The 56,799-nt window shown below is 64.9% G+C and carries 53 protein-coding genes and 1 pseudogene (1 of these 54 cut by a window edge); 23 read left to right on the top strand and 31 right to left on the bottom strand.

Going from position 1 to position 56,799, the window contains the following annotated elements:
* The 12 genes in view from PFX90_RS03845 to PFX90_RS03790 are tightly spaced (at most 55 nt apart) and all read right to left on the bottom strand, a layout consistent with a single transcriptional unit that may run on beyond the window.
* Positions 1-964, bottom strand: the 5' portion of a protein-coding gene (locus tag PFX90_RS03845) for a polysaccharide biosynthesis/export family protein (RefSeq protein ID WP_285710793.1). It extends 116 nt beyond the left edge of the window; the window shows 964 of its 1,080 coding nt (coding positions 1-964); the start codon lies at positions 962-964; the stop codon falls past the left edge of the window.
* Between the two features lie 34 nt (positions 965-998).
* On the bottom strand, positions 999-1,712 hold the full coding sequence (locus PFX90_RS03840) for an ABC transporter ATP-binding protein (RefSeq protein WP_285710790.1): 714 nt from the start codon (positions 1,710-1,712) through the stop codon (positions 999-1,001).
* Positions 1,705-2,886: a KpsE/RkpR family capsule polysaccharide export protein gene (locus tag PFX90_RS03835; protein WP_285710786.1), complete on the bottom strand. Its 1,182-nt coding sequence runs from the start codon at positions 2,884-2,886 to the stop codon at positions 1,705-1,707. The genes PFX90_RS03840 and PFX90_RS03835 overlap by 8 nt, the downstream gene beginning before the upstream one ends.
* A 10-nt stretch (positions 2,887-2,896) precedes the next feature.
* Complete coding sequence (locus PFX90_RS03830) at positions 2,897-3,685, bottom strand: ABC transporter permease (protein ID WP_285710784.1); 789 nt, start codon at positions 3,683-3,685, stop codon at positions 2,897-2,899.
* Positions 3,686-3,689: 4 nt separating this feature from the next.
* Positions 3,690-4,862 carry a KpsE/RkpR family capsule polysaccharide export protein gene (locus tag PFX90_RS03825; protein WP_285710782.1) on the bottom strand — a complete coding sequence of 391 codons (1,173 nt, stop codon included), beginning with the start codon at positions 4,860-4,862 and terminating at the stop codon, positions 3,690-3,692.
* A gap of 50 nt (positions 4,863-4,912) precedes the next feature.
* Positions 4,913-6,409: a D-glycero-beta-D-manno-heptose-7-phosphate kinase gene (gene rfaE1, locus PFX90_RS03820; protein ID WP_285710779.1), complete on the bottom strand. Its 1,497-nt coding sequence runs from the start codon at positions 6,407-6,409 to the stop codon at positions 4,913-4,915.
* 11 nt (positions 6,410-6,420) lie between these two features.
* A complete protein-coding gene (locus PFX90_RS03815) occupies positions 6,421-7,701 on the bottom strand; it encodes an AGE family epimerase/isomerase (protein WP_285710777.1) in 1,281 nt (426 codons plus the stop codon).
* Positions 7,698-8,342, bottom strand: a complete 645-nt coding sequence (locus PFX90_RS03810) for a D-glycero-alpha-D-manno-heptose-1,7-bisphosphate 7-phosphatase (protein WP_285710775.1) — start codon at positions 8,340-8,342, stop codon at positions 7,698-7,700. Before PFX90_RS03810 ends, PFX90_RS03815 begins: the two co-directional genes overlap by 4 nt.
* The gene (locus PFX90_RS03805) at positions 8,339-10,042 is read right to left on the bottom strand and encodes a glycosyltransferase family 9 protein (protein WP_285710772.1); all 1,704 of its coding nucleotides are present in this window, start codon (positions 10,040-10,042) and stop codon (positions 8,339-8,341) included. Before PFX90_RS03805 ends, PFX90_RS03810 begins: the two co-directional genes overlap by 4 nt.
* A 1-nt stretch (position 10,043) precedes the next feature.
* Positions 10,044-10,895, bottom strand: a complete 852-nt coding sequence (locus PFX90_RS03800) for a phosphocholine cytidylyltransferase family protein (RefSeq protein WP_285710771.1) — start codon at positions 10,893-10,895, stop codon at positions 10,044-10,046.
* Positions 10,892-12,013 (bottom strand): inositol-3-phosphate synthase, encoded by a 1,122-nt coding sequence (locus PFX90_RS03795; protein WP_285710769.1) that lies wholly within the window; start codon positions 12,011-12,013, stop codon positions 10,892-10,894. The genes PFX90_RS03800 and PFX90_RS03795 overlap by 4 nt, the downstream gene beginning before the upstream one ends.
* 55 nt (positions 12,014-12,068) lie before the next feature.
* Complete coding sequence (locus tag PFX90_RS03790; protein WP_285710767.1) at positions 12,069-13,019, bottom strand: CDP-alcohol phosphatidyltransferase family protein; 951 nt, start codon at positions 13,017-13,019, stop codon at positions 12,069-12,071.
* Positions 13,020-13,418: 399 nt separating this feature from the next.
* Between PFX90_RS03790 and PFX90_RS03785 the strand changes: the two genes are divergently transcribed.
* On the top strand, positions 13,419-14,345 hold the full coding sequence (locus tag PFX90_RS03785; RefSeq protein WP_285710765.1) for a CDP-alcohol phosphatidyltransferase family protein: 927 nt from the start codon (positions 13,419-13,421) through the stop codon (positions 14,343-14,345).
* On the opposite strand, the gene PFX90_RS03780 is transcribed toward PFX90_RS03785, so the two are convergent.
* A complete protein-coding gene (locus PFX90_RS03780; protein ID WP_285710763.1) occupies positions 14,338-15,474 on the bottom strand; it encodes a glycosyltransferase family 4 protein in 1,137 nt (378 codons plus the stop codon). The two genes, PFX90_RS03785 and PFX90_RS03780, sit on opposite strands and share 8 nt — an antisense overlap.
* A 947-nt stretch (positions 15,475-16,421) precedes the next feature.
* Between PFX90_RS03780 and PFX90_RS03775 the strand changes: the two genes are divergently transcribed.
* A complete protein-coding gene (locus PFX90_RS03775) occupies positions 16,422-17,870 on the top strand; it encodes a dihydrolipoyl dehydrogenase (protein WP_285710760.1) in 1,449 nt (482 codons plus the stop codon).
* 28 nt (positions 17,871-17,898) lie between these two features.
* Complete coding sequence (gene gap / locus PFX90_RS03770) at positions 17,899-18,906, top strand: type I glyceraldehyde-3-phosphate dehydrogenase (protein ID WP_285710757.1); 1,008 nt, start codon at positions 17,899-17,901, stop codon at positions 18,904-18,906.
* 69 nt (positions 18,907-18,975) lie between these two features.
* On the opposite strand, the gene PFX90_RS03765 is transcribed toward gap, so the two are convergent.
* The 8 genes from PFX90_RS03765 to PFX90_RS03730 form a co-directional block, all read right to left on the bottom strand.
* Positions 18,976-19,191 carry a hypothetical protein gene (locus PFX90_RS03765; protein ID WP_285710755.1) on the bottom strand — a complete coding sequence of 72 codons (216 nt, stop codon included), beginning with the start codon at positions 19,189-19,191 and terminating at the stop codon, positions 18,976-18,978.
* Positions 19,192-19,322: 131 nt separating this feature from the next.
* Positions 19,323-19,775 (bottom strand): hypothetical protein, encoded by a 453-nt coding sequence (locus PFX90_RS03760; protein WP_285710753.1) that lies wholly within the window; start codon positions 19,773-19,775, stop codon positions 19,323-19,325.
* 36 nt (positions 19,776-19,811) lie between these two features.
* Complete coding sequence (locus tag PFX90_RS03755) at positions 19,812-20,138, bottom strand: thioredoxin family protein (RefSeq protein ID WP_285710751.1); 327 nt, start codon at positions 20,136-20,138, stop codon at positions 19,812-19,814.
* 8 nt (positions 20,139-20,146) lie between these two features.
* Complete coding sequence (locus PFX90_RS03750) at positions 20,147-20,611, bottom strand: nuclear transport factor 2 family protein (RefSeq protein WP_273984477.1); 465 nt, start codon at positions 20,609-20,611, stop codon at positions 20,147-20,149.
* 199 nt (positions 20,612-20,810) lie between these two features.
* Entirely contained in the window at positions 20,811-21,404 is a 594-nt protein-coding gene (locus PFX90_RS03745; RefSeq protein WP_285710746.1) for a pyridoxamine 5'-phosphate oxidase family protein, read from the bottom strand.
* A complete protein-coding gene (locus tag PFX90_RS03740; protein WP_285710744.1) occupies positions 21,401-22,033 on the bottom strand; it encodes a DJ-1/PfpI family protein in 633 nt (210 codons plus the stop codon). The genes PFX90_RS03745 and PFX90_RS03740 overlap by 4 nt, the downstream gene beginning before the upstream one ends.
* Before the next feature lie 22 nt (positions 22,034-22,055).
* Complete coding sequence (locus PFX90_RS03735) at positions 22,056-24,113, bottom strand: pyridoxamine 5'-phosphate oxidase family protein (RefSeq protein WP_285710740.1); 2,058 nt, start codon at positions 24,111-24,113, stop codon at positions 22,056-22,058.
* 64 nt (positions 24,114-24,177) lie between these two features.
* Positions 24,178-24,789 (bottom strand): glutathione S-transferase family protein, encoded by a 612-nt coding sequence (locus PFX90_RS03730; RefSeq protein ID WP_285710737.1) that lies wholly within the window; start codon positions 24,787-24,789, stop codon positions 24,178-24,180.
* Positions 24,790-24,952: 163 nt separating this feature from the next.
* Between PFX90_RS03730 and PFX90_RS03725 the strand changes: the two genes are divergently transcribed.
* From PFX90_RS03725 to PFX90_RS03705, 5 genes and pseudogenes are all read left to right on the top strand, one after another.
* The gene (locus PFX90_RS03725) at positions 24,953-25,849 is read left to right on the top strand and encodes a LysR family transcriptional regulator (protein WP_285710735.1); all 897 of its coding nucleotides are present in this window, start codon (positions 24,953-24,955) and stop codon (positions 25,847-25,849) included.
* 110 nt (positions 25,850-25,959) lie between these two features.
* A pseudogene (locus PFX90_RS03720) lies at positions 25,960-26,568 on the top strand (outer membrane protein).
* Positions 26,569-26,659: 91 nt separating this feature from the next.
* Complete coding sequence (locus tag PFX90_RS03715; RefSeq protein ID WP_285710732.1) at positions 26,660-26,863, top strand: hypothetical protein; 204 nt, start codon at positions 26,660-26,662, stop codon at positions 26,861-26,863.
* The gene (locus PFX90_RS03710) at positions 26,856-27,182 is read left to right on the top strand and encodes a hypothetical protein (RefSeq protein ID WP_285710729.1); all 327 of its coding nucleotides are present in this window, start codon (positions 26,856-26,858) and stop codon (positions 27,180-27,182) included. The genes PFX90_RS03715 and PFX90_RS03710 overlap by 8 nt, the downstream gene beginning before the upstream one ends.
* Positions 27,183-27,338: 156 nt before the next feature.
* Entirely contained in the window at positions 27,339-27,953 is a 615-nt protein-coding gene (locus PFX90_RS03705) for a glutathione S-transferase family protein (RefSeq protein WP_285710728.1), read from the top strand.
* A gap of 7 nt (positions 27,954-27,960) precedes the next feature.
* Here the strand turns inward: PFX90_RS03705 and PFX90_RS03700 are convergent, their stop codons facing one another.
* Positions 27,961-28,608 carry a DJ-1/PfpI family protein gene (locus PFX90_RS03700; RefSeq protein WP_285710726.1) on the bottom strand — a complete coding sequence of 216 codons (648 nt, stop codon included), beginning with the start codon at positions 28,606-28,608 and terminating at the stop codon, positions 27,961-27,963.
* 161 nt (positions 28,609-28,769) lie between these two features.
* On the opposite strand from PFX90_RS03700, the gene PFX90_RS03695 reads away from it, so the two are divergent.
* Both PFX90_RS03695 and PFX90_RS03690 read left to right on the top strand, forming a co-directional pair.
* Entirely contained in the window at positions 28,770-29,543 is a 774-nt protein-coding gene (locus PFX90_RS03695) for a MerR family transcriptional regulator (RefSeq protein ID WP_285710723.1), read from the top strand.
* Entirely contained in the window at positions 29,540-30,571 is a 1,032-nt protein-coding gene (locus PFX90_RS03690; protein WP_285710721.1) for an alpha/beta hydrolase, read from the top strand. The genes PFX90_RS03695 and PFX90_RS03690 overlap by 4 nt, the downstream gene beginning before the upstream one ends.
* A gap of 66 nt (positions 30,572-30,637) precedes the next feature.
* On the opposite strand, the gene PFX90_RS03685 is transcribed toward PFX90_RS03690, so the two are convergent.
* Positions 30,638-31,198 carry a GNAT family N-acetyltransferase gene (locus PFX90_RS03685; RefSeq protein WP_285710719.1) on the bottom strand — a complete coding sequence of 187 codons (561 nt, stop codon included), beginning with the start codon at positions 31,196-31,198 and terminating at the stop codon, positions 30,638-30,640.
* Between the two features lie 903 nt (positions 31,199-32,101).
* On the opposite strand from PFX90_RS03685, the gene PFX90_RS03680 reads away from it, so the two are divergent.
* Complete coding sequence (locus PFX90_RS03680; RefSeq protein ID WP_285710717.1) at positions 32,102-32,272, top strand: YezD family protein; 171 nt, start codon at positions 32,102-32,104, stop codon at positions 32,270-32,272.
* An 87-nt stretch (positions 32,273-32,359) separates the two neighbouring features.
* Positions 32,360-34,804: a TonB-dependent receptor gene (locus tag PFX90_RS03675; protein ID WP_285710715.1), complete on the top strand. Its 2,445-nt coding sequence runs from the start codon at positions 32,360-32,362 to the stop codon at positions 34,802-34,804.
* A 36-nt stretch (positions 34,805-34,840) separates the two neighbouring features.
* On the opposite strand, the gene PFX90_RS03670 is transcribed toward PFX90_RS03675, so the two are convergent.
* Positions 34,841-35,650, bottom strand: a complete 810-nt coding sequence (locus PFX90_RS03670; protein WP_285710713.1) for a helix-turn-helix transcriptional regulator — start codon at positions 35,648-35,650, stop codon at positions 34,841-34,843.
* A gap of 158 nt (positions 35,651-35,808) precedes the next feature.
* Here PFX90_RS03670 and PFX90_RS03665 point away from each other — a divergent pair, with 158 nt between their 5' ends.
* Entirely contained in the window at positions 35,809-37,221 is a 1,413-nt protein-coding gene (locus tag PFX90_RS03665) for a helix-turn-helix domain-containing protein (RefSeq protein WP_285710710.1), read from the top strand.
* A gap of 22 nt (positions 37,222-37,243) precedes the next feature.
* On the opposite strand, the gene PFX90_RS03660 is transcribed toward PFX90_RS03665, so the two are convergent.
* Positions 37,244-38,359: a helix-turn-helix transcriptional regulator gene (locus tag PFX90_RS03660; RefSeq protein ID WP_285710707.1), complete on the bottom strand. Its 1,116-nt coding sequence runs from the start codon at positions 38,357-38,359 to the stop codon at positions 37,244-37,246.
* A gap of 86 nt (positions 38,360-38,445) precedes the next feature.
* Between PFX90_RS03660 and cysD the strand changes: the two genes are divergently transcribed.
* From cysD to PFX90_RS03645, 3 genes are read left to right on the top strand one after another with little or no spacing between them, the layout of a single operon-like run.
* Entirely contained in the window at positions 38,446-39,375 is a 930-nt protein-coding gene (gene cysD, locus PFX90_RS03655; RefSeq protein WP_285711237.1) for a sulfate adenylyltransferase subunit CysD, read from the top strand.
* Positions 39,375-41,279, top strand: coding sequence for a sulfate adenylyltransferase subunit CysN (gene cysN, locus PFX90_RS03650; RefSeq protein WP_285710705.1), 1,905 nt, complete (start codon positions 39,375-39,377; stop codon positions 41,277-41,279). The genes cysD and cysN overlap by 1 nt, the downstream gene beginning before the upstream one ends.
* A gap of 11 nt (positions 41,280-41,290) precedes the next feature.
* On the top strand, positions 41,291-42,040 hold the full coding sequence (locus PFX90_RS03645) for a 3'(2'),5'-bisphosphate nucleotidase CysQ (RefSeq protein ID WP_285710703.1): 750 nt from the start codon (positions 41,291-41,293) through the stop codon (positions 42,038-42,040).
* On the opposite strand, the gene PFX90_RS03640 is transcribed toward PFX90_RS03645, so the two are convergent.
* From PFX90_RS03640 to PFX90_RS03630, 3 genes are all read right to left on the bottom strand, one after another.
* Positions 42,037-42,693, bottom strand: coding sequence for a class I SAM-dependent methyltransferase (locus PFX90_RS03640; protein WP_285710701.1), 657 nt, complete (start codon positions 42,691-42,693; stop codon positions 42,037-42,039). The two genes, PFX90_RS03645 and PFX90_RS03640, sit on opposite strands and share 4 nt — an antisense overlap.
* Positions 42,693-43,907 (bottom strand): BtaA family protein, encoded by a 1,215-nt coding sequence (locus PFX90_RS03635; protein WP_285710698.1) that lies wholly within the window; start codon positions 43,905-43,907, stop codon positions 42,693-42,695. The genes PFX90_RS03640 and PFX90_RS03635 overlap by 1 nt, the downstream gene beginning before the upstream one ends.
* 80 nt (positions 43,908-43,987) lie before the next feature.
* Positions 43,988-44,941, bottom strand: coding sequence for a threonine ammonia-lyase (locus tag PFX90_RS03630; RefSeq protein ID WP_285710696.1), 954 nt, complete (start codon positions 44,939-44,941; stop codon positions 43,988-43,990).
* A 235-nt stretch (positions 44,942-45,176) separates the two neighbouring features.
* Here PFX90_RS03630 and PFX90_RS03625 point away from each other — a divergent pair, with 235 nt between their 5' ends.
* The 4 genes from PFX90_RS03625 to PFX90_RS03610 are packed head-to-tail and all read left to right on the top strand — an operon-like array spanning position 45,177 to position 49,100.
* Positions 45,177-46,403, top strand: a complete 1,227-nt coding sequence (locus tag PFX90_RS03625; protein ID WP_285710695.1) for a saccharopine dehydrogenase family protein — start codon at positions 45,177-45,179, stop codon at positions 46,401-46,403.
* A complete protein-coding gene (locus PFX90_RS03620) occupies positions 46,403-47,365 on the top strand; it encodes a peptidyl-alpha-hydroxyglycine alpha-amidating lyase family protein (protein ID WP_285710693.1) in 963 nt (320 codons plus the stop codon). The genes PFX90_RS03625 and PFX90_RS03620 overlap by 1 nt, the downstream gene beginning before the upstream one ends.
* Positions 47,366-47,367: 2 nt before the next feature.
* Entirely contained in the window at positions 47,368-48,561 is a 1,194-nt protein-coding gene (locus tag PFX90_RS03615; protein ID WP_285710691.1) for a carboxynorspermidine decarboxylase, read from the top strand.
* A 26-nt stretch (positions 48,562-48,587) separates the two neighbouring features.
* Positions 48,588-49,100, top strand: a complete 513-nt coding sequence (locus tag PFX90_RS03610) for a type III secretion system chaperone family protein (protein WP_285710689.1) — start codon at positions 48,588-48,590, stop codon at positions 49,098-49,100.
* A gap of 3 nt (positions 49,101-49,103) precedes the next feature.
* Here PFX90_RS03610 and PFX90_RS03605 read toward each other — a convergent pair whose 3' ends face one another.
* Positions 49,104-50,078, bottom strand: a complete 975-nt coding sequence (locus PFX90_RS03605) for a DUF3137 domain-containing protein (RefSeq protein WP_285710686.1) — start codon at positions 50,076-50,078, stop codon at positions 49,104-49,106.
* Between the two features lie 102 nt (positions 50,079-50,180).
* On the opposite strand from PFX90_RS03605, the gene PFX90_RS03600 reads away from it, so the two are divergent.
* From PFX90_RS03600 to PFX90_RS03590, 3 genes are all read left to right on the top strand, one after another.
* Positions 50,181-50,732: a LemA family protein gene (locus PFX90_RS03600; protein WP_285710683.1), complete on the top strand. Its 552-nt coding sequence runs from the start codon at positions 50,181-50,183 to the stop codon at positions 50,730-50,732.
* A 227-nt stretch (positions 50,733-50,959) separates the two neighbouring features.
* A complete protein-coding gene (locus tag PFX90_RS03595; RefSeq protein WP_285710681.1) occupies positions 50,960-52,165 on the top strand; it encodes a type III PLP-dependent enzyme domain-containing protein in 1,206 nt (401 codons plus the stop codon).
* Positions 52,166-52,342: 177 nt separating this feature from the next.
* The gene (locus PFX90_RS03590) at positions 52,343-54,919 is read left to right on the top strand and encodes a TonB-dependent receptor plug domain-containing protein (RefSeq protein ID WP_285710679.1); all 2,577 of its coding nucleotides are present in this window, start codon (positions 52,343-52,345) and stop codon (positions 54,917-54,919) included.
* 54 nt (positions 54,920-54,973) lie between these two features.
* On the opposite strand, the gene PFX90_RS03585 is transcribed toward PFX90_RS03590, so the two are convergent.
* The gene (locus PFX90_RS03585) at positions 54,974-55,492 is read right to left on the bottom strand and encodes a pyridoxamine 5'-phosphate oxidase family protein (protein ID WP_285710677.1); all 519 of its coding nucleotides are present in this window, start codon (positions 55,490-55,492) and stop codon (positions 54,974-54,976) included.
* Between the two features lie 56 nt (positions 55,493-55,548).
* Positions 55,549-56,730 carry an acetyl-CoA C-acyltransferase gene (locus PFX90_RS03580; protein WP_285710675.1) on the bottom strand — a complete coding sequence of 394 codons (1,182 nt, stop codon included), beginning with the start codon at positions 56,728-56,730 and terminating at the stop codon, positions 55,549-55,551.
* Between the last annotated feature and the right edge of the window lie 69 nt (positions 56,731-56,799).

Genomic DNA, 56,799 nt, shown 5'->3' with positions numbered 1-56,799 from the left:
CGAGGGCGAAACGCTGGGCGAGCAGATAGGACGCAGGCTCGAGCATGTTGATGTGATAGACCACCGGCACCGGGTCGCCGCCGTCTGGGGCGGGGCGATAGCGGAACACGAAGACCGCCGCCGGATCGGCGAGGGAATCGTTCGGCCCACCCGCCTGCGCCAGCGCCTCGGCCAGCGAAAACGAGCGCAGCGGCAGGTCGAAGCGGTTGGCGCGGTTCGCCATCCCGAGGACCGAATAGCTGCGCGGTACGCGGAACAGCTCGATGCGGTCTCCGGGTTCCAGCCTGAGGCCGCCGATATTGTCGTATCGCACCCGGTCGAAAGGACCCTCGCTCGAACGGCCGTCCCGCAGGATCCGCAGCATCAGATTGCCGGTATCGCCCCGCGCACCGCCAGCCAGCGCAATCGCGTCGAGCAAGCGCTCGCTGGCGCTTGAAAGCGGCACGCGGCCGGGCTGGGCCACGTCGCCCGTCACGAAAGCTGCGCTGCCCTGCGCGCCCGAGCGCTGCACTACGACCTGCGGGAATTCCGACTTGCCGCGCAGCTTGCTCTCGATCTCGCGCTCAAGCTGTCGCGCCGTCAGCCCCTGCGCGAGGATCGTGCCGATGTAGGGGAGCGAGATAATCCCGCCGGAATCAATCTCGATCGGTCCGATCCGCTCGGCCCTGGCGGAGGGATCGAATCCGGACCCGTCGGGCCGCGTGCCGCTGCCGAACAACCGCACGCCGATCTCGTAAATCGAAATCGAGATGCTGTCGCCCGGACGCAGCCTTTCAGCGCTTTGCGGCGCCACTTCGGCCAGTTCGGTGAATGCCGGTATCTTCTCACCCTCGGGCACCTCGGCCATCGAACGGACTTCGACGAGATCGAACTGGCCCGCTGCGGCGGCATCGACGACCCGCCCGCCCGTGGGACCGCTGCGGGGCAAGGTCGCGCAGCCCGAAACGCAGGCTGCCAGAGCCATCGTCGCGGCCGCCGTTACGATCCGCCGATAGGTGCTAGAGGGACGCATAAATACTGACTGCCAAATCCACATCGTTGAAAGTCCGTCCGAACCCGCCCTTCAGGACAAGTGCCGAACTGCAATAATCCTTGATGATGCCGACATCGTGGCTGACGAGGATCATCGCCGCACCGGCGCGTTCCTTGAACAGCATGTCATGGCACTTCTGGTGAAAACGCTGGTCGCCGACCGCGATGACCTCGTCGATCAGATAGCAATCGAAATCAATCGCCAGCGTCAGTGCAAAGGCGAGCCTGGCGCGCATCCCGGACGAATAGTGCTTCATGGGCTGAAGCAGGTTGCTGCCAAGCTCCGCGAAATCATCGACCTTGTCGATAAGCTCGCGGATCGGATGATTGTAGACCCGGGCAATGAAGCGGATGTTGTCATAGCCGGTCATCGCCGCCTCGAAGCCGCCCGAGAAGGCCAGCGGCCACGACATCGACATGGTCCGCCGGATATGGCCCTGGCTCGGCCGCTCGACCCCGCCGATGATCTTCACGAGGGTCGATTTGCCGGCACCGTTCCGGCCGAGAACCGCGACCTTCTGACCCGGTTGGACCGAAAAGCTGATGTCATGCAGCACCTGCTTGGGGCCGGCTGGTGTCATGTAGGTCTTGCCGATGTGGCATACCTCGATCGAGCCGTTGCCATGCGGCTGATGCTGCGATCCGGGCTCCTGCGGTGCGATGATGGGAAGCTCAATCATCGGCCAGCACCAGATCGGACAGGCTGCGGACAATCCACAGGCTGCCAGCGGCGATCAGGAAAGTGAGGAACACATTCCACCATGCGCGCGGACGCAAGGGCTCGTCCGGCATGCTCGGCTGGGCGATCCATTCAATGTAGATGTGCTCCTGCGTCGAGGAGTTGCGCGCGGTCGCCAGAGCGAGTGTCGCGGCAAGCAGATGCTGCTCGGCGACGTCGCGCTGGACGGCGAGCTTAAGATAGGGCTCGAGACGCTGTGCGAGTGACGCGTCGCCACCCGCCGTTCGCTGCCGTTGGACGCGAAGGCCCGCCTCCAGCGACTTGCGGCGGTTGCGGAGCTCATCCACTTTCGGGCTATCCGGAGCGGCCCTGATGGTCGTCGCCAGCTCGATGTTGATCCGGTCGAGCTCCCGTGCGGTTGCCGCGCTCAAACCGATGGCGGCGCCAGCCTCAAGCTTCGGATCGATGATGCCGTAGCGCTGCTGGGCGTCGGTCAGGCCTTGATGCAGCGTCGTCAGCTGGGCGCTGATCGCATCGACTTCCGACTGTGCTGTCTCGACCAAAGCGCCGCGCGCCCTTCGGTTGAGGTCGTTGACCTTGCTTTCGGAGGCCGCCTTTATCCGCTGCGCAAGGGCGTTCGCGTCCTCGGCGCTAAAGGCCTCGACGGCCACGTGTGTGATCGCTGTTTCGGTGTCGTACTCCGCCCTCAGATATTTCTGGGCGTGCCTGTAGAACTCGTCGCGCCCGCTTCCCGCCAACACCGACGGGAAGGCGGAAAAGATGTCGACTGCCGGATCAGCAAAGACGGCCGCGAGCTTCCCGTCCTTGTTGACCGTCTCGACGAGATCGCGCGATTCAATGAAGGCGACAATCGCATGGCTGTCATCCGCGCCGGTGCCTCCGCCTCCGAAATTGAGGAATGTCAGGCGCTCCTGGCTGCCGGCCGGCGTGCGCAGCACGAAGCTCATGTCGGACACATAGCGGGGTGTCGCGATGACGAAATTGTAGAGTGCTGCGGCCAGGGTGATGACAGCCAGCACCGCAAGCAGCCACAGATCGCGCTTGCGACCGGGGCTGGCGGCCTGCGCGACTTCGGCTTCGCGCGCCTCGATCAAGGCGAGCTGCGGGGCTCGCTCGCCGGTCGAATTCTGAACGTGGGTGACGGGGTAATTCATGGCTGTCCGATCACTCCAGCTCGATGTGCCGCTGTGCCTTGAGCACCAGCACCCATCCCGCCGCATTGACCGCGATGGTCCAGAAAATCACATATACCGGGTCCCACGTCGTCGGGACATCGGGGCCGAAAAAACCGCCGCGGATCATCTCGGAAATGTGGACCAGCGGCGAATAGAGCACGATCTTCTGGGCCGCGGGCGGCAGCCAGAACACCATGTAGAAGACTCCGGTCAACGGCAGAATGATGTACATGACCGGCTGGACAAAGCGTTCGAATGCCTCGGAGAAATGCGCCAGCGCGGTGATGATCAGGGCCGACCCGAACGAGAACAGGCACATCAGGCTCCAGGCGCCCAGAAGCACGAGGTAATCGTGGACCGGCTCCATGATGCCGATCAGCTGCAGCGGCAGCAAGGCGATGAAAAAGGCCACCAGCGTGCTGATGGATTCGAGTATCGCGCGCGCCAGCAGGATGTCGGCCGGCTTCACATCCCTGTGAAACAGCAGGCCTGAGGCATCGCGGAAGGTATTGGGCAGCCGTCCGGTCATGTGACGCCATAGAGTCAGGACCGAATAGCCGGTCAGCACCAGCGGCAGGACCATCACGCCGTGGTTGCGTTCGCCATAGATGAGCGACCAGGCGACCATCACGCCGACCATCAGCATCAAGGGCTCGATGATCTGCCACAGGAAGCCGACATTGTTGTGCCCGAACCGCGCCATCAGCTCGCGCAGCAACAGGGCATCGATGATGCGCGCCTTCTTGGAAAGCAGTTGGGATGAATGTGTTGCCGCCATCGGATCAGTGCATGTTCAAATGTTCGCGACTGCCGGACACGAGCAGGTAGAAGATAAGGAACGTCCACAGCGATGCCAGCGCCACGGTAAGGAAGTAGCGCATCCGGCGCGGTTCGAGCGGCTCGTCGGGCATGCTGGGCGCGGCGATCTGCTCCAGATAGACCCGCTGCCGGTCCGCACGCTCGCGCGCTTCGGCGAGTTGCTGGCGCGCGTCGCGGAAAGTTCTCGCGGCGATGTCAGCCTGTACTTGAAGCCGCTGCAGCTCGTCGACCTTGACGGCGAGATTGTCGTTACCCGAGGTGAGGCTGCCACGCTGCGCGGCCACCTGCGCGCGGATCACGGCGACCTGCTGTTCGAGCGAGCGGCGACCGGGGTTCAGCGGCGCCTGGGCCTTCATGCTCTGCAAGGCGGCTTCAAGGCTGGCCAGTTCCTTTTCGAGCGCGCTCGACCGGTCGACACCCGCTTCCGCTTCTGCCTCGGGATCGACTTCGCCGACCTGCTGGCGATATGCGGTCAGTTCCTTGGTCGCCGCCGCGAGCTGCGCGGCCGCCTCGGCTTCGGTCTTCTCGACCGCGCCAAGAAGGTCCCGGCTGGCGCGGGCATTGAGGTGGTTGATCCGTTCCTCGCCCGCCGCGAGAATGGTCCGCGCGATATCGCGCGACGTGGCAGGATCATAGGTGTCGACCGTGAGCGTCGTGATCCCCGTCTCAAGGTTTTTCTCGACCTTGATGCGCTTCTGGAAATGCTCGAACAGCGCCTCGTCGGAAGTCCTCCCGGTGAGGCCCCCGAAACGTGAAACCCAATCGGCGTCCTCCCGGCCCCAAATCGCGCGCAGATCGAATTTCCTGCCGACCAACGTCATCAAATCGCGCGAGCGGACGAAATCCTGCATGGCGAAGGCTTCGTCGTTCGCCCGGGTAATGCCGACGCTCTGGAGGTAGGCGGCGGCACCTTGGGCCGCGGGGCGTTCGACCGAACGGACGATGAAACGGGTCTCGGACACGTAGCGATCGCTTGCCAGCAGTCCGAAATAGATGGCCGCCAGCAGCACGGGCAGCACGAACAGGCCCCCAAACAGGATGCGACCATAATGTCGCCCCCATTGCACGCTCGCCCAGCGGCGCGTTGGAGCACCGCCTGTGTAGCTTCCCGGGTCGAGGGTGAAACCTGCTGTCACTATGTCGGTCGCTTTATCCTGTTTGCCGCTCTCGGTCGCGATCCTTGCGATCAGCCTTCGAGCAGCTGCTCTTTTGCCACGGCCATTTCGCCGCTTCGGATGCGCTCCACGGCCCGTGTTGTCGAAAGTCCGGGAACAAGATCGATAAGGTGGACCCGTCCGCCCTCCGCCTTCACTTCCGCCGCCCCCACGACAGTCTCCTCGGTGTAATCAGCCCCCTTGATGAGGTCGGTCGGCTTCAAGGTCTTGATGAGTTCGAGCGGCGTGTCCTCATCGAATATGACGACCAGGTCCACGGCATCCACGGCCGATAGCACGATCCCGCGCGAGCTTTCGCTTTGCACGGGCCGCTCCGGGCCTTTCAGACGGCTGACCGAGGCATCGCTGTTCAGTCCTACCACGAGGCGATCGCAGCGCTTGCGCGCTTCCTGCAGGATCCGGATGTGTCCGGCGTGGACGATGTCGAAACAGCCGTTGGTGAAACCCACACGCAGGCCCTGCCGCTTCCAGGTGAGAACCTGCATGCGGGCCTTGGAGAGCGAAGCGACGCCGATGTGGGTTTCCTGATCTTCGGAATCGAGTGCGAGTGCGAGCTCCTCGACCGTGAGCGTGGCCGTCCCCAATTTGCGCACCACGACGCCCGCCGCGACATTGGCGAGCCGAACCGCTTGTTCGGGCTCGTAACCGGCACCCCATGCAGCGCACAGGGTGGCCAGCGCCGTGTCGCCGGCACCCGACACATCGAATACCTCGGCTTCGCGTGCGAGAAAGCGCCAGCGCTCACCCTCTTTCCCGAACAGCGTCATGCCCGCTTCGGACATCGTCACGAGGATCATCGATCCGGTCTGTTCGATCAGAGCTTCGGCAGCCTTGGTGACTTGTTCCAGCGAGTGGCCCGACACCCCGGTCGCGGTTTTCAGTTCGGCCAGATTGGGCTTGATCAGCGTTGCCCCGGCGTAGACGCACATGTCGGCGCGCTTCGGATCGACGAATGTCGGAATGCCGAGCTCGTTGCAGCGTCTGATGACGTGCGCAAGAACGGCATCGGTGAGGACACCCTTGGCATAGTCGGAGATCGCGACGATCCCGTAACCCGCGATCACACTGTCGAAGCGGTCGATAATGGCTGCCTCGGTCGCCGGGTCTAGACTGTCGACATCTTCCTCGTCGAAGCGCAGCAACTGCTGGCTGCCGCCGATGAGGCGCGTCTTGATCGTCGTCCGGCGTCCGGCGTCCACCACCAGTCCGCTGCCGTCGACGCTGCCCTTGGCGAGGAGCCCGCGCACCTGCGCTCCCGCCTCGTCGTCGCCGATGACCCCGAGCACCCCGCAAGTGCAACCCAAAGCCACCAGATTGGCCGCGACGTTGCCCGCGCCGCCCTGCATGATCTTGTCGTCCTTGACGTGCATCACCGGCACCGGCGCTTCAGGCGACAGGCGGCTGACCTGGCCGTAGCGGAAGCGATCCAGCATGATGTCGCCGATGACCAACACCCGCACCTGCTCGAAGTTGAGCGCGGTTGAACTTTGCCGTGACGATAGGCTCATCGCAGTTCTCCTCAATCGTGCAGTGAACGTGAAGGTGCGGCGTCGTCCGCCGTATCGGAGACCCACGAACCGGCTTCAAAGGGACCGTGATTGTCGTGAAGTCGCAGCACTTCGCTGAATGCGAACATGATGTGATACATCGTTGAAGCCGGCACGTGATCGCAGTTCAACTGCCGGGCATCGGCTTTAAGGTAATCGACCCAGAAACCCCGTCCGAGGCTCGTGCATCCGTCAATCGGAGCAGATTCGAGGTAATGGCGGAAAACCCGCGAAATGGTCTGGTCGATCGAATGGCATTGCGCCCGGCCCTCGCGCTCGGCGATGGCGACCTGCGCCTTGAGCAGCTCGGTATTTGGCCAGATTCTGAGGTCTTTCTCCAGCGGCTTACCCTGAGGGCAGACCGCATCGAAAACGAGGCCGCTTGCGGGATCGATCCCGTGATTGATCGCGAAGTCGAACAGGTTGCGCGACAACTCGAGGGCCTCGCGGTCGCCGCTGGCAATCGCCCAGCGGTCCAGCAGCCAGGCCCATTCGAACTGGTGGCCGGGCTCTATCCTGATTTTGCCTTGGGGCCCTGCAACGGGGCGCCACGCGTCATCGAATTCCTCGGCCAGTGTGCCGCTAACGGGATCTACCAGCTTGTCGCGCGCCAGAACGAAGAGTTCCTCCGCCAAGGTCTGAAAGCGGTCCTGCCCGCTGAAAGCAGTCAGGAAAATCGCAGCCTCGAACAGGTGCATATGCGGGTTCTGCAAGTGCCTCCACTGGCCCGGCAGGCGATCGACAAAGCCGTGTCCGGACGGCGAGCGCATCGTGGCGCAGAGGTGCGTAACACTCGCCGTTGCCAGCTCGATCGCGCGCGGATCAGAGGAATACCGATACCACCATGCCAGCCCGAACAGGGCGAAGGCGATGTCGTAGAGATCCGCCGTGGCGTCCAGCACCGTCCCAGCGGGTGAAAGCCGGGAAACGAACTGGCCGTCATCGCCGCGCCCGTATTGCATAAGCGCCGTTGCCGTTCGCTGCGCGAGTTCACCGGCACCTTCGGCACCGCCGCAAGCAGCGCGCGAGAGCACGTAAAGTTGACGGCCGATGACCCGAACCCGCCGGAAACCGGGATCGATGGCGGTGCCGTTCCAGTCGAACCGTTCGACGACAGGCACCGGCGGGGCAATCTCGTGGGAGGCGAGCAGCCGCGCGTAGTCCCAGTTCACACACCAGTCGCGCACCCGATCGATCTGACGGTTCGCGGAAGGGATCGGCGCGGCGATGGCGCCCGCTGCCAACACCGTCATCGGGCGAGCTCCTCAACTTCGAGCGATTGGAGCGATGCAAGGCAGCTGATCCTCGTGCCGGGGTTGGCGCGGGACAGATTTTCCACGGCTGCGCGGTCGCGCTGTCCATGACCTGTACCCAAATGGATCAGATGCCCGATGCCTGCGCGAAGGCCGGCTTCGATATCGATCACGCTATCCCCGAGGAGTACCGAGCGCGCCACGTCGACCCCGAAGCGGCTGGCCGCTGCATCGATCATCCCGGTCGCAGGCTTGCGCCACGGATGATCGGGGACGTTCCATGGTGCAACGCCTTCGGGGTGGAACGGGCAGGCGATGATCGCATCGACGAGGTCGGCGCCGAGCAAATTGATCATGCGCTGGTTGACGGAGGCATACTGCGCTGGCGTGACGAGACCGCGCGCGATGCCCGACTGATTGGTGATGACGATGATGGCGAAACCGCTGCGCCGGTAAGCCGAGAGGGCTTCGACCGCACCGCGTTCGAGACACACCTCGTCGCTGTCGGCGAGATAGGGGACGTTGCGGATCAGCGTTCCGTCACGGTCGAAGAACGCCGCAGGCGAGCCCGGCTCGACCTCGCGCAAGGCTACGAACCAGTCGTCCAGCAGAACTTCGTGAGGCAGGATCTGCGCGCTCATACCACCCCCATCGCGCGATCAACCGCCGCCGTGATCCGTCCCGGCTCGATCGTGGCGAGGCACGGGCTGACGCCGAGCAGTCCGGTCAGGCTGCATGGCGTGTCCTCGTTGCGCCAGCACGGCACGCAGGAGTAGCTCTGTGCCTGCCAGACGATCTCGACCTTGCGGTGATGCCGGGTGAGCGTTCGCGCATCGGTCGGGCCGAACAGGGCGATCACGGGAATGTCGTAGGCGGCAGCAGCGTGAAGGAAGGCGCTGTCTACGCTGACCATGGCTTCGACGCGCGACACGAGCGCCAACGACACGGCCAGCGGCAGACCGGCGGTGCTTGCGATCCCCGGGCCCTCGGGCAAGCCGTTAGCCACGTGGTGGAACACCAGGACGTCGTAGCGTTCCGCCAGCTGCCGGATGACCGCCTCGATATGCAGGTAGTCCTTGTAGCTATCGCGCGAGTAGGGCTGAACCCCGATCAGGCGACGCGTGAAGCCGAGCGATGCGATAAAGGCGTCGCACTTCGCGCTGGTCTCGTCGTCGATGAACTGATTGATGTGCCAGCCTTGCCGGCGCAGCGCACTACGTCCCACCCCCATACCGTTGGCGAAGCTTTCGACGCGCCCTTTTCGAATATGCGGTCGGTTCCTACTCTCGTAGCGGCTCGCAGGGCAGATGCTCAGGTTGGCCAGCTTGCGATAACGGCCCAGATTGATCGGCGGACCATCTATGTCGATGGTCCGGACGTGGGGATTGTTGGCAAACACCGGGAAAAACTTGCGCGGTATCGCCATATCGACCGGCCCGCCCTGCTTTTTGGCAAGCACTTCCAGCCCGGGCTCCATCATCAGCAGGTCGCCGATGCCACCCATCGCCCGGGTCACCAGAGTGCCCTTGGGATGGCCGCGACGGGCATGGAAGACCGGCCCGCGCTTGTGCGACCACGAAAGCGCGTACAGGCAGGCCGTCGAAATCAGGCGGAAAATGACTGCGGCCAGCTTCGACCAGACAATGCCCGCGATACCGTTCCGGCCGCGGCGCGCGCGGACGATGCGCGATGATGACCAGCGGATCATGCGGGCCAGCACACCGGGCGAGCCGGACGTGACACTTGCCAGCGGCGCGATCCTGTCTGCCATTCCAAAGGGGCGCGGTCCCCGCGGCTGGGCGCAGAGCCATGCCCCGAACGAGGCAAAACAAACATCGATCTCTTGCGGAGCGCCGCGCAACAACTGTGCCTGCGCGTAGAGGAACACGATTTCGCTGCAATGGTTGAGGCTGTCGACGACCGCATAGGGGCGGCGGGCAAGATGTTCGAGCAACTCCACCACGCGATCAGCCTCGCCCGTCAGCAGCAGAACTTCGGCGTGAAGGATCAGGGCGCTGGTCGATTGCGTGGGGTAGAGCGCTTGGACAAAGGCAACAAAGCCCCCGATAAGCTCTTCGAACCTGTCGACGACGAGCGGATCTGCCGTCCGGAACCGGTCGCGCGACGCGTCGAAGATTTCCGCCAGCGCGGCTGTGATCGGGCCGCAATCCGAAGGGCGGATCAGCGGATAGCCGGCGATCGTCGTGCCCTGTTCCTTGAGCGTCGCGAGCATCCGCTCGACGCGCCGAAATTCCGCAAAGGCCTGATCGTCGAGAAACTCGGCGAAGAACCTCGTCAGGAGGTCCGTATCGAGATGCGATGTAGCGACCTGCTGATGCATGTCAGGTGCCGCCGGCAATGCGGATCAGGGTTTCAGACTGCGGGGCATCATCGCGCGGCAAGGCCGCGGCAATGGCCGGGACGAGGTGGGGCAGATGGATGGGGAGATCTTGCTCTGCAAGACGATGCGAGGCCGGATCGTCGACATCGATCCACCATCGATCCCCAATATCCATAGTCGCCGCAAGCCCTTGCGCGGCGAGCCACTGCATGCCATCTGAAAGGCTGCCGGGCCGGCCCATCGCAATGGCTGCTGCGATGGCTTCGGCCAGCATCGGCGTTGCCAGAAACGCGCCGCAATCGACCGCGTCTGGTTCGGGCAGGTGCTTGGCAATCCTGCGGATCATCCCGTCATCCGAAGTGGTGACATAGGTCGCGTCATCCGGATCAATGGTGGGGCCGTTGATCCGATGGTCGATGGCCAAGGTGACGGCATGGCGGGGATCATGGCAGCGCATGAGCGCGGCAAGGATCCCGTCGGAAAAAACATGATCGGACATCACCAGCAGATAATTTCCGCCGATCGCGCTGGCTCCCGCCATCACGGAGTGGCCATTCGGCACGCTCCAGCTGTCCACCCGCACAGCCTCGATCACGATACCGAGCGCCTGCGCAATGCCGGGAAGGGCAGCCTCGAGGCGATCGGCCATGTGGCCGGTGACCACCACGATCCGCTCCACACCGGCCCGCGCCAGCTGCCGTGCCGCGATCTCGATCAGCGGCAGGCCGCACAACCGGTTGAGCGGCTTCGACGGGCCGAGCGCCGCGAGCCGGTGGCCGAAACCTGCTGCGATGATGACCGCTTCGACCACCTCGGCCTCGCCCGCCTGCGATACGGGAGAAAGCTTGCTCATCGCGACGTTATGACCCTGACATCTGAGACGGGGGGCGTCTGACCGATGAAATCGGCAAGCTTGATGCGCGCTGTGGCGTCGTCCATCTGCTCGGGCGGTGTCTTGAAGTAGCAAGCCGATGGAATCTTCAGCGGCCCGCTCTCACCGCGATCGAGTGCGATCTTCGCGCAACGGATCGCGTCGGCCACACACGCCGCCGAATTGGGACTGTCCTCGACAGACAGCCGCAATTCGATCTCGGCGGTTGCGCCGCCCCAATGCTCACCCTCGATGCGCAGGAAGCAGACCTTGTTGTCGTTCTGCCACGGCACATAGTCCGACGGGCCGATCATGATGTTCTCGTCCGCCAGTCGCTCGGCGAGAGCGGCTTGCACCGACCCGGTCTTGGACGCGCGCTTGGAGACCAGTCGCGACCGGTCAAGCATGTTCATGAAGTCGGTATTGCCGCCGGTATTGAGCTGGTAGGTGCGCTGAACGCGGAACCCCCGGTCGGACATCAGGCCGGAAAGGGCACGGTGCACAATCGTGGCACCGACCTGTGCCTTGATGTCGTCACCTACGATCGGAAGCCCGTGGGACCGGAAGCGTTCAGCCCAGGCAGCGTCGCTGGCGATGAACACGGGAATGCAGTTGACCACCGCAAGATGAGCCTCGAGCGCGCAGTCCATGTAGAGCTCGGTCGCTTCCTGCGAGCCTACCGGCAAGAAATTGATGAGGACTTCTGCGCCCGATGCCTTGAGTGCTTCGATGACCTCTCCGCGGGATGGTTCCGCGGCGTCGGAAAGCATGAAGCCACGGCTGCCTGCGTCGAGCATGTGCGGCGCCACGCCATCAAGCACCTTGCCCATCATGACCTTGACGCCGGCAACCGGCATGTCCTGTTGAAACACCAGCGTGTTGTTGGGCTGAGCGAAGATCGCTTCGTTGAGGTCCAGGCCTACCTTCCGCTGGTCGACGTCAATGCCTAGAACGAATTCGATGTCTTTGAGGTGATACTCGCCAACCCGCTCGTTGATATAGCCAAAGCCATCATTGCGCGTCTTGTAGTATTCAATGCCCTGAATCAGGGAGCTGGCGCAGTTGCCTATGCCAAGAACTGCGCATTTAATTTTCGACATATTTCCTCAATTCAAAAAACATATTATAAAATCATAAAATTCGTGTTCTGACGATTTATGATGAAAGGTCTTTGGCTTTTGGCTGAAGCGAGACGAATTGCACCACGAAGAACCACGTCGCGCAGGAGAGCGAGAGGATCAAAAGCCACTCCAGATGCAGTGACAGCCAGATCATCACCATGCTCGCGAGAGCGAAAAAATCGCGCTTCGTGACCGCAATAAGGATGTGCTGAACCGAGCCCGATCGCTGTTTCAGCCAGTTGCCCACGGCATCGAAGTTCACGGCGTCACCATCGCGCGCTGCTTTGACGGCGAGCGTCACGCAGCCGAGTGCCAGCGAGGCAGCCCCGAGCAAGCCGATTTCGAGCGCCAAAGGCTCCCCGCGCACCGCGAGATTGGTCGCCAGGCCGACGATGAAACCAACATTCGTGAACCCATCGGTAATGCTGTCCAGCGTTGCGCCTGAACGGGTGCCGCGTCGGGTCACGCGGGCGATCTCTCCGTCGACCCCGTCGACAATGGAAGCGAGCTGGAACAACACGGCGCCCGCCAGCAGGCCTTCAGTCGTACCGGACACCAGCGCCGCGAACATCGCTAGAGCGCAGATGGCGGTAAGAGTGGTGGCATGACCGGGCCGCATCCAAGGCAAATGCAGGAATGCGAACGAGAGCCGCATCGATATCGGCCGGTTCAGATGGCGTGAGACAATGCCGTCGCTCGGCTTGCCGCTGGCCTTGACCAGATCCCAGCTCGCACGGCGCAGATCCGCGCGCAGCTTCGCCTCGGAGTTGATCTTGTAGTACGAATCGATCCAGCTTCCGTCGCCTTCCGGAACGGCGCGACCGGGCCAGGTGGCGGCATCACTGGCGACCAGTGCCTCTCCGGGTATGCACCTGTCGGTCGGCTGGATATCCGCGCTGTCGATCACGGCGTAACCATCCGGGCATAGCCGCGCCAGCTCTGCATGGGAGCGCGAATCGAGCACGCCACCCGGTACGGCCAGCACCGGAGGACCATTGCGGGTCAGGCCCCGCGTCGTCGCAATCACACACGCGCGCGCGCAAGCTGGCAGGCCTGCGACAAGGCCTTGTGCCAGGCAAGAGCTCGCGAAGGTCACAATCGGGCGGACCAACAGACGCATCATCCTTGTTTCACGATGGTCGATTCGACCATGCGTCCAGAGGCCAGGCGACAGCCAACCATCGCGCACGACAAAGGGCGCCATGCCTTATGCTGGGCAAGACCATCGAAAGAGGTGAGGAGCGACCCTCGCCTGAATTGCTAATGCTGGTTTGATTGGCTCCGAACGCTGTGTCAAGTTCGGTTCGCCGCATTGCAACATTCGGATTATCGAACTAACTCCGCCCTCTAACTCCTATTTTGTGACAATATGAGGACCGCCGGCGTGGCCGACCAGCCGAGTGCTTCCAGCGCAAGCCGCCGCGTGACCGGGCAATCGGAGCGGCGTCCGGAACTCAATGACTGGCTCAATCGCCGGCTGTACCACCCTCTTGCCAAGCGCCTTGCCTTGGCACTTGCGCCGACATCAGTGACGCCCAATCAACTGTCCATCGCCGGTGGTTTCTGTGTGATCCTTGCAGGTGCCTGTTATGCCGTGATCGGCCAACTGACAGGTGCCCTGGCGGGTTTTGGCCTGCATCTCGCGTGGCATGTGCTGGACGGTGCGGATGGCGATTTGGCGCGGTTGACCGGTAAGGCCAGTCCCTTGGGCGAAGCGATAGACGGGATCGCGGACTATTTTTCCCACATCGTTCTTTATTGCACGATCGGCTGGATGCTGATGGGGCATTTCGGGCTTGCTGTCTGGCTGGTGGTAGTCGGCGCCGGTGTGTCACGGATATTTCAGGCCAGCCACCTGGAAGAGCGTCGCCGGGAATATGAGTATTGGGTCTATGGCCGGAGCTGGATCCGCAACACCGGCATCGAACCCAAGACCAAGCGTGAGAGCGGCGTGGCGGCGCTCGTCAACTTGTACTTGTCTTTGAGCGATCGCACTCGGGACGGCGGGGGAACGATCGAGAGCCTGCACAGACTAGTCGCGAATGACGAAGTTGCCTTGGCCCAATTCAGGGCAACGGCACGACGGCACCTGGCCCCATTGCTTGGCCGTCTTCAGCTTCTGGGCGCGAACCAGCGGACGATCATTCTCGGCATATCAATGGTGGCGGGGCACCCAATCGGCTATTTCCTGTATGAACTGTCCGTGCTCAACCTTGCCCTCCTCTGGTCGATCAGGGCCCACCGTAGCGCTGCTGCACGCATGCAAGAAGATCTCACTCCCGCCCGGATTGGGAAGTCCGACGTCAACTAGCCTTCTGTTTCCCGAGAACGCGTCGGTAAATTGCCAGATTGGCTTCGGCGAACCTTTCCCAGCGCATCTCTTTGGCTCGCGCATGACCGCGTCTGCGCAAATCCTGCGCCAATCCATCGTCGCCGAGTACCTCCCTGATCTGACGCGCGAGGTCGTTCGTGTCGTGGGGATCGGCCAGAAGCGCGGCCCCGCCGGCAACTTCCGGCATTGCTGATATGCTGCTCGTGATGACGGGACATCCGCAGGCCATCGCCTCAATCACGGGATTTCCGAAGCCTTCGCAGAGAGATGGATGAAGCAGCAACTCAGCAGAGGAATATAGCTGGATCAGTTCCGCACGCTCGACCGGGCCCGTAAAGCGAACGCGATCTTCCATACCGAGCTGGCGCGCCAGTTTGAGCAATGCTGCCGAACTCGGCCCTTGCCGCTGCACCAGCACAAGATCGATATCATCAATGGTTTTGCATGCTGCGGCGAACGCCCTGATCGCTCCGTCGTGATTTTTGTATGGCGCGTATTGCCCGACAACCAGAATGTAGCGGCGCTCGGGATCCAGACCGCAACCGGCTAGAACGCCCGCGTTGCGCTGGACCGGAGAGAAATCCTCGGAGACCCCCGAAAGCGTCACATGGGTGCGCATTGCCGCATCGGGAAAATGTCGCGTGATGGCTGTTGCGGTGGCATCGCTGATGGCGGCAATAGAGGTCGACCGGCGCAAGGCGCGCCTTATACCGCCAGCGAAGAATGCTTTGCGAACCGGGTGGAGCAGGCCCGGTGAACACCATTCGGGATGCTCCAGCCACATCAGATCGTGGATCGTGGTGACTGTGGGCATTGTGAGTCCCGCCGGGAGGATATTGGCCGGAGCGTGGAACAGGTCGATATGGTCCAGATCGACCAGGCGTGGCATGAACCACATCGTGCCGGGCCCATTCGCAGGCGCCGCGACCTGCAAACAGGTGACGTTGGCATCGTTGCGAAGGGGTTGGGGAGCGGCGGCGTTGGTAAGGAACGTAAATTTCAGGTCAGGAGCTTGCCGGGGCAGGTAGGTGGCCAGCGCCAAAACCATCTCGCCAATGCCGCTCGGCCGCCCATTCAGATAACGGCAATCGATCAGGATTCTCGGCATTTATTTTGGCTCAGAACAACGGTCGGGGTAGGACCAACAGTGCCTTGTATCGGACAACCAGCATGTCGGATACACCTTCAGAAGCGGAAAATGGCGCCCTAATCTTCCGCATGCTTGGTTTGGCAACGGACGCATTGCACGAGCACGGAGAGCGGGCGATCCATGAATAGGCCCCATCCCTCGTGCTCGATAACAATCGGATAATCTCTTGCGGGTCGCTCAGCACACCAGCCGGAGGCTCCATCCCGGGGGTAGAGCTGGGGGTATCTCGTGACCTTGAGGCGGATCGTTGCGTCTATTTCAGAATGTTATGGATCGCCTGAAGATCCCTCCTCCGCTACCATGAAAATAAACATCTGAAAATTAACGATAAAAGTTTGCAAAGTGGGACTCGAACGGCGCCGAGTTACCCTTAGGTATCGGCGCTTAGTCACTGAAATTACGAAATTTTGAAGTGCTTGAGTTAACGGTCCCCAATCGGGAAATCGACCCCTGCTCGACTGTGTGGGGTATCGCTGAGGGGCTTGCCTGGCTCGCGATACCCCCAAAAGCCGCAGGAGATTTGCATGATCGCGAGCCATGTTGCCGCGGGCTCGGGTCGGGCACGCATCGCACATCTGGAGCGGGCGTTGCGTGGCGTGCCTGCGCCGGTCAGTGGGGCGCGTCTGGCGATCATCCGGCAGCCGACTGAGCGCCATCGGTCGCAAAGACTGGATCTGGGACGTTTCTGGAGTTCACGCGCGACCTGCCGGACAGCAATCAATGTCGGGAGCCGAAATTGAGCTTTGATCCGACCGCCCGCCTATTCCGAATGATCGCAGATATGGGTATCTCGGTGCAGCCATGATTGTTCCGCAGCGCGGCACGGAGTGTTTCCCCGTGGTGCGATTGTTGCACTAACCTTGCAGGCCTAATTCTCGCTCAACAACGGATCGAGCGAGATTGCCATGCCACAGACCGGATCACTCAAAGCCGATGTCGTGATTATCGGTGCAGGCAGCGCCGGAATGTCGGCTTACAAATCGGCGCGCAATTTCACGGATTCGATCCTCGTCATTGAGGAAGCGCACTACGGGACGACCTGCGCACGGGTTGGCTGCATGCCCTCCAAGCTCCTGATCGCCGCAGCCGAAGCCGCGCATCACGCCCGTCACGCGGGTCGCTTCGGCGTCCGGGTCTCGCAGATCGAGGTCGACGGTCGGGCCGTGATGGCCAGAGTCCGTGCCGAGCGCGACCGCTTTGTCGGCTTCGTTCTCGAAGATGTCGAAGGCTGGCCGGAGGCGCACAAGATCAGGGGATCGGCCCGCTTTACGGCTCCCGGCCGCCTGCTGCTGGACGATGGAACCGCGATCGAGGCCGGCCGTGTGGTGATCGCCACAGGCTCGCGCGCCATGTGGCCCTCGGCCTGGGATGCGCTGGGAGACAGGCTCATCATCAATGACGACGTGTTCGACTGGGATGAACTGCCAGAGTCCGTCGCGGTCTTCGGCAACGGGGTGATCGGTCTGGAACTTGCCCAGGCGCTCGCTCGCCTCGGCGTGCGGGTGAAGCTGTTCGGACGCAGCGGGCGGGTCGGCCCGTTGACCGACCCTGCGGTCACCGAGGCCGCCCACGCTGCATTTGCCGCCGAGTATCGCTTCACCCCGAACGCGCAGGTAGTCGCTCTCGAACGGCAGGGCGACGCCGTCGTGGTGACCGAGCAGGTCGATGGGCACGAGATCGAGGAGCGCTTCGACTACCTGATCGCCGCCACCGGCCGCCGCCCCAATCTTGACCGCCTCGGTCTGGAGCACGCCGGTATTGCGCTCGATGAAAGCGGCACCCCGATCGGCTGGGATCGCCACACGACCCGGATCGGGGACAGTGCCATATTCCTTGCTGGCGATGCCGCACCTGACGCACCGCTGCTCCATGAAGCATCCGATGCCGGACGGATCGCCGGGGAGAATGCCGCACGCTTTCCCTTCGTGGCACCGCGCCATCGTCGCACGGCGATCGGCGTTGTCTTTTCCGACCCGCAGATCGCCATGATCGGCCAAAGCCACGCACAACTGGAACAGGCCAAGGCAAGCTTTGTCACCGGCACTGTCGACTTCACGGGGCAAGGACGGTCCCGGGTGGCGGGACGCAATGTCGGCAGGCTCAACATCTATGCCCATCGTGTGACCGGCAAGCTCCTCGGGGCCGAGATGGTGGGCCCTGCGGCCGAGCACATCGCCCACCTGCTCGCCTGGGCGCTGGAGGCGGATCGCTCGGTCCAGCAGATGCTCGACAGTCCGTTCTATCATCCCGTGATCGAGGAGGGGGTTCGAACAGCGCTCCGGGCCGCGCGCGACGCGATGGATGAAACCTCCCCCGCACACCGGCCCTGCCTCGACTGCCGACCCACCGCCTGACCGGCAACCCCGCACAAGGACGAACACCATGACCACGCATATCGCCATCAACGGCTTCGGCCGCATCGGACGCCTGCTCGCTCGCCTCATTCGGGAGCAGCGCCCCGAGGGCATCGCGCTGGTCGCCATCAACGACATGATGGACGCGCGCAGCTGCGCAGCCCTTTACAGGCACGACAGCGTGCATGGGCGGGCAGCCGGCGATGTGGAATTCGGCGACGGCTGGATCATGGTCGGCGGGCAACGCATCGTCGTGACCCGCTTCCCTGATCCGTCGGCAATGGATCATCAGGCTTCAGGCATTGACCTGGTGATCGAGGCCAGCGGACTGTTCACCGATCGCAAGAGAGCTGCGGCACACATCGCGCGTGGTGCCCGGCGCGTGCTGATTTCAGCGCCCGCGAAAGATGCGGATCTCACCGTGGTTCAGGGCGTCAATCATGCCCTGTTGCGTCCCGAACATAGCATCGTGTCGAATGCCAGCTGCACCACCAATGCACTCGCTCCGGTTGTCGCTGTGCTCGACCGCGCCATCGGCATCGAGCGCGGTCACATGACCACCGTCCATTCCTATACCAACGATCAGCGGCTTCACGACCAGTACCACCCCGATCTCAGGCGTGCGCGCGGCGGAGCGATGTCGATGATCCCCACCTCGACCGGCGCGACCAAGGCCGTCGCCGAAGTGCTGCCGCAACTCAAGGGCAAGCTGTCCGGTGCCTCTATCAGGGTTCCGACACCCAACGTCTCGCTGATCGATTTCGTGTTTCATGCCGCGCGAGCGACGGATGAGAACGAGATCAACGCGCTTCTGGAAGAGGCTGCGGCCGGTCCGTTTGCCGGGATACTCGCGACCACTAGCGAGCCGCTGGTCTCGGTCGATCTCAATCACAATCCGGCAAGTGTCACTGTCGATCTGGCCGAAACCAAGGTCACGGATCAGCACCTGGTCCGCATCCTTGGCTGGTACGACAATGAGTGGGGTTTCGCCAACCGCCTGCTTGAAACTGCGCGTCAGATGGCAGCGCAGCTCTAGACACGCGCCGGCTCCACCGTGGAGAGACTCCCCTCCGGAGTCACCCGGCGGCGAGGTCGCTCCTCACCACTACGTCTTGCGCGGCCTTGAAGCGGCAACGAGCGGCCACACGATCCAAGGGAAAGCGAAGAGGAAGAAGAGGCCTTGGAGCACATGAGCGACCGGGATGTCCGGGAGCAGGAAGACCCCTGCACCATAGGCCGCCAGCGCCATGGAACCCTTGCGGTAGTGCCGGGTCCAGCCCGGGTCCTCGCGCTTGAGGCAATCGACGCACAGCTCCATCATTCCGCCTCCCGATGGATCATCGTGGGCTGGCCGCATTCAGGCGTGGTGTCGTTCATGGCAGTTCTCCTGCGGTCACCGCGCCTTGTCGTTTTCGAGGAGCGGAAGCGTGAATGGTGCAGCGCGTGATCTGATCAATCTATCCGTCTGCGGCGCGATGAGAACGCGGACAGATGGCAATGATCCATTGCGTCTGCGGCAATGATGCTGGCCAGACCCGCGCCTGTCCGGTCGTTCCGTTCTCCGGAATGATCTGCTGCACGGTTTCGCCGTTCTGGCGAAACGCTGCCGCAGGTACGCCTCCAACAATCCCGCATGGCGCGGGCAATCGAGACGGGAGTCTGGTCATGCACAAACACACTGATGCGGTTCTGGCAGCGCTTGCCGGTTTTGTGCTCACCGGAGTTGTCCTGGCACCGCCGGCCTTGACGGCTCACGCCGAGAAGGCGGCGCGGATTGCCGTTTATGACAAGGCTCTGGGGCCGGATGCCACGCGTTTCGGCAGCGAGCGCGCCGGCCGCCTTGCCGGCGCGCTGCAAGGCCGCGGTCACCGCGGGGATGCTGGCAGACAGGTGGTCGCGGCTCAAGCGGCTCCAGGCCGGACAATCCGGTAGAGCGGCAAGCTAGCAATCGTCGAGGCTGGCGAGCATGGCCATGATGAGATCGTGGCCGTTCGTCAGTCCGGCAAAGCGGCGCGCAATTCTGCCGCCGGCGAACAGGATCATGGTCGGCAGCGAGCGCACCCCGAACAGGTTGACCAGTTCGGGGTTATGTTCGGCGTTGACCTTGACGATGGCGGCTGCGCCGCGAACGCGGGCTTCGAGCGCTTCCAGCATGGGGGCTTGCATCTCACACGGGCCGCACCCGTCCGCGTAGAAGCTTACGAGTACGGGATGGCCAGCATCGATCACCGCAGCCTTGAAGGTCGCGGTGCTCAGCTCCCGCGGCATTGCGGCACCTAGAGCCCGAGGTCCGACAGGCCGGGATGGTCGTCGGGACGGCGACCGAGGGGCCAGCGGAACAGGCGCTCTTCCTCGCGGATGGGGTGTTCGTTGATGCTCGCAAATCGCCGCTGCATCAGGCCGTCAGGGGCAAACTCCCAGTTCTCGTTGCCATAGGCGCGGAACCAGTTGCCGCTGTCATCGTGGTATTCATAGGCATAGCGCACCGCGATCCGGTTGCCGGCGTGCGCCCACAGCTCCTTGATCAGCCGGTAGTCGAGCTCCTTGGCCCATTTGCGCTCCAGAAACGCCTGCGCCTCGGCACGCCCGCGCGGGAACTCGGCGCGGTTCCGCCATTGGGTATCCTCGGTGTAGGCGAGCGCTACCCTGGCGGCGTCGCGGCTGTTCCAGCCATCCTCTGCCAGACGCACCTTCTCGCGGGCGGTTTCATCGGTGAAGGGGGGAAGCGGGGGACGGGTCATGGCAGGCTCCTCTGGCTGGCACACAGGAAAGACCGGACGGGGCTAGCTTGGGGGGAGCCCCGCCCGGTCTACATGCGGATCGGCCCGGAGGGAGCGTGATCCGCACGATGTCATCGGGGAGATTGGGGGGAGGCGTCCGATAACGCTTGCAAGCTAGGCCCGACGGGTCGGTTGCAGAACCACGGAAGGGCGAAAGGGATCATTGCGCTGCGCGAAACGCTGCGAGCTCGGCTTCGAGCACTGCTATCTTCTCGTCGCGCTCCGCGAGCGCCCCGCGGACGTCGTCGGCGTGGAACATCTGCGGAATGTGCTGCGGGCAATTGGAATCCCATGCCTCGACCTCGAATTCGATCACCTGCTCGGGCCGAGCGCGGTAGCCGTCGGGCATCAGGCGCTGTTCGAGTGCCGCGTCGCCCTCGATCACCCGCGCAGTGCCCCAGATCTTGATCCGCTGGCGCCGCGCGTAATCCATCAGGAAGATGCAGGCGCGCGGGTTCTCGGCAAGGTTGCCGGTGGTGATGAACTGGCGGTTTCCCTTGAAATCGGCAAAGGCGAGGGTGTGGTCGCCGGTGATCTGCAGGAACCCCGGCGGGCCGCCGCGGTGCTGGATGTAGGGCTGGCCTTCGGCGCTCGCGGTGGCGAGATAGAAGCTGCGGACGCCGGCAATGAAGGGCGCCAGATCCTCCAGTGACCGGCCCATCTCCATCCCTTCGTAGATCGCGGCGGATCCCTTGCGCGCCTGCGCCGCTCTGACTGAGGGCGTGAAGGCAACATCGACGGGCCGGCGCGTCATGCTGTCGGGACCTGCGGCGTGATCTGCCATGTTGCATCGGGACGCGGCACGCGCATCAGCGCACGGATCCGGTCGGCGACCGTTTTCGAGGTCAAGTCGCGCAGCAAGGCAAAGGCCACTTCGATGGCAGTGCCCGGGCCGGTCGAGGTCATGAGCGGCCCGTCGATGACGATCGCTTCGTCGACAAACTGCGCGCCGTAACCTTCTAGCTGGGCTTTCCGCTTGCCTCCTACCTGATGATAGGTGGTCGCCCGCCGCCCGTGCAGGATCCCCGCTGCACCGAGGGCGAGCGACGCCACGCAGACCGACGCGACGATCTTTCCGCGTGATTCAAAGTGGCGGATGACCGCGAGGAACTCTTCCGACAGGGCATCCTGATAGAAGCCGGCTTTGGCGAAACCGCCCGGCACGGCCAGCGCATCGAAGCTGTCGAGATCGAGATCGCTGACCAGCGCGTCCGGCATCACCGAAAAGCCGAAAGTGGCGCGCAGACGCGGGCGCAAACCTGCCGAGACCAGCTCGATCGGCTCGTCGCCGTCGATATTCGCCCAACCCAGCACATCGGTGAAGCCTGCCGCTTCGAGCGGTTCAAAGCCATTGGCAAGCAGGAGGAGCACTTTTTTCGCCATGAGTTCTTGTTCCTTGCGGGAGTTAGACGTCGAGTATCAGACGGTCGCCGCCGCCTTCGGATGGGTCGGCAGGCACGGCGCAGCAGATCAGCGCCTCGTCGGCGCCTACCTTGGCGGAGGGGCGGGCTTCGTAGGTGACCTTGCCGGCCAGAACCTTGACCGCGCAGGTGCCGCACGACCCACCGCGGCAGCTGTATTCCGGGGTCAGGCCGCGTGCTTCAGCGAGATCGAGCAGGCTGCCCGCGGACGGATCCCAGCGCGCCTCCTTGCCGGATTTGGCGAAGGCCACCGGCACCGGCTTGCCCGCCGCAGGTGGCAAAATCTCCGCGCTGGATGGCTCGCGCCGCTTGAGCGAGGCGGGGCCGAAGGCTTCGGCATGGATCCGCGCGTCGGGAACCCCGATGTCACTCAGCTGGTCATAAAGCCCCTGCATGAAGGGTGGCGGCCCGCACATGTAGAAGTCGTAGGCATCGAAGGGCAGGGTCTGGCGGAACAGTTCGGTGCTGATCCGGCCCTCGGCATCGAAGTCGGTGCCGGGCACGGCGTCTTGCGTGATCTCGAGCAGGCGGACGACCCGCAGCGCGCCGCCAGCCTGTGCCATCAATTCGGCAATCTCTGCATCGAAAGCCCGTTCGGCCAGCGTCCGCGCGGCGATGAACATATAGGTTGGCCGCACCCGGCGCTTGCGCAGTCCCTCGAAGACAATGCTGCGCAGCATCGCCAGCATCGGCGTGATTCCGACCCCGGCGGCGAGCAGCACGGCCGGCCGCGCTTCCAGCGGATCGATGGTGAACCCGCCCGCAGGCGCGCGCGCCTCGATCACGTCGCCTGTCTTGAGATCGTTTTGCAGATGGTTCGACACCAGCCCCTGCCGCTTCACGCTGATCCGATAGAACCCGTCTGACGGCGCGGTCGAGAGCGTGTAGGTGCGCAGCACCGGCTCGCCGGCGGGATCGGGGCGCACCCGGATCGGCAGATGCTGGCCTGCTTCGTGCACAACGATGCCCTTGCCGTCGGCAGGCTCGAGATGAAACGAGCGGATGACGCTGCTTTCATCAACGATCCGGGCGATCCGGAACGGGCGCCAGGTGTTGCGGGACTTTTCGGCTGCGATCCGGTCGGCGGCCTGCTCCCAGTCGCCGGTCATCAGGCTGTTGGGCGACCACCCCTCGGCGCGCATGGAAAAGCGCAGCGGCAGGGCAGCAGGGCGCAGCACGACCTTGCGCGGGCGAAACACCCATAACCGCTCGGCACCCTGAAACGCGGCGATCTCGTCGGAATCGAGCACCACCTCGGCATCGCCGGTCAGGTGCAGCATGTCGCCGGTGACAAAGTCGGGGAAGACGAGGCCCGCTCTGGGGTTCAGCAGGATATTGCCGAGGGTGTTGAAATGGAGGTTTCCGGCAAAGTCGGGAATGGTCAGCGAGCCATCCTGGTTGATCCGCACAAACCCGGATTTGCCGCCGCGGTGCGAGGCATCGACATGACGGCCATTCGCGTCATCGACATAGGACGAGACGAAGAATGTATCGGCCTCGGCGATCATCGCCCGCACCCGCGGGCTGTCCATGCCGAGCGTCTGCGCAGCGGGCACCTCGGCAAAGTCTCCGGGCTCGCGCACGAAGGCGAAATCGCGCAGCTGGATATATTGCGGGCAATTGCCGAAAGCGTGTTCGACCGCGACTTCGAAACCTTCCGCGGTCAGTGCGCGCAGCGTGCCGTTCATCCGGTTGCGCCGCCGCGTGTGGAGCTCGATCCCGAGCAGGCCGACCGCTGCACCATCGTCCAGTGACGCCGTGGCCGGGTCTTGCGGGTCGGGGTAAGCGGCAAAGGCGAGGCGCTTCGGATCGGGGCTGGCCATGAAGCCGGGCCTGCCGCTCAGCAGTGTGATCCATGCATCACCCTCCCCATCGACCGCGCCGAGCACGATGAAGGGGAGCTGACGATAGAAGTCGCGGTGCTGGTCCGGCATGTGGTCGCGGATTACCCGGCGACCGAAGGCCTCCATACGCTCGGCCACACCGACCGCTTTCTGCAAGGCGACTTCACCATCATGGAACGGCGACGGCGGTTGGGTCATGGTTGATCTCCCCCGAAATGCGGTGCTGCGGGGCCGCCCTCGGGCAGCCCCGGTAGCGGATGGATCAGGCGGCGAGGCCGACCGGGGTCTTGCCGAATTCGACGAACCCGGGGAGGCCCTCGATCCGGGCGAGCCAGCTCTTGACGTTGGCGTAGGCGGCGAGGTCAACATTGCCCTCCGGCGCGCGCGCGATGTAGCTGTAGAGCGCGAGGTCGGCGATGGTCGGGCGGTCGGCAGCGATCCACTCGTGGTCTGCGAGTTCGGCTTCGATCAGCGCCAGCACCGCGTGGGCACGGGCGATCACTTCATCGGGGTTGAAGCCCGCCTTAAAGATGGTGACGAGGCGTGCGGCACCGGGCCCGAAGGCGATCTGGCCGGCAGCGACCGAAAGCCAGCGCTGCACCTTGGCGGCGCCTGCCGCGTCTTCGGGCAGCCAGTCGGTGCGGCTGAACTTCTTGGCGGCATAGACCATGATGGCGTTGGAATCGGCGATGAAGGCGCCGTCGTCTTCCAGCAGCGGCACCTGGCCGAAGCGGTTCTTGGCGAGGTATTCGGGCGATTTGTGCTCGCCCTTGGCGAGATCGACCTCGACGATTTCGACGTCGGCGCCGATCAGCGAGAGGAACAGGCGGGCACGGTGGGCATGGCCGGAAATGGGGTGGAAATAGAGCTTCATGATGGCTTCCTTCGGCAAAAGCGGATGGCAGGCGGGCCATCCGGCGAGCCATGAGATGCGCCCGGCGGGGCCCGATCAGAAGCTTCGAAGGACGCAAGTCACTATTCCGCTCAGCGCAGTTATCGCCTAGGGCTGGCGTGATTTCGCCACGCAGGGGGTAATTATGTCGCGGTTTCATGCGATGCAGGTATTTGTGAAGGTGGCCGAAACCAGCGGCTTTGCCGAAGCGGCGCGGCAGTTGAACATGAGCCCGCCGGCGGTCACCCGGGCGGTCGCCTCGCTCGAAGACCAGATCGGCGCGCGGCTGTTCACCCGCACCACCCGGACAGTCAAGCTGACCGAAGCCGGCACGCGCTATTTCGACGACTGCCGCCGCATCCTCGCCGATGTCGCCGAGGCCGAGGCGGCGGCGGGCGGCTCCTATGCCAAGCCCACGGGGGTGCTCACCGTGACGGCGTCAGCGCTGTTCGGGCAGGATTACATTGCGCCGATCCTCACCGAATATCTCGACCAGAACCCGGACGTGAATGTGCGCGCACTGTTCGTCGACCGGATCACCAACATGGTGGACGAAGGGATCGATGTCGGCATCCGTATCGGTGAACTGGCGGATTCGAGCTTCAGCGCGATCCGCGTCGGCGCGGTGCGGCGGGTGGTGTGCGGCGCGCCGGCCTATTTCGAAAAGCATGGCGTGCCGCTGCACCCGTCCGAGCTGACCAGGCACAACATCATTGTCAGTACCACATCATGGGCCTCGCTCGACTGGCGTTTCGGCGGCCCGCAAAAGCCGGTGGTGCGGATTGCGCCGCGGCTTTCGTTCAACACCTATGGGGCGGTGCTCAAGTCGGCCATGCTCGGCTGGGGTCTGGCGCGGCCGCTGTCCTACCAGATCGGTCAGGCGCTGATCGATGGCGACCTGCAGACTGTCCTGTCCGAGTTCGAGGACGAACCTCTGCCGGTCCACGTCGTCCACCCCGAGGGTCGCAGGGCCTCGGCGAAGGTCCGCGCCTTTGTCGATCTGGCAGTCGACCGGCTGCGCGCCAACCGGTCGATCAACTGATTTGTTCCGATTCAAGGAACAATATCTTCCATCTTTGCCCAATTATCGCCGCGGAATGACGGGCCTATCTCCAGCTCACCCCGACACCGGGATCCAACTGGAGAACAAGCATGAAGTCCCCTCTCATCTCGATCGCCGCGCTTGCCGCTCTTGGCGCCCTCGCTGCTCCCGCCCATGCCGACACCTTTGACGGCCCTTACGTCGGCGTGACCGCCGGCTGGGAGCGCAGCGAGATCGCCGACCGCATCGAAGCGCGCCCGATCACCGGCGAGGCGTCGCGCGACGCGCTCGTGCTCGGCGGCTATGCCGGCTACAATCTCAAGGCCACCGACAGGATCGTGATCGGCGCCGAAGCCGGGTTCACCGCGGCCGTGGATGATACAGCCCGCGCGACTTCGGGTGGACGGCCGCTGACCATCGACCCGCGCTACAGCTTCGATCTGTCCGCTCGGGCCGGGTATCTCGTGACCGACAAGGCGCTGGTCTATGTCCGCGGCGGCTATGCCAACAGCCACGTGCGTACCACCTTCGCTCCTGCCACCGGCGCTCCGGTCGTCACCTCGGACAATCTCGGCGGCTAGCAGCTCGGCGGCGGTCTCGAATATGCGATCTCCGACCGCATCTCTGCCCGTGCCGAATACCGCTACAGCGATCTCGGCAGCAATGGTGGACAGTATGACCGCCACCAGACGCTGGTCGGTGTGAGCTACAGTTTCTGACGCTCGCCGAAGACTCTCCCGCTCAACACCCCTGTCCGCCGCGGCCGCGCCTTTTGTAGCGAGCCGCAGCGGACAGGGTCGGGGAACGCCCATGTCCCAGATTACCCTTGCCCTGCGCCAGCTTCCGCAATCGGAGCGCTTCTTTCGCTGGCAAGCGACTGTCCTTGCCGCATTTGCCGGCGGGTCGCTCACGGCCGCGTTGCTGAACCTCGGCGCAGTCGTGGCGCTCGCGACGGCGAAGGCGGCTTTCGGTCGTGCCAACCTCGTGCGCAAGCGGACCGGCTATCATGCCTGAGGCGCTCCAGGCCCGTGTCGCGGCGCAACTCAAGCTTGCGCTGCTTGGCGACTGCGGCTGCGACAGGACAATGGGCCGGCTCGAACGCGAAGCCCGGCAGTCCGGCATGACCGGAGCAGAAATCGACGCTGCCCTGGTTGGTCGCAGCTTCGAAGCAAGGACAGCCGCCATCGTCGCCTATGCCTGCGCGCTGAAGACGGGTGAGGCCGAGCGGATCGAGCAGGCGCGATCCCGGGCGTCCCGGATCGGAGTTACCGCCCGGGAGCTTTCGGTCATTGCGAGAAAGGCGAAGCGGATCCTCGCCTCGAAACGGCGATGAGCAGGCTTCTTGCCGGCATCTTCGGCTGGCGCGCACCATCAGCCAGCCGCGGCGAGGATCCCCTCGGCGCGCTTTTTCAAGGCTCGGGCGAGAGCGACGTCGCCCCCGAAGTCCTTCTGCGAATTCTCTGACGCCGCCCCAGCCAGGATAAATCCGATGATCGAACTCTTCACCGCCAAAACCCCCAACGGCATCAAGATCCCGATTGCGCTGGAGGAGCTCGCAATCCCGTATACCCTGCGAATGATGCCGATGGGCTCGCCCGATTTCCGTTCGGCGGAGTTCCTCTCGATCAACCCCAACGGCAAGATTCCGGCCATTCGACACCATGATACCGGACGGGCGCCTGTCACCATCTTCGAATCCGGCGCAATCCTGCTCTATCTTGCCGATACCTTCGGAGGCCTCGCGGGCGCGACCGCCGCTGCGCGTGGCCAGACCCTGAGCTGGCTGTTCCTGCAAGTGGCAGGCCTTGGGCCGATGATGGGCAACGCCGCCCATTTCCGCGCGATGAAGTCTCCTGATCCCTACACCCTCGGGCGCTTTGAAGGGGAGGCTGGCCGCTATCTCGCGCTTGTCGAAGCGCGATTGAGCGAAACGGAATGGCTCAATGGCGAGACCTATTCGATCGCGGACATCGCGCATTTCTCGTGGATCCGCAGCGCGGGCTATGCCGGCTTCGATCTCAAGGATTTCCCGATCCTCGAAGCGTGGGTCCAGAATATCGAGAAGCGCGATGCGACCGGGTGGGCCCTAGCGAGGCTGGGCTGACCGACACTCAGACCTGAGCGGCCTGAAACCACGCAGCGTCAGGGGTCGGAACGCGCATCCGTTCGCGCAGCTCCTGCGCAAATCCGGGCGAGGTCAGCACTTCCAGCAGCTTGAGGGCCAGTTCGATCCCCGTACCCGGTCCGGTCGATGTCATCACGTGCCCGTCGATGACCAGCGGCGCGTCCACGAAGACGGCCCCGTAGCTTTCCAGCTCGGCCTTCCGGGCGCCGCCGATCTGGTGATAGACCGTTGCCCGCTTGCCGGTGAGCACACCTGCCGCGGCGAGCGAAAGGGCGCTGACGCACACTGCGGCGATCGGTGCCTGCCGCCGGTCAAAGCTTCGGATGACGTCGAGGAAGGGTTCGGACAGCGCTTCCTCGTAAAACCCGGCATCCCCGAACCCGCCCGGAATGACCAGGGCATCGAAATCATCAAGGTCCACGTCGCCCAGCAGCGCCTCCGGAATGACGTCGAACCCGAAGGTGGTCGTGATCGGATTGCGCAATCCGACCGAGAGCTGGTCGAAGCGGATCCCGCCATAGATCGAGGCCCAGCCGAACACCTCGGTGAAGCAGGCTGCCTCCATTGTCTCGAAGCCATTGGACAACAGAATCAATATGCGTTTCTGCACCAGCACCCCCGTGGATTGGGCCATGGCTCGCGATCCCCGCCAGAAGCCTGCTGCCGGGGGCCATGCTATACCAGCCCGAGCCCATTGGTCATGGCTTTTCCGGTGCGGCACCTGTGCTCTTCCGGGCGCCTTGACCCTCACGCCACGTCATCCCGCATAGGCATGATCAGGCGATTCGGAGCGCGATGATGCGGACAGTCAAACAGGTCGCGAGAGCGTCAGGCGTCAGCGTACGCGCCTTGCACCATTACCATCATATCGGACTGCTCACGCCCGAAGTCGGCGAGAACGGTTACCGCTATTACGGCCAGGCCGAAATGCTGCGCCTTCAGCACATCCTGTTCTACCGCGAACTGGGTCTGCCGCTCTCTGAGATCGCCCGTATCCTGGATGATCCCGGCTTTGATACGCGCGCGGCCCTGCTCGATTTGCGTCGCCGGATCGAGGAAGAGATCATCCAGCGTCGCGATCTGGCGCAGACGATCGACCGGACGCTGGCGTCGCTCGATGAGGGCAGGGCAGTGGAAGATCATTGCCTGTTCCACGGTGTGACCGCCCGGAAGCAGACCCAGTGGGAAGCGGAAATTGTGGCCCGTTTCGGCGATGCCGGTGATACGATGATACGCGCCTCGAAGGCGAATCTGCAGGCCCTTCCGCCGGCACGACTGCTCGAATTCAAGGCGGAAATCGACGCGATCCACGCCGATCTGATTACCCTGATCGAGGCGGGAGCCACGCCGTCCTCCAATGCGGTGCAAGCTCTGATCGGCCGCCATCATGACTGGGTTTGCCGTTCATGGCAGCCCGACGCCGCAGCCTATGCCGCACTCGGCCGGATGTATGCGACGCATACGGATTTCCGGTCGATGTATGATGCGCTGCATCCCCGCATGGCCGCCTTCATGGAACGCGCCATGGCGGTTTACGCTGACACGGTTCTGCGAAGGAGCCCTGAATGAACCGGCGCACCGTCCTTTCTCATATCATCATCGGAGCCACTTGCATGACCGCGACCCGTCTGACAGCCGCAGTTCCCGGCGAGCGTGATGCGGCCGTCACCGTGTCGGGTGTCGAGATCGCCTGCCGTCTCACCTTTCCGCAACGCGCTGCCCGCGGCGCGGTCCTTCTCTTGCCCGGATCGCTCTATAGCGATGTCGACGGCAACTATCCGTCGATGAACCTGCGGCCTCACGCCTATGCGGACCTTGCGCAGCAACTCGGCGAGCGTGGCTTTGTCGTCCTGCGCATGGCCAAGATCGGGCCGGGCATTGGCTCGCGCACGGTCGATGCCGATGCGGCGCAGCGGCACATCGACTTTCTTGCAAGGGTCGAAGTGGCACAGGCAGGGCTGGATCTGCTGAGGCGCAATGCGCCTTCGCGCCCTGTCATCGTGGCCGGGCATAGCGAGGGTGCGGTGGTTGCCTCGCTGCTTGCGGCAGGCCCTGATGGCAAGTCGATCGATGGTGTGGTCAGCCTGTCCGGCCCGGCGCTGCCGCTTCTCTCGATCATTCGCGCGCAGGTCGCGGCCATGTCCCCGCCGGGGGTCTCGCCAGACATGACTGTGTTCGATCGCACGATTGCGGCCGTCCGGGCAGGCGAGGCTCTGCCGGACGAGGCAAAGTCCAACCCGCAAACGGCCATGCTTGCGTCCATGCCCGAAGCCGGTCTTGCCTATCTGCGCAGTGTCGACCGGGTCGATCCGGTCGCCGCGCTGGCTCAGGTCAGGACCTCCGTCCTCATCCTTCAGGGCGAGAGGGACGACTCCGTTCCGGCAGCACACGCCGGAATGCTGCTGGCGGGCAGGCGACAACTCCCGACCCAGCTTGTCACTTTCCCGGGCCTGACCCACTTCTACAAGGTCGCTCCTCCGGGCCTTCTGCCCATGCAATCCATGGGTCTGGAGACGCCGAGCGATCCCGCTGTCGCCGACGCCATCGCCGATTGGGCCAGCCATCTGGAGCAGGACATCATGCCGACGGGTCAATGACCGATCGATCTTCGGGGGGCGATCGCGTGCAGTCCGTGCTTGGTAGCGATCATTGCGATACACAAATCAAGGTTGTCGCGACGCTGTGGAATAGGGTGAAATCGTCTGCCAGCCCAAGGCGGCGTACAAGGCACGGCCAGCCTCGGTTGCGACGAGCACCTGCGTTTTGCGATCGTCCTGCCGATATGCATGAAGCTCTGACAGCAAAGCCCGAGCGAGACCTTTCCGACGGTGTGCGGGTTGCGTGACGATACGGTCGAATATGAAGACATCAGCCGTTTCGGCCGCGTAGCCTTCCGCAGCGAGTGCGCCGGTGTCGCAGAATATCTGTGCACGCGTCACTGCGCCTGAGCGCTTGACGGTGATGGTATAGCCAGCCGTCATTCTCGCAACCGCATGTTCCCTCGCGGCTTTCATGAAGTAGCCGGGAGGGTGGATCGTCCACTTCCCGGGCAGCAAGGCAGCAAGCTCGCCCGCCGAACCGCAAAGCTCCACGAGATACCCAGGCCTTTCAATGGTCTGGGCAAGCCTTGCCAAACCCGGCATCGCCTTCGGAAAAATCCAGCGAGCAACCTCGTCATTCGCATTGGTATCGACACGCAGGCCGCCATAGTCCGGTACTGGCATCGGCAGTCCGCGAGCAACCGAACGGGCTTCCAGCCACGCTCGCAACAGTGACGGATCGACGCCTCTAGAATACATCCACTCCAGTAGGCCTCAAAAAGGCAATGCGGCTACAGAAAGATGGTGTTGGGCGCCTGTTAAACCCATTGATCAACGGTAACGACACGTCGCCGATGTGCCATCACGAGAGAGGAACAAGGGCTTCGGATGAAACCGGAGATTCAGGTTTGAAGACGCGAACGATCGAGCCTGGGGCGGGAGCTGCCGAAGCTGAGTGCATGATCGTCCGACAGCACTTCTTATCTGTCCGCGTGGAGCTCGCTATTCGAAAAACGGTCCAATTGCGGGAATTGTAAGGAACAGGGGAGCGGCCGATTGTCTGCGATTGGCCGTTCGTCTTATCCCTCTGGTGCCTTGCCGCATTGCCCAAAAGTGGGGGTATCGATGGGGGTATCATGAAGGTGGCAAGCTGAGTTTTTGTTCTAAATCAACTGCGTATGGCTTCGCTAAATGCTCCTCCTCCGCTACCAACCTTCAAGCACTTACGGGATTGCCTCGCGAGCGGTTTACACGGCGCTGTAAGCCGTGACGCATTTTGCCGTGTCCTCTCGGGGCTGGCGGCGAGCGGATGATGGTCGTGCGCCCGGCACCCGGCGAGGTTTGGCTCTATCACGAAGCTGCCCTGCCCGGATGGTTTGCGGGCTTGCTGCGCCTGATCGGGACGTGAGTGCGCCCATTCGGCGATGAAGCCCGTGCCGGTGTCCTGCGATAGGAAGACGGTTCATCGCTGAAACCTGTCCTTTGACCGCGCGATACAATTTCTTCGCGTCGGCCCTATTGTCAACAAATTCGATAGAGTTTAATTCCTGCGCCACGGACCACACCGGCGCAAGGAAAGGCCCATTCATGACCACGGACGATAATGGTATTGCCCAGCCTTCCGGCGTGCCCGATGCGGCGCTGGGTGTGGTTGCGGAGGCGCTCGCCCGGTTGCGGTACGGCGCCGTCAATCTTGTCATTCACGACGGCAAGGTCGTCCAGATCGACGTTACCGATCGCAAACGGCTGACCAACTGAGGGCCAGCTTTTCGAACCTCCAACAAAAACAGGGAGCCGCAGACCGGACCGCCGGATGCATGCCCGCTTGCAAAGGCGACATACACCATGCATCCGATTTCCATCCGCACCGCGCTGCTGCTTGGCGCTGGCCTCGCCGCTATCACCGCCGTCCCTGCCGCTGCGCAGGATCCCGCCACCGACGATGCCGCAGTCGCTGCCGAGGAGGCCGAGGCGGGCAGCAGCAACGACATCATCGTTACCGCGCGCCGCCGCTCCGAGACCGCGCAGGACATTCCGTTGGCGGTAACCGTGCTCGGCGGGCAGCAGATTGCCGAGACCGGGGCCTTCAACGTCGGGCGCCTGCAACAGCTCGCGCCGACCTTGCAGTTCTATTCCTCCAACCCGCGCAACACCACGCTCAACATCCGCGGCCTCGGCGTGCCCTTCGGCCTCACCAGCGACGGGTTCGAGCAGGGTGTGGGGATCTACATCGACGACGTCTATTACTCGCGCGTCGCCTCGGCGACCTTCGACTTCCTCGATCTCGATCAGGTCGAAGTCCTGCGCGGTCCGCAGGGGACGCTCTACGGCAAGAACACCACCGCCGGCGCGATCAACATCAAGACCAACCAGCCGACCTTCGATTTCGAAGGCACGGCCGAGGTCAGCCTCGGCAATTACGAGTTCAAGCAGGCGCGCGTCGCCGTGTCCGGCCCCTTGAGCGACACGATCGCAGTGCGGGTCGCGGCCTCGGCGACCGACCGGCGCGGCACGATCCGCAACGTGACCTCCAATCAGGACATCCAGAGCCTCGACAACCTCGGCCTGCGCGCGCAGCTGCTGTGGCAGCCGAGCAATGACCTCAAGATCACGCTGGCGGGCGATTACAACAAGCAGGACGCCAATTGCTGCGGCTCGGTGTTCGTGCGCACCGTCTCCACGCAGCGTCCGCTCAACCGCCAGTTTGCAGCGCTTGCCGCCGCGCAGAACTATGCCCCGCCGAGCACCAATCCCTTCGACCGGCTGAGCGATCTCGATTCCACGCTCAACGCCGGCAACGTCATCGCCGGGGTCGCGCTGCGGGTGAACTGGGATGTGGGCCCGGGCACCTTCACCTCGGTCACGGCATGGCGTTACTGGGACTGGCTGCCCGAAAATGACCGCGACTTCACCGGCCTGCCGATCGTCAGCCTGTCGCAGAACCCCTCGCAGCAGAACCAGTACACGCAGGAATTCCGCTACGCCTATTCGGGCACGAAGTTCGACTTCGTGGTCGGGGCCTTCGCCTTCGACCAGCGGATCGACACGCAGGGCCTCGAAGGGCAGGGCGCGGCGGCGAGCCGATGGTCGATCAACCCGAGCAACGCGCTCTCGAACGATCCGAGCGTCCTCAACGGGCTGGTCGCGCGCAACACCCAGTTCCTCAAGTCGACCAGCGCAGCGGTGTTCGGCCAGCTCTCCTGGAAGGTCACCGATGCCTTCACCATCCAGCCGGGCGTGCGGCTCAACTACGACAAGAAGAGCGGCTTCTACCAGCGCCGGGTCTTCACCGGCACCGGCGTCGAGCTGTTCGGCACCGAGACCGATGCCCGCAGCCGTGCGCAGCTGGCGATCTTCCAGCCGCAGCAGACCGCGCCGTCCGATACCGACTGGAACTTCACCTATGATCTGACGCTCAGCTACGAGCTCGCGCCCGATGTGCTGGCCTATGGCACCTATGCCAAGAGCTTCAAGACCATCGGCATCAACCAGAACGGGCTGCCGACCGATGCCAATGGCGTGCCGATCGCGGCGGCGGGGACGATCAAGCCCGAGAACGTCGATCACTTCGAGATCGGGGTGAAGTCGCGCTTCTGGGACCGCAAGGCGACGCTCAACCTCGCCGCCTTCCGCACCGACATCCGCGACTTCCAGGCGACGGTCACCAACGGCCAGTTCGGCGTGCTGCGCGGGTTCCTCGCCAATGCGGACAAGGTGCGCTCGCAGGGGATCGAGGCGGATTTCAACATCCAGCCGAGCGAGCGCTTCACCGCCTATGTCAACGGCGCCTACACCGATGCCAAATATGTGCGCTTCGTCGATGCGCCGTGCCCGCCCGAGCTGTCGGGCGGCACCACGGTGGGCGCGGGGCAGACCCCGTCGGCACCCGGCACCCCCGGCGGCCTCAGCCCGGCCAACTGCGACATCTCCGGCCAACGCCTTGCCGGCGTGTCGAAGTGGTCGTTCGCCTTCGGGGCGGAAGCCAATGCACCGGGCAACGTGTTCGGCCAGCCCGGCCAGTTCTACCTCGGCTATGACGGCAGCTACCGCTCGAACTTCTCGTCCAATGCCTCGCCTTCGGCGGCCACCCGGATCGACGGCTACAGCCTGTCGAACTTCCGCGCCGGCTTCCGCAGCGACGACGGGCTCAACATCTTCGCCTGGGTGCGCAACGCCTTCGACGAGGACTACTTCGAGCAGCTGTTCATCGCACCGGGCAACACCGGCCTGATTGCCGGCCTTCCGGGCGACCCGCGCACCTGGGGCGCCACGGTCAGCGTCGCGTTCTGACCTGCTGGAGAGCAGGCACGGCGCCGGGCGGGCCGGTCACGGCGCGCCCGGGCCGATATAGCCGAGCTGGCTGGCGCGGAACACCGATTGTGCGCGGTTGACCGCGCCCAGCCGCTCGCAGGCGCGGGTGATGTGATAGCGCACCCCGGCGTGGCTGCACCCGAGGATGATGCTGATCTCGAAGTCGGTCTTGCCCTGCGCGACCCAGCTCAGGCACTCGATCTCGCGCGGGCTGAGCTGGCTTTGCTGGGGCAGATAGCGTGCATCGCGGGTGACGGCGACGTAGCTGCCGACAAAGCGCCGGATCGCGGCGGGAAGCTGTTCGGGCAGATGCGCGAAGGTATCCTCGATGTCGGTCGCGGGATCCTCGGCAGAAAGGATCGCCGCGCCGATCTGGCCGAACGCCAGGTGCACCGGCACGGCGATGGCTGCGCCAAGGCCGGTGCGTGCGGCGAAGTCGCTGGTCGGGACAGGGCAGAAGCCCGCGTCGGCCCAGGCGGTGCGCACCCCCGAGGCGTCGATCAGGAAAGGCTCGCTCTCCATCCGGCAGGCGCGCAGAGCCGGGTTGTGCAGCGCCCGCTCGCGGCATTGCCACGGGGCGAGCGCCTCATCGTCCCAGCCGAACACGGCGGTGTTGAGCGCATGGCCTCCCGCATCCTCCATCGGCGCAAGCCGCGCCAGATCGTCCCAGACCATGATCCTGAGGCCCGCCCGGTGCACCTCGCGCGCAAGGTTCAGCGCCGCCGGGAGGATCGCGCTGCGGTCGCGGATGGTGACCTGTTCGATCAGCGAGCGGAGATCGGCGGGGCGATCGAAGCGGTGGAGTTCGAGAACATTGGTGGCCAATTCGCATCTCCCGTTGCGCGAGCGCGGCATGTGGAAGGGCAGCAGACCGGGGCGGCAATGGGCCCCTGTGCGGATCGGAACCTTGCGCAGGCGTGCGGGCGAGTCCAATGCAATGTTGCAAATTTGCAAATTCCGACTTTGCAAAGTAGGATGCGGCAATGGGAACCCGTCAGCGTCTCTTCGCCGGCGCGCAGCTCCAGCAGCTTCGCGAGCGGCACGGGCTGCGTCAGGCCGAGCTTGCCGCGCGGCTGCGCATCAGCCCGTCCTATCTCAGCCAGCTCGAACATGACGATCGCCCGCTCACGCCCAAGCTGATCGAGCGGGTCGCGAGCCTCTTCCCGCTCGATTGGCAGGACTTCCGCGGCGACGATACCGAACAGCTCGCCCTAGCCCTGCGCGAGGCGCTCGCCGACCCGATTGTCGCGGTGCCCTTCGCGCCGGGCACGATCGCGCGTCTGGCCGAACAGCAGCCCGCCTTCGCCAAGGCCTTCATCGCGCTCCACAACACCTACCGCCGCACCACCCAGCGGCTCGAAATGGTGGACGAGGCGCTCACCCTCGATGCCGACGAGGACGCGCGCCTGCCGTGGGAAGAGGTGCGCGACTGGTTCCACCTGTCGAACAACTATGTCGATCTGATCGACCGTTCGGCCGAGGCCCTCGCGCATGACATCGCCGGGCCCGCGGGTGTGGTGTCCACCGAGGGGCTGTGCCGGCATCTGCTCGAAGCCCACGGGATCACGGTCGCGATTGCCCCGGGCGCGGCGCTGCGCCGCTATGATGCCTCTGCGCGCGTGCTCCATGTCGCCGCGGAGCAGACCGCGCCCAGCATCCGCTTCCAGATCGCCTACCATGTCGCCGCGACCACGCTCAGCGCGGCAATCGCCCAGATCACCGACACCGCGCCGCTCAGGAGCGCGGCAGCGCGCGAGCTGCTCACCATCGGCCTCGCCAACTACGCCGCCGGGGCCCTGCTGATGCCCTATGGCGCCTTCCGCCGCGCGGCGCGCGAATATCGCCACGATGTCGACCGGCTCGCGCTGCTCTATCAGACCAGTTTCGAGCAGACCTGCCACCGCCTCTCGACCATGCAGCGCGAGGGCGAGCGGGGCCTGCCGATCTTCTTCTGCCGCGTCGACATGGCGGGCAACATCACCAAGCGCCACAGCGCCACCCGCTTCCAGTTCGCACGCTTCGGCGGCGCCTGCCCCTTGTGGGTGGTGCACGAGGCCGCCGCCATCCCCGACCGCATCCAGGTGCAGGTGGCCGAGACGCCTGACGGCGTGCGCTACATCTCGATCGCCAAGGGGCTGGTGAAGGCCTCGGGTCGGTTCGACCGCAACCCGCGCCGCTTTGCCGTGGCGCTGGGCTGCGAGGTCCAGCACGCCGACGAATTCGTCTATGCCGACGGGATCGACCTGTTGTCCGAGAGGGCCGCGACCCCCATCGGCGTCTCGTGCCGCATCTGCCCGCGGCCCGATTGCGACCAACGGGCCTACCCGCCGAGCGACCAGCAGATCGCGGTCGATCTGTTCCGGCGCGGGGTCATCCCTTACGAGATGAAGAGCTGACCGCGGGCAGGGCAGGGGCGCGTCACGCCAGCGGGGCGAGGCCGGAGAGGATCATACGCACCAGATCGGGCGCGCCGCGCGTTCCGGTGCGCGCATAGATCCGCTTGGAATAGTTGCGCGCGGTTTCGGCGGTAAGGCGCAGATCGCGGCCCGCTTCGACAATCATCTCCCCGCGGCTGAGCTTCTGGGCCAGCGCGGCTTCGCGCGGGGACAGCTGGTAGAGTTCACGCAGCACCATGGCTCCGAGCCGCTCGTCCTCGCGCAGGGGCAGGCGCAGCGAGGCAATCGCCGCGGGCTGGTTGCCCGGAAATTGCCCGGCAGGCAGGCGCGGGGCGGGACGCAGCAGCAGGGGCGCGCGGCCTTCGCTGGTGATCAGCACCGGATCGGGCGCCGGTCCGTCTCCGGCCGCAGCGAAAGCGGCGCAGGCGCGCTCGAGCCGCTCGGCGGCGGCGGGTGGCAGCAGCAGTCGGCGCCGCGCGCCGGGCAGGGCCACGAATTCGACGTGATGCTCGGCCAGCGGGTCGGCATCGATCACGCGGGCCGCAGCGTCGAGCGCGATCTGGCCGATGCCCAGGCGGGCCAGCGCCGCTTCGGCCATGGTCCGCGCGTGGCGCTCCATCGCCAGCACGGCGCCCGCGCGCAGAGCTGCGCGCAGATAGGGCGCGGCCGACGAGAGCAGCGCGGCGGCGCTGGCGGCGAAATCCTCGCGCTCGCGCAGCAGCAGGACCAGCGCCTCGCCCGCCCCGTCGCCCGCCACCCGCATTGCCCGCGCAAAGCCGATGCCTTGCGCCGCCAGCTTTCCGCGTTGCTGTTCGCGGCGGGCGGAATCGTCGTGATCGAGCAGCTCGTCGAGCGCATAGACCCGCCCCGCACGCAGCGCGCCCAATTGCTGGAGGCCGAGCGCCGCCAGTGCCTCGATGGTGAGGGACGGGTCGTGGGCTGCGCGGGCGGCGGCGTGCTGGAGGATCAGGGGCGCTTCGCCCGGTGCCGCCATGGCCGGGGTGACGATCATCACCGCGCGCCGGGCCTGCGTGCGCACGACCAGCGCAGCCAGAAACCCCTCCCATTGCCGGGCGTCTCCGATGCCTTCGAAAAGCGGCAGGAAAAGATCGGCTTGTTCGGCTGGTAGAAGAGCCATGCGCGCTTTGCTCCCATTTGGGAGTATTGAGATAGAGCGTCCGCGCCGATCTGGCAAAGCCGCAATTTGCCCCGTGGAGAGACATGATGGCGCAGCCCGCCACCCCCGCAACGCTCACCCATCTCGCCCGGCTCGAGGCCGAGGCGATCCACATCATGCGCGAGGTCGTCGCGCAGGCGGAAAAGCCGGTGATGATGTATTCGGTCGGCAAGGATAGCGCGGTGATGCTGCACCTCGCCAAGAAGGCTTTTTACCCCTCGCCCCCGCCGTTCCCGCTGCTGCATGTCGACACGACCTGGAAGTTCCAGGAGATGTACAAGCTGCGCGAAAAATCGGCCGAAGACGCGGGGATGGAGCTGCTGGTCTGGCAGAACCCCGAAGCGGCCGAGCGGGGCATCAACCCCTTCGATCACGGCCCGCTCCACACCGACATGTGGAAGACCGAGGGGCTGAAGCAGGCGCTCGATCACCACGGCTTCGATGCGGCCTTCGGCGGCGCGCGGCGCGACGAGGAGAAGAGCCGCGCCAAGGAGCGCATCTTCTCCTTCCGCACCGCCAGCCACGGCTGGGACCCCAAGAACCAGCGCCCGGAGCTGTGGAACCTCTACAACGCCCGCAAGAACAAGGGCGAGAGCATTCGCGTCTTCCCGATCAGCAACTGGACCGAGCTCGACATCTGGCAATACATCCAATTGAACCGGATCGAGATCGTGCCGCTCTATTTCTCCGCCGTCCGCCCGACCTTCGAGTGGGAAGGCCAGCTGTTCATGGCCGATGACATCCCGCGGCTCGAGAAGGTGCTCGGCTACCGGCCCGAAATCACCGAAAAATCGATCCGCTTCCGCACGCTCGGCTGCTTCCCGCTGACCGGCGCGGTCGAAAGCACGGCGACGACCCTGTCCGAAGTGATTCAGGAGACCCTCCTCACCACCACCAGCGAGCGCCAGGGCCGCGTGATCGACAAGGATGCGGGCGGGGCCGGCATGGAGAAGAAGAAGCAGGAGGGTTACTTCTGATGGACCGCGTCTACCAAACCGAAGCCCTCATCGCCGAGGATATCGACGCCTATCTCGACACCCACCAGAACAAGTCGATGCTGCGCTTCATCACCTGCGGCAGCGTGGACGATGGCAAGTCGACCCTGATCGGGCGGCTGCTCTACGACAGCAAGATGATCTTCGAGGATCAGCTCGCCGCGCTGGAAACGGACTCGAAGAAGGTCGGCACGCAAGGGCAGGAGATCGACTTCGCGCTGCTGGTCGACGGCCTCGCCGCCGAGCGCGAGCAGGGCATCACGATCGACGTCGCCTACCGCTTCTTCAACACCGAGAAGCGCAAATTCATCGTCGCCGACTGCCCGGGGCACGAGCAATATACCCGCAACATGGTAACCGGCGCCTCGACAGCCGATCTGGCGGTGATCCTGATCGATGCGCGCAAGGGCGTGCTGGTGCAGACCCGGCGCCACTCCTACCTGTGCCACCTGATCGGCATCCGCAACGTGGTGCTGGCGGTGAACAAGATGGACCTCGTCGGCTACAGCCAGCAGGTGTTCGACGACATCGTCGCCGACTATGCCGCCTTCGCCCGCAGCATCGGGATCGAGAGCTTCACCGCCATGCCGATCAGCGGCTTCAAGGGCGACAACATCACCGCGCTGTCGGCCAACACCCCGTGGTATACCGGCCCCAGCCTGATCGAGCATCTCGAGAGCGTCGAGGTGCTCTCCTCGGTCGATGCGGAAAAGCCGTTCCGGCTGCCGGTGCAGTGGGTCAACCGCCCCAATCTCGACTTCCGCGGCTTTTCCGGGCTGATCGCGAGCGGGGTGGTGCGTCCGGGCGATGCGATCCGCGTGCTGCCCTCGGGCAAGACCAGCACGGTGACGCGGATCGTCACGCTCGACGGCGATCTCGATGAAGCGGTCGCCGGCCAATCGGTGACGTTGTGCTTTGCCGACGAGATCGATTGCTCGCGCGGGGACGTGATCGCGGCCGCCGATCAGCCCCCCGAAGCCGCCGACCAGTTCGAGACGACGCTGGTGTGGCTCAATGACGCGCCGATGGTGGTCGGGCGGGCCTATTGGCTGAAGCTGGGGACGCAGACCGTCTCGGTCACGATCCAGCAGCCCAAATATGCCGTCAACGTCAACACGATGGAGCATATTGCGGCCAAGACGCTCGATCTCAACGCGATCGGCGTCGCCGAGATCATCACCGACAAGCCGATCGTGTTCGAGCCCTATGCCGACAACCGGACGCTCGGCGGGTTCATCCTGATCGATAAACTGACCAACGCGACGGTCGCCGCCGGGATGCTCCACTTTGCCTTGCGCCGTGCGCAGAACGTCCACTGGCAGCCGACCGACATCACCCGCGAGGATCACGCCGCGATGAAGAACCAGACCCCGCGGGTGCTGTGGTTCACCGGCCTGTCGGGCGCGGGCAAGTCGACCATCGCCAACGAGGTCGAAAAGCGCCTCGCGCTGATGAACCGCCACACCTTCCTGCTCGATGGCGACAATGTCCGCCATGGCCTGAACAAGGATCTGGGCTTCACCGAGGCCGACCGGATCGAGAACATCCGCCGCGTGGGCGAGGTCGCCAAGCTGATGGCCGATGCGGGGCTGATCGTGCTCACCGCCTTCATCAGCCCCTTCCGCGCCGAGCGCGAGATGGTGCGCGCGATGCTCCCCGAAGGCGAGTTCATCGAGATCTTCGTCGACACCCCGCTGGAGGTTGCCGAAGCGCGCGACGTCAAGGGCCTCTACAAGAAGGCGCGTTCGGGCTCTCTCAAGAACTTCACCGGGATCGACAGTCCCTATGAAGAGCCCTTGAACCCCGAAATCCGCATCGACACGGGCGCGATGAGCGTGGAAGAGGCGGCGGAGTATATCGTCCGCAAGCTGATGCCGCTGAAGTGAGGGAAGCCCCGATGGCCATGACCGACGCCGCGCTCGCCGCGCACCTTGCCGAGGTGGCGGGGCAGTTGCTGATCGCCGTGCGGTCGAGCGGCGTCTTCGCCGACAAGGCTCTCGGGCTGGCAGGGGATGCGACCGCGAACCAGTTCTTGTGCCACGCCCTGCGCGCCCAGCGGCCCGGGGATGCGCTGCTGTCGGAGGAGGAGAAGGACAACCTCGATCGGCTCTATGCCTCGCGGGTGTGGATCGTCGATCCGGTCGACGGCACGCGCGAATATGGCGAGGCGCGGGCTGACTGGGCGGTGCATGTCGCGCTGGCGTTGGACGGCGCGCCGGTGCTGGGCGCGGTGGCCTTGCCGGATCAGGGCAGGGTGCTGCGCTCCGACCGGCCCGTCTCCGTGCCGCCTGCGCCCGAGGTGCTCAGGATGGTCGTCAGCCGCACGCGTCCTGCTCCCGAGGCTGAGGCGGTTGCCGCCATGATCGGCGCCGCGCTGGTGCCGATGGGCAGCGCCGGGGCCAAGGCGATGGCGGTGATCCTCGGGCAGGCCGACATCTACCTCCACACCGGCGGGCAATACGAGTGGGACAGCTGCGCGCCTGCCGCCGTGGCGCTGGCGCATGGCCTCCACGTCTCGCGCATCGACGGCTCGCCGCTGGTCTACAACCGCGCCGACACCTACATGCCCGACCTGCTGATCTGCCGGAAGGAGCACGCCGCCATGGTGCTGGCGAAGGTCGCCGAGGTCAGCGCCGCCGATCGCTAGCGCGCCCGCAGCACGTGGAGCTGGTAGTAGCCGAGCGGTCCGCGCCGACTCTCCAGCACCAGCCCCCGCGCCGCCGCCACCTCGGCCGCGACCGCGGGCAGGTCGGTGCGCGGGGCGACATGGAACTTCGCCAGCCACGCCAGCAAGCCTTTCCGGAACGGCCCCGGCAGCCCGCCGAGATCGCCGAAGTCGACCACGTGCAGCGATCCGCCCGGCGCCAGCTGCCCCGCCGCATGGGCCAGCGCGCCCTGCCAGTCGGGGATCATCGAGAGCGAATAGGACAGCACGATCCGCTCGAAGGCGGGCTCGCCGAGCAGGCTGGCGGGATCGAAGGCGCAGGCATCGCCTTCGCCCAGCCGCGCATCCTCGCCCAGCGCCGCGCGCGCGCTCTTGAGCATCTCGCTGGAGATATCGAGCCCGAACAATCGCACCCCCGGCCACGCCTTGGCGACCTTGGCAAGGTTGCGCCCCGTCCCGCAGGCGACCTCGAGCACCCGCATCCCGGGGCGGGCATCGAGCCCGGCAATCAGCGTGTCGCGCCCGAACAGGTAGTATTTGCGCGTGAAATCATAGATGTGGCGCTGCCCGCGATAGACCTCGTCCATCAGCGCGGCGTGCGAGGGGCGGGGGGCGCCAAGGGTTTCAGGCGCCATCACGCCAGCTCATACACATGCACGCCGCCATAGATCGACGAGCGATCGCGGCGGGTGAGATCGGCGGAGAGCTCGTCGAGATAACGCCACTTCGACAGGATCGCGTCGTCGAGACGGCCCGGCAGCAGGCTCGGCTCGGCGGCGGTGCGGAACAGCACGCGCGCGCCGGGGCGGCTGGCGCGGGTGATGCGGCTCCACAAGCCGTCCAATTGCTGGTTGTTCATCCAGTCCTGCGCGTCGAGCAGCACGAAGCGGTCCATGCTCGCCTCCTCGCGGCTGCCGATCCAGTCGACCATGTTGGCACGGGTGACGTCGAGCCGGTGGATCCGCTCGCGCATCGCTTCCCAGTTGGCGCGCTGGAGATAGGGCGGCAGCGCCGCGTTCTCCGAGCGGTTGTAGCCGCGCCCGAAGGCCTGCCAGGCGAAGTAGTTGTCCTTGACCTCGAAGTCGCAGGCGAGCTTCTCGAGCCGGCGGCGCAGCACCTCGGCCATGCGCTCGTCACCCGCGAGGTGCTCGAACTGCGCGGGCGGAATGCCGAGGCCGAACAGCGAGGCGGGCTGGTCGGTGAGCCAGCGGATGAACTTCTTCTCGAACACCGGCGCAAGCTCGCGTTCGAACACCGCGCGCTGTTCCTCGAGCGTCTGCGCTTCGAGCAGCTTGCCGAGATCGATCTTGTAGAGCTTGGCAAAGACGTGCGCCAGGCCGATGAAATTGCCGAGCAATCCCTGCCGGTAGATGCCCTTGGTGAAGTAGCTGATCCGCCGCCGCCCGCGGATGTCGCGCTTTTCCCAATAGGCGCGGCTCTCCGCGTCGAGATGCGGGGCGATCATGGTCTTGTAGACCGCCGCGTTCTCCTTGTGGTCGGCATGGGCGAAGAAGCGGTGGAAGCGCTCGTAGTTCGGCAGGTGGCGGATCGCCGCGATCTTGAGCTTGCCCAGTGCCACATGCGCGCGGTTCAAGTCGACCGCGGTGACGCTCTCGGGGTTCGCGGTAAGGTAGGACAGCGCGTTGCACGATCCTGACGCGATGCACATCACGCGGCTGTCGGGCTGGATGTCGAGACCCTCCATGTCGACCACCGGGTCTTCCCAGATCTGGGCATAGACCAGCCCCTTGAAGGCGAGCGCGAACGCCTTGTCGAGCAGCTTGTCGCCGACCTTTGCATCCTTGCGGATCACCGCTTCTTCGATGATCCGCTTTGCCTGGGTAGCCATGGGGGAGGGGGTCCTTGCCGTTACGTCAAGCTGTTGTCGTATTCGCGCTGCGTTTCGTCAATGTGACGGTTTCCACAGCTCTATGTCGAGCCTGCAATGGTAGCGGCATAGGCGGCCGGATCGGCATTGCCGCCGGTGAGCATGATGACGGTGTCCGCGTCGAGAGGCACCTTGCCCGCCAGCGCCGCCGCGAGCGCTGCCGCGCCGCCGGGTTCGACCACGAGGCGCAGCTCGGCAAAGGCGAAGCGCTGGGCGGCGCGCACCTCGTCGTCGGTGACGGTGACGCCGGGCTCGGCGCGGCCCTTGAGGAGGCCGAGGTTGAGGGCCTTGGTGACATTGGGCTGGAGCGCGTCGCAGATCGTCTTGGGTGCATCCGGCGCGGCGTGGACCAGCTCGCCCTTGGCCATCGCCTGGCCCACCATGTCCCAGCCGACCGGCTCGACGGGATGCACAGCGCTGTCGGGCGCGCCTAGCGCCAGCCCCGCGGTCAGCCCGCCGCCGCCGCAGCAGGCGACAATGCGCGAAGGCGCGCGGCCGAGCTGCGCGGCGATCTCGATTGCGGCGCTGCCTTGGCCCTCGATCACCCACGGATCGCCGAAGGCATGGACGAGCGTGCCGCCGCGCTCTTGGATGAGCCTGGCGGCGACCGCATCGCGGTCCTCTCCGGGGCGCTGGTAGAGCACAACCTCGGCGCCGAGCGCCTTGGTGTTGGCGAGCTTCACCTCCGGCGCGTCGTGCGGCATCACGATGGTCGCCGGCACGCCGAGCCTGCGTCCCGACCACGCCACGCCCTGCGCATGGTTGCCCGATGACACCGCCACCACCCCCGCACGCCGCTCCTCGGGCGTGAGGTTGGAGAGGCGCCACCATGCGCCCCTGATCTTGAACGAGCCGATCGGTTGCAGCGTCTCGGCCTTCACCCATGCCTGCACGCCGCCGATGGTGACGGGCAGGAGCGGGGTAGGGGGCAGGATGGCCGCGACCGACTCGGCCGCCGCGATCACGCCCTCGCGGGTGGGGGTGCGTTCAGTCACGGCAGCGGCAACCTGTCTGTTGGAGACACATGAGACACTGTCCAGGAGGAGAAAAAGGCTCCCCGCGCGCGGCTTCTCTCTTGCGGTTGGCGGCTCGGGAAATGGCAGCATAAACTTGTCATGCCTCTCCTATGGCAAATCACGCGCCTGTAGGAAATGCGGATCATTTGTAGCGCGGAGTGCGTTGGGGTAGGGCGCGCGCAAGATTCGCATCGCTCTACGAAAGGTTCCTCTCATGTCGGCAGCAAACAACAGCACCGTTCTGGTCATCGGTGCGGGTGGGGTGAGTTCGGTCTGCGTCCACAAGATGGCGTTCAACCCCGATATCTTCCCCGAAATCCACTTGGCCAGCCGCACCAAATCGAAGTGCGACGCCATCGCCGCCAGCGTCAAGGAGCGCTGCGGGCGCGACATCGCCACCTACGAGATCGACGCCGAGGAAGTCCCCGCAATGGTCCGCCTGATCCGCGAGACCGGCGCAGGCCTCGTGGTCAACCTGGCGCTCCCCTATCAGGACCTGCCGATCATGGACGCCTGCCTCGAAGCGGGAGTCGATTACCTCGACACCGCCAATTACGAGCCCAAGGACGAGGCGAAGTTCGAATACAAGTGGCAGTGGGCCTATCAGGAGCGCTACAAGGACGCAGGCCTGATGGCGCTGCTCGGCAGCGGCTTCGATCCAGGCGTCACCAGCGTCTTCACCATGTGGCTCAAGAAGCACAAATTGAAGACCATCCGCCAGCTCGATATTCTGGACTGCAACGGCGGTGACCACGGCCAGCATTTCGCGACCAACTTCAACCCGGAAATCAACATCCGCGAAGTGACCGCCCCCGCGCGCCACTGGGAGAACGGCGAGTGGGTCGAGACCCCCGCCATGTCCACCAAGGTCGGCTTCGATTTCGAGGCGGTCGGCCCCAAGAACATGTACCTGATGTACCACGAGGAGCTGGAAAGCCTCGCCAAGTTCGTCCCCGAACTCGAGCGCGCGCGGTTCTGGATGACCTTCGGCGATCAGTACATCACCCACCTCACCGTGCTCCAGAACGTCGGCATGACGAGCATCGAGCCGGTGAAGTATCAAGGCAAGGACATCATCCCGCTGCAATTCTTGGCGGCGGTGCTCCCCAAGCCGGAGACGCTGGGCGAGACCACCAAGGGGAACACCAACATCGGCGTGATCGCGACCGGCGAAGCGCTCGACGGCAGCGGCGAGAAGACGTTCTACATCAAGAACATCTGCTCGCACGAGGCAGCTTACGAGGAGACCGGCAACCAGGCGGTCAGCTACACCACCGGCGTTCCTGCCATGATCGGCGCGGCGATGATGGTGAAGGGCGAATGGCAGGGTGAGGGCGTGTTCAACATCGAACAGCTCGATCCCGATCCCTTCATGGCGATGCTCAACGAACACGGCCTGCCGTGGACGGTCGAGGAGCTGGACGGCCCGGTTTCCTTCTGATGCGCGCATGGGGGGCGAGTCTCGCGGCCTTTGCGCTGGCTTTGGCGGGCTGCGACGCCGCTCTCCCGCCGCGTGAAGAAGTGCCAAGCCTTGCGGTCGATGCCGGCTGGCCGACCATCCCCGCAGGCGCGAAGTTTGGCGAGGTCAGCGCGGTCGATGTCGACGCCGAGGGCAATGTCTGGGTGCTCCACCGCGCCGGGCGCAAGTGGGCCGAGCCGTTCCCCGAGGATCCGATCCCCGAACCCACGGTGTTCAAGTTCTCGCCCGAGGGCAAATTGCTCGCCCAGTGGGGGGCAGGGCAGTTCGTCATGCCGCACGGCATCTCGATCGACCCCGACGGCAAGGTCTGGATCACCGACGTCGCGCGCGAGCAGGTGATGCGCTTCTCGCCCGAGGGCACGCTGGAACTTACCCTCGGCGAGCAGGGGGTGACCAAGCAGGACGCCTCCCACTTCGGTCGCCCCGCCGACGTCGCTTTCCTCGGCAAGCGCGTGCTGATCGCAGACGGCTACGTCAACACACGGGTCGCCGAGTTCTCCTCCGAGGGGCAATTCCTGCGCGACTGGGGCGACTTCAAGGTCGCCCACGCGGTCGCGGTCGATGACAGGCACATCTACGTCGCCGACCGCGAGCACGCGCGGATCGCGGTCTATGGGCATGACGGCAAGGAGGTCGCCAGCTGGGCCTCCCCGGCGGGCAACCACACCTACGCGATCAAACCTCTGGGCGGGGGGCGGCTGCTCGCGGTCGAGGGTCGCGACGGGGCCGACCGCAATGGCGCGATCCTGCGCATCTATGCCGCCGACGGGACAGTCGAGGCCTCCTACGACATCAGCCTCCCCGGCGAGGACGCCAGCCTCGGCCACGACCTTGCGATCAGCGCGGACGGCCATATCTACGTCACCGACGTCAATGGCGGACGCGTCGTGCGCCTTTCTCTTCCTGCCACTTCGGACAAGTAATCATGCAGACCAAGGCCGGTGATCCCGGGGCCTTTGCCCATTTCGATCTGTCGCGCGTCGACAGCCCCGCCTTCGTGGTCGACGCCGCGAAGCTGCGCGAGAATTGCCGCGTGCTGGCGGCGGTGCGCGATGCCGCGGCGGCGGAAGGCGCGGACATCAAGGTCTTTGCCGCATTGAAGGCGTTCTCGATGTGGTCGGCCGCGCCGATCATCGGGGAATATCTCGACGGGGTTTCGACCTCCGGCCTGTGGGAAGCGCGGCTCGCGAGCGAATTCTACGACGGCGAGATCGCCACCTACTCCGCCGCCTTCAAACCCGAGGAGCTTGAGGAGATCTGCCGCCTCTCGGACCACGTGATCTTCAACTCGCCCTACCAGCACCAGCGCGCGCGGTTGATCCTCGACAACGCCGCCGCCAACGGCGCGCCCGTCAGCGTGGGTCTCAGGATCAACCCGCAGGTGCCCACGGGCGAGGTCGCCAAGTATGACCCCTCGGCACCCGGATCGCGATTGGGCTTCCCGCTCGACCAGCTCACCGAAGAGCACATGGAGGGGGTGGAGGGCATCCACTTCCACAATCTGTGCGAACAGGATTTCGAGCCGCTGAAGGCCACGTGGGACCGGGTGTTCGACGTGATCGAGCCCTTCTTCGACCAGCTCAAGTGGATCAACATGGGCGGCGGCCACCACATCACCCGCGCCGATTACCAGCGCGAGGAACTGGTCGAATTCCTCAAGGATGCCGCCGCCGACACCGGCTGCCAGATCATCCTCGAGCCCGGCGAGGCGGTCGCGCTCGATGCGGGCATTCTCGTCGGCACGCTGCTCGACACCCATTTCAACGAGATGCCGGTGGGGATCACCGACATCTCGGCGACCTGTCACATGCCCGACGTGCTCGAGGCGCCCTATCGCCCCGCGATGCTGGGCGAGCTCACGGACGAGGACATGATCCCGATCCGCCTCGGCGGGCCCTCCTGCCTTGCGGGCGACGTGATCGGCGACTACCGCCTGCCGGTCGCCGCCGAACCCGGCGCGCGTTTCGCTTTCCTCGACCAGGCGCATTACTCGATGGTCAAGACCAACACCTTCAACGGCGTCGCGCTGCCGAGCATCTGGATGTGGGACAGCGAGACCGACGCGCTCGACTGCATCAAGCGCTTCGATTACGAGGATTTCCGTGACCGGCTGAGTTGAGCGGCCGGATGAGGGGGGACACGCCTATGACAAGATTTCTGACCATCGCCGCAGCACTCGCCATGGCGGGGGCGGCCGCGCCCGTGGCGGCGCAGAGCTATGATGCCAAGCGCGTCGTCATGTCGGTCAAGCAGGCCGATCTGGAGGCGATCGTCAAATCGCTCGGTCACACGATCAAGGAAACCGGCAAGCCGGGCGAGACCTATCTCGCCGCAGAGAGTGAGGACGGGATCATCTACCTCCTGTTCGGCACCGCCTGCGACGTGAAGGGCGTTCCGGGCTGCCAGGGCGTCATGATGCAGGCGCGCTACGACCTGCCCGCGACCACCACCTACCAGACCCTCGCCAAGGCCAATGACGATCTGGCCGCGATCGGCACGACCGCCGACTTCACCGAGAAGTCGCTGATCTTCACCCGCTACCACGTCCTCGATAAGGGTGTGACGATGGGCAATATCAGCGCCAATGTGGACGTGCTGCTCGGCCTCGTGGGCGATGCCTATGCGATGGCGGCGGGCGAGGAACCGGCGGCGGAATAGAGCCTAAAGGTCGCCCGAAACCTCGGGCCGATCCTGCAGCACCCGCCCGCGCTCGTTCTGGTTGATCGCCAGCGCGAGGCCCGCCATCGCGGCGAACTGGCGCGCGGCGCGGGCGGCGTTCTCGTGATCGCGGGCGGCGTCCATCCCGCCGCTCTCGAACAGGTCGCCCGCCTCGATCGCGATGATCACCTCGCCGCGCGAGAACAGCGCGCGCAGCTCGCGCGCGTCGAAGGCGTTCTCGAGCCGCAGGAGATGCTCGACATAGCTCGGATGCACCAGCACGCGCGCCTCGACCTGATCGTCGGAATAGAGCGCGAAGGTCTCGCCGAATGCCGGGTGGACCTGATCGACACGGTCGAGGCGGTGGCCCTCGAAGCTGACGTGATCGCTCGCCCCGCCGAGCCCCATCCACTTGCGGTGCTTGCCCGCGCGTTCGAGCAGCGTGGTGGAATGGAAGCTGCGGCCGAAACCCATGCGGATGATCGGCCCGCGGAACACCGTCACCCAGCGCCGGTTCTTGCCCGACCCGCGCTGTTCCTCGAGATGGCATTCATAAAGGTCGAAATCATGCCCCTCGAGCGCGCCGTGCCAGCGGTCCTCGAAGTCCGAGCGGTCGTAGGAGGGCAGCAGACCATAGGTGCGCGCTGCCTCGAACTCGGGGCCGGGCTCGACCTCGGCGGCATAGGTGAGGCCGTAGCTTGCTGCGATGGCGGAGTTGATCCCGGTCTTGATCGCCTGCGTCGCGGCAGCGATCGGGCGATATCCCCAATATGCCGTGCCCGCGATGCCCCCGGCGGTCAGCACCATCGACAACTGCGTCGGCACAGGGCTGAACCACACGAAAGCGAGCACCGGCATCAGGATCACCGCGCCCCAGACCCAGCGGCTCGTGGCCTGCTTCTTCGCGCTTTCGCGCATCTCGTTCTGGCCGGCGAGCCAATCCGCCAGGCCGCCCTGCATCAGGGCGTTGATATCCAATCCCAAGCTTCCCGCCATTTTTTGTTATTAACACCTCTCCCTTAACGAATATGCTCTATGCGGGGCGCCGTTGACAAGCGTTGCTCTGCTTGGGGAGGCAATATGGGCTGGTTCGTAATTCTCGCTGTTCTTGGCGTCGCGCTGCTGGTGCTGATCGGCATCTACAACAAGCTCGTGGGCCTCAGGCAGAGCGTGCGGCAGGGCGTCGCGGATATCGACGCGCAGCTGCGCCAGCGGCATGACCTGATCCCCAATCTGGTCGAGACGGTGAAGGGCTATGCCGGGCACGAATCGGCGACCTTCGAGGCGGTGATCGCGGCGCGCAATGCTGCGGCCAGCGGCGCGCCGTCCTCGGGCAGCGAGCAGCAGCTGAAGAGCGCGCTCGGCAATCTGCTGGCGCTGGGCGAGGCCTATCCCGACTTGAAGGCGAGCGCCAATTTCCAGTCGCTCCAGGGCGAGCTCGCCGATGTCGAGGACAAGCTTGCCGCCGCGCGCCGTGCCCTCAACGCCGCGGTCGCCCGCTTCAACGCCGCGCGCGAATCCTTCCCGGCGGTGCTGTTTGCCGGAATGCTCGGATTCGCCGAGGCCGATTTCCACCGGCTCGACGCGAGCGAGCAGGGGACGGTCGATCAGGTGCCCAAGATCGGCTTCTGATCGCATGGGGGTTTTGCCGTAAAATTCGCGGATTTCCGTCACATTCCGGTCGTGTTTGCGGCGCTGTCTTCGAAAAGTAACATTTCGGCCCCCGGGCACGCATTTTTCGTTTGCATTCCCCCCCCAAAGCCCTATCTGCGCGCTTCCGCTGCCCCAAGGGGACTTCCAAACCGCAAGGCAGCTTGTCGTTTTATGGTTCAACAGAACCGTTTTGGGGGTCCCTTGAGTTGCACATCTACCCTGACGCACTGGCTGTAGTCCGCGACCTCCGTCCGGACGAACCCGTCATCCTCAACCGCCCGCACGCCGCGCGGCGCGCCGCCCGTTTCTTCGTCGAGAAGTTTCCGGGCAAGGTGCTCTATGCGGTCAAGGCCAACCCCGCGCCCGATCTGATCGAGGTGCTGTGGAGCGCCGGTGTCACCCACTATGACGTCGCCTCGATCACCGAGGTGCGGCTGGTGCGCGGCATCCTGCCCGAGGCCGTGCTGTGCTTCATGCACCCGGTGAAGACCCCGCAGGCGATCCGCGAGGCCTATTTCGAGCACGGCGTGCGCACCTTCAGCCTCGACACCTACGAGGAGCTGGGGAAGATCGTCGCGGCCTGCACCGATCCTGCGACCGGCGAGGCACCGCGCGACCTGCGCCTGTGCGTGCGGCTGCGCGTGTCCTCGGAGTATTCGGAGCTGAGCCTCGCGTCGAAGTTCGGTTGCGACCTGATCGAAGCCCCGCAGCTGCTCCAGCAGGCCCGCCAGCATTGCGACTGGCTGGGCGTGTGCTTCCACGTCGGCAGCCAGGCGATGACCCCGTTCGCCTTCGTCCAGGCCCTCGACCGCACCCGCGCGGCGATCGCCGAGGCGTCGGTCGTGATCGACATGATCGACGTCGGCGGGGGCTTCCCGAGCGCCTATCCGGGGCTCGAGCCGCCGCCGATGGAAGATTACTTCGCGATCATCGCCAAGCACTTCGAGGCGCTGCCCGTCGCCTACAACGCCGAGCTGTGGTGCGAACCCGGCCGTGCGCTGTCGGCCGAGTATTCCTCGATGATCGTGCAGGTGAACAAGCGCCGCGACGAGGAACTCTACATCAACGACGGTGCCTATGGCGCGCTCTACGATGCCGCCCACGTCGCGTGGCGCTTCCCGGTGCGCGCGCTCGAGGACGATCTGATCGAGGAAGACGAGGACTTCGCCTTCTACGGGCCGACCTGCGACGATGCCGACTACATGAAGGGCCCGTTCCGGCTGCCGGCGGACATTCAGGCGGGCGACTATATCGAGATCGGGATGCTCGGGGCCTACGGCGCGGCGATGAAGACCGGCTTCAACGGCTATGGCAATGCGGTGGCCGTCACCGTGCAGGACGAGCCGATGATGAGCCTGTTCAACGGCACCCGCGTTCGCGAGGCGACCGACAACGTGGTGAGCCTGCGCTGATCCTTTTGGCCGCTCCGCCTGCGTGGCGGGGCGGCCACAATGGCGCGCATTTGTCGCAAAAATGCCACAGGAATGACAAGAAGCCCTGCCTTGCGGGGCAATTTTCTTACGCTTCGGGCCGCTTGCCGATAGCTTTCTGGTGTCATCAACCTCTCTGACACCGAGGAAGCAACAACAATGGCTCGTCGCACCACTTTCTCCACCGGCACCGCTCTTATGGCCCTCGCGCTGGGCTGCGTCTCGCACACTGCCTTCGCGCAGGACGAGGTCGCCTCCGCCGACGCCGAGGCCGAGGCCGCGCAGGGTGATCCGATCATCGTCACCGGCACCCGCCGCACCGACCGCACCGTCTCCGAAAGCACCGTTCCGATCGACGTCATCGGTTCCGAGGCGCTGCTCAACCAGGGCGTGACCGAGACCAACCGGCTGCTCAACAACCTCGTGCCCTCGTTCAACTTCCCGCAGCCCTCGCTGACTGACGGCACCGATTCGCTGCGCCCGGCCACCCTGCGCGGCCTCGCGCCCGATCAGGTGCTGGTGCTGGTCAATGGCAAGCGCCGCCATTCGAGCGCGCTGCTCAACCTCAACGGCTCGATCGGCCGCGGCTCGACCGGGGTCGACATGAACACCATCCCCCCGCTCGCGATCGACCGCATCGAAGTGCTGCGCGACGGGGCGGCCTCGCAATATGGCTCTGACGCGATCGCGGGGGTGATCAACATCCAGCTGCGCAAGGGGCAGGGCGGCCGCGCGCAGGTGACCTACGGCAAGTACATCACCACGATGGAGGACGTCGCCCAGGTCCGCAGCGTCGCGCCCACCACGGGGGCGAGCGATGATCCGGTGATCACCTACACCGGCGAGGACCGCAAGCGCCGCGACGGCGACACCATCACCTTCGCGGCCAATTACGGCCTGCCGCTGGGCGACAGCGGCTTCATCAACATCACCGCCGAATACAAGGACCGCGACCCGACCAACCGTTCGGGCCCCGACATCCGCCGCCAGTATGCCGGCATCGGCGACGTGCGCGAGACCACCGCGAACCGCTACAACCACCGCTTCGGCGACGGCAAGTCCGAGGACGTGAACCTCTTCGTCAACACCGGGATCGACGTGAGCGAAAGCTTTGAGCTCTACGCCTTCGGCAGCTACGGCAACCGCAAGGCCAACGGCACCGGCTTCTTCCGCCGCCCGAACGACGCGCGCAACCGCGACTTCGCCAATGGCGGCGCGCCGTTCTATCCCGACGGCTTCCTGCCGCAGATCGATTCCGACATCGAGGACATCGCGCTCACCGCCGGGATCCGCGGCGAGACCGGGGGCTGGAACCTCGACCTCTCGATCGGCTACGGCAGCAACCGCCTCGATTACGGCGTGTCGAACAGCTGGAACGCCTCGCTCGGTGGGCTGGTGAGCCCGACCGAATTCGATGCCGGGGGCCTGCGTTCGGGTCAGACCGCGGTCAATTTCGACGCCCAACGCGACATCGACCTCGGCATCGGCGAGACCTCGATCGCCTTCGGGGGCGAGTGGCGCAACGAGAACTACAAGATCGTGCCGGGCGAAACCGCGAGCTGGATTGCCGGGCCGTTCTTCTTCACGAACAACGCCGCGCCCGGCGCGCAGGTGTTCCCCGGCTTCCAGCCTTCGACCGAGGTTGACGCCTCGCGTGACAGCTTTGCCGCCTATGCCGAACTCGACACCGATCTGTCGGACATGTTCAACGTGCAGATCGCCGGGCGTTACGAGCACTTCTCGGACTTCGGCGACACGCTGAACGGCAAGATCGCGGCGCGTTTCGAGCCGGTCGAAGGGCTGGCCTTCCGCGGTGCGGCCTCGACCGGCTTCCGCGCGCCAGGGATGGCGCAGCAATTCTTCTCCACCACCTCGACCAACAACGTCCCCGGCGTGGGCCTGATCGAGATCGGCACCTTCCCGGTCAATTCGCCGATCGCCATCGCGCTGGGCGCGCAGCCGCTCGAGCCCGAGGAATCGGTCAACCTCAGCGGCGGCGTGGTGTTCACGATGGTCGAGGGGCTGAGCCTCACGGTCGATTACTACAACATCAAGATCAACGACCGCATCGTGCTGACCGAGAACCTGCAAGGCGCCGACGTGGTCGCGCTGCTCCAGGCGGCGGGCGTGGTCGGCAGCTCGGCGCGGTTCTTCATCAACGGCATCGACACCCGCACCGAGGGTCTCGATATCGTCGCGAGCTACCGCGTGCCCGATTTCGGCGCGGGCCGCTTCACGCTGACCGCGGGCTTCAACGTCAACGATACCAGCATCACCGACCGCCGGACCTTCTCGGGCTTCAACGCCCAGCGCCTGTTCGCCCGGCCGGAAAGCTTCCGCCTGACCGACGGGCAGCCGGCCAACAAGCTCAACCTCGGGCTCGACTGGGAGCTGGCGCCCTTCGGCGCGAGCTTGCGCGCCAACCGCTTCGGTTCGGTGTTCCTGCCGATCGGTTCGAACAACGACCTGTCGATCGCCAAGGGCGCCGCCCCGGGCGACGTGACGCTCACGCCCAAGTGGGTGGTCGATCTGGAAGCGCGCTACACGCTGATGGAGCGCATCCAACTGGCCGTGGGCGCGAACAACCTGTTCGACGAATATCCCGACCGTCTGCCCTTCGGCGTCGTCGGCGGGTTCAATTTCGGCCAGAATCAGGCGTTTCTGCCCTATTCCTCGCAGTCGCCCTTTGGCTTCAGCGGGCGCTTCCTCTACGGGCGCGTGAGCGTCGAGTTCTAAGGCGGCAATCGCAAGCCGGGAGGGGCGCGTGCTCCTCCCGGCTCGCTTACGGCGTTACAGCCGTACCTCGGCGACCTTGTCCTTGTAGTCCTGTTTGGGGTCGATCCCGATCAGCATCTTGATGCCTGCGACCAGCGAGGAGGCGTCGATCCAGATCTCGGCGTCTTCGGGGTCGAGGCGGATGAGCGCGATCTTCGGATCGTCCTTGCCCTCGTACCAGGCCGCGACGAAGCGGTTCCAGAGCCGGTCGATGGTCGCGCGGTCGCGGGTGGTGGAGAGCCCGCCGTGGACCGTCGCCCAGACGTCATGCCCCTTGGAGGCGAAATGCGCCATGGCGCGCGGCTGCCCATCGCCAAGTTCGGCCTGTTGGATACCGCGATAGAGGTGGTTGTCGGTGGAGGTGAAGAACCACAGCGGGCCGTGGTATTCGCCGCCTTCGTAGAGCTCGTCCTCGAGCTGCGCGGTCATCGGACGGGCGTGGCCGTCCTCACCCTCGGCGAGGCCGAGGAACATCGTCATGTCGCTTTTCAGCGCTTTCCAGAATTTCGAACGGATTTCCGCGTCGGTCGCCATGCCTGTCTCCTGTGAACGGGACAGGCGCTAGCGCCGACGCGGGGGAAAAGTTCCGCTTAGAAAACCTCGAAGAGACCAGCTGCACCCATGCCGCCGCCAACGCACATGGTGACGACGACATACTTGGCGCCGCGGCGCTTGCCTTCGATCAGCGCGTGGCCGGTGCAGCGCGCGCCGGTCATGCCGTAGGGGTGGCCGATCGAGATCGAGCCGCCGCTGACGTTGAGGATGTCGTTGGGGATGCCGAGCGTGTCGCGGCAGTAGAGCACCTGCACCGCGAAGGCCTCGTTCAGTTCCCAAAGGCCGATGTCGTCCATCTTGAGGCCGGTCTGCTTGAGCAGCTTCGGGATCGCGAAGACCGGGCCGATGCCCATCTCGTCGGGCTCGGTGCCCGCGACCGCCATGCCGACATAGCGGCCGAGCGGCTGAAGCCCGCGCTGTTCGGCGATCTTGGCTTCCATCAGCACGCTCGCCGAGGAACCGTCCGACAGCTGCGAGGCGTTGCCCGCGGTGATGTTCATGCCCGGGCCCATCACCGGGTTGAGGCTCTGGAGGCCCTCAAGCGTGGTCTCGGGACGGTTGCCTTCGTCCTTGGTGACGGTCACTTCCTTCTGCGAGACTTCCTTCGTCTCCTTGTCGACCACGTTCATGGTGACGGTGACGGGGACGATCTCGGCATCCAGACGCCCCTCGGCCTGCGCCTGCGCGGTGCGCATCTGCGACTGGTAGGCGTATTCGTCCTGCGCCTCGCGGCTGATGTTGTAGCGCTTGGCGACGGTCTCGGCGGTGCCGAGCATCGGCATGTAGACGTCCTTGTGCATCGCGATCAGCGAGCGGTCGGGCGCAACGCGCATCTCGGGGGTCTGGACGAGGCTGGTCGAATCCTGACCGCCGCCGACAACGATATCCATGTTGTCGACGATGATCTGCTTGGCGGCGGTGGCAATCGCCATCAGGCCGCTGGAGCACTGGCGGTCGATGGTCTGGCCGCTGACGCCCACGGGGCAACCGGCGCGCAGCGCGACCTGGCGGGCGATGTTGCCGGCCTGGGTGCCCTGCGTGAGGACGGTGCCCCACACCACGTCGTCGATCTGGCCGGCTTCGATCCCGGCGCGTTCGATCGCGGGGGCGAGGGAGAGGGCGCCGAGCGTCGGCCCGGGCGTGGCGTTGAAGGCGCCCTTGTAGGCGCGGCCGATGGGGGTGCGGGCGGTGGAAACGATGACGGCGTCACGGGCCATGTTGGGGGTATCCTTGATTATCTGGAAGGCCGGCGGGTGCGGCCAGCGGCCCCGGCTTTCGCCGGGGCG

This window comes from Erythrobacter oryzae (genome assembly GCF_030271515.1).
GTDB classification, from domain to species: domain Bacteria; phylum Pseudomonadota; class Alphaproteobacteria; order Sphingomonadales; family Sphingomonadaceae; genus Erythrobacter; species Erythrobacter oryzae.
This window is presented reverse-complemented; position numbering and strand designations above follow the sequence as displayed.

Coding starts and splice junctions, on each gene's coding strand:
- PFX90_RS03640 (WP_285710701.1), bottom strand. CDS start 42,693: ATGGCGCCTGAAACCCTTGGCGCCCCCCGCCCCTCGCACGCCGCGCTG.
- PFX90_RS03840 (WP_285710790.1), bottom strand. CDS start 1,712: ATGATTGAGCTTCCCATCATCGCACCGCAGGAGCCCGGATCGCAGCAT.
- PFX90_RS03660 (WP_285710707.1), bottom strand. CDS start 38,359: ATGGCTCTTCTACCAGCCGAACAAGCCGATCTTTTCCTGCCGCTTTTC.
- PFX90_RS03775 (WP_285710760.1), top strand. CDS start 16,422: ATGCCACAGACCGGATCACTCAAAGCCGATGTCGTGATTATCGGTGCA.
- PFX90_RS03730 (WP_285710737.1), bottom strand. CDS start 24,789: ATGAAGCTCTATTTCCACCCCATTTCCGGCCATGCCCACCGTGCCCGC.
- PFX90_RS03665 (WP_285710710.1), top strand. CDS start 35,809: ATGGGAACCCGTCAGCGTCTCTTCGCCGGCGCGCAGCTCCAGCAGCTT.
- PFX90_RS03645 (WP_285710703.1), top strand. CDS start 41,291: ATGGCCATGACCGACGCCGCGCTCGCCGCGCACCTTGCCGAGGTGGCG.
- PFX90_RS03765 (WP_285710755.1), bottom strand. CDS start 19,191: ATGATGGAGCTGTGCGTCGATTGCCTCAAGCGCGAGGACCCGGGCTGG.
- PFX90_RS03725 (WP_285710735.1), top strand. CDS start 24,953: ATGTCGCGGTTTCATGCGATGCAGGTATTTGTGAAGGTGGCCGAAACC.
- PFX90_RS03810 (WP_285710775.1), bottom strand. CDS start 8,342: ATGAGCGCGCAGATCCTGCCTCACGAAGTTCTGCTGGACGACTGGTTC.
- rfaE1 (WP_285710779.1), bottom strand. CDS start 6,409: ATGAGCCTATCGTCACGGCAAAGTTCAACCGCGCTCAACTTCGAGCAG.
- PFX90_RS03600 (WP_285710683.1), top strand. CDS start 50,181: ATGGGCTGGTTCGTAATTCTCGCTGTTCTTGGCGTCGCGCTGCTGGTG.
- PFX90_RS03735 (WP_285710740.1), bottom strand. CDS start 24,113: ATGACCCAACCGCCGTCGCCGTTCCATGATGGTGAAGTCGCCTTGCAG.
- gap (WP_285710757.1), top strand. CDS start 17,899: ATGACCACGCATATCGCCATCAACGGCTTCGGCCGCATCGGACGCCTG.
- PFX90_RS03750 (WP_273984477.1), bottom strand. CDS start 20,611: ATGACCCGTCCCCCGCTTCCCCCCTTCACCGATGAAACCGCCCGCGAG.
- PFX90_RS03635 (WP_285710698.1), bottom strand. CDS start 43,907: ATGGCTACCCAGGCAAAGCGGATCATCGAAGAAGCGGTGATCCGCAAG.
- PFX90_RS03710 (WP_285710729.1), top strand. CDS start 26,856: ATGCCTGAGGCGCTCCAGGCCCGTGTCGCGGCGCAACTCAAGCTTGCG.
- PFX90_RS03745 (WP_285710746.1), bottom strand. CDS start 21,404: ATGACGCGCCGGCCCGTCGATGTTGCCTTCACGCCCTCAGTCAGAGCG.
- PFX90_RS03705 (WP_285710728.1), top strand. CDS start 27,339: ATGATCGAACTCTTCACCGCCAAAACCCCCAACGGCATCAAGATCCCG.
- PFX90_RS03795 (WP_285710769.1), bottom strand. CDS start 12,013: ATGTCGAAAATTAAATGCGCAGTTCTTGGCATAGGCAACTGCGCCAGC.
- cysD (WP_285711237.1), top strand. CDS start 38,446: ATGGCGCAGCCCGCCACCCCCGCAACGCTCACCCATCTCGCCCGGCTC.
- PFX90_RS03625 (WP_285710695.1), top strand. CDS start 45,177: ATGTCGGCAGCAAACAACAGCACCGTTCTGGTCATCGGTGCGGGTGGG.
- PFX90_RS03740 (WP_285710744.1), bottom strand. CDS start 22,033: ATGGCGAAAAAAGTGCTCCTCCTGCTTGCCAATGGCTTTGAACCGCTC.
- PFX90_RS03695 (WP_285710723.1), top strand. CDS start 28,770: ATGATGCGGACAGTCAAACAGGTCGCGAGAGCGTCAGGCGTCAGCGTA.
- PFX90_RS03815 (WP_285710777.1), bottom strand. CDS start 7,701: ATGACGGTGTTGGCAGCGGGCGCCATCGCCGCGCCGATCCCTTCCGCG.
- PFX90_RS03590 (WP_285710679.1), top strand. CDS start 52,343: ATGGCTCGTCGCACCACTTTCTCCACCGGCACCGCTCTTATGGCCCTC.
- PFX90_RS03620 (WP_285710693.1), top strand. CDS start 46,403: ATGCGCGCATGGGGGGCGAGTCTCGCGGCCTTTGCGCTGGCTTTGGCG.
- PFX90_RS03585 (WP_285710677.1), bottom strand. CDS start 55,492: ATGGCGACCGACGCGGAAATCCGTTCGAAATTCTGGAAAGCGCTGAAA.
- cysN (WP_285710705.1), top strand. CDS start 39,375: ATGGACCGCGTCTACCAAACCGAAGCCCTCATCGCCGAGGATATCGAC.
- PFX90_RS03805 (WP_285710772.1), bottom strand. CDS start 10,042: ATGCATCAGCAGGTCGCTACATCGCATCTCGATACGGACCTCCTGACG.
- PFX90_RS03580 (WP_285710675.1), bottom strand. CDS start 56,730: ATGGCCCGTGACGCCGTCATCGTTTCCACCGCCCGCACCCCCATCGGC.
- PFX90_RS03610 (WP_285710689.1), top strand. CDS start 48,588: ATGACAAGATTTCTGACCATCGCCGCAGCACTCGCCATGGCGGGGGCG.
- PFX90_RS03680 (WP_285710717.1), top strand. CDS start 32,102: ATGACCACGGACGATAATGGTATTGCCCAGCCTTCCGGCGTGCCCGAT.
- PFX90_RS03780 (WP_285710763.1), bottom strand. CDS start 15,474: ATGCCGAGAATCCTGATCGATTGCCGTTATCTGAATGGGCGGCCGAGC.
- PFX90_RS03755 (WP_285710751.1), bottom strand. CDS start 20,138: ATGCCGCGGGAGCTGAGCACCGCGACCTTCAAGGCTGCGGTGATCGAT.
- PFX90_RS03715 (WP_285710732.1), top strand. CDS start 26,660: ATGTCCCAGATTACCCTTGCCCTGCGCCAGCTTCCGCAATCGGAGCGC.
- PFX90_RS03690 (WP_285710721.1), top strand. CDS start 29,540: ATGAACCGGCGCACCGTCCTTTCTCATATCATCATCGGAGCCACTTGC.
- PFX90_RS03685 (WP_285710719.1), bottom strand. CDS start 31,198: ATGCCAGTACCGGACTATGGCGGCCTGCGTGTCGATACCAATGCGAAT.
- PFX90_RS03700 (WP_285710726.1), bottom strand. CDS start 28,608: ATGGCCCAATCCACGGGGGTGCTGGTGCAGAAACGCATATTGATTCTG.
- PFX90_RS03800 (WP_285710771.1), bottom strand. CDS start 10,895: ATGAGCAAGCTTTCTCCCGTATCGCAGGCGGGCGAGGCCGAGGTGGTC.
- PFX90_RS03830 (WP_285710784.1), bottom strand. CDS start 3,685: ATGGCGGCAACACATTCATCCCAACTGCTTTCCAAGAAGGCGCGCATC.
- PFX90_RS03835 (WP_285710786.1), bottom strand. CDS start 2,886: ATGAATTACCCCGTCACCCACGTTCAGAATTCGACCGGCGAGCGAGCC.
- PFX90_RS03675 (WP_285710715.1), top strand. CDS start 32,360: ATGCATCCGATTTCCATCCGCACCGCGCTGCTGCTTGGCGCTGGCCTC.
- PFX90_RS03615 (WP_285710691.1), top strand. CDS start 47,368: ATGCAGACCAAGGCCGGTGATCCCGGGGCCTTTGCCCATTTCGATCTG.